We start from the raw sequence: 56453 nt of genomic DNA on the forward strand, positions 1-56453 counted from the left end.
TCGCCGGTGCCCGCGCTACGGGCGGTCCGTGAAGTCCTGTCGCGGGTGGACCCCGCCAACGTGTCCCTTGTGGACACGGCGCTGGCGGCCTGCGAGCCGTACGCGTCGGTGAGCAGCGCGGTCGCACCGGGGCGGTACCGGGAGATGAGCGTCGCGGCGCGGGACGCGGCCACCACGGCGCTGGCCGTCCTCAAAGGACACGTCGAGTCGCTGGCGCCCGAAGCCGCGCACGACGCGGAGGGCGCGCTGCGCGTCGACCTCTACCTGCGCGAGCTGGACGCGCTGATGGCGGGCCGCGCGCCCGAGCCGCAGAGTTCGTCGCGGGACACGTACATGGCGGCCACCGTGCGGCTGCTGCGGCGGCTCCACCCGGGCGAGAAGATCGTGCTGATGCTCCACAACGGACACCTCCAGCGCGTCCCGTTCTCACCGATGCCCGGCATGACGGCGCCGTCGGCGGGCACCCACCTGGCCGCGGAACTGGGCGACCGGTACTTCGCGCTGGCGCTCACGGCCGTGTCCGGCACGACGACCGGCCTGGCCCCCGACGAAGCCGGGCGGCTCGGGTTCCGGATGTTCCCGCAAGACCTCGGGGAGCCCGCGGAGGACAGCGTCGAGGCGCTGCTCGCGGAGCAGGCGCCGTGCGTGGTCGCGCGCCCCGGCGGTTCGGGCATCCGGCACGCGCACGCTTCCGTACCGGTGGATGTGGCGGCCGCGTTCGACGCCGTCGTCTGCCTGAAAGGGCAGGAAACGATTTTCCGGTCCGGCGCCGAATAGGTGTGCCCGTTCGGCTGCTTGCCGTAATGGCGGAAACGGGCGTTTCCTGGTGATATGGCCGGGCGGAGGCGCGCGCTCATCGTCGCGAACGGCGAATACGACAACGCGGGTCTGCAGCGCCTGGGCTCACCCGCGGCGGACGCCGACGCCCTCGCCGGGGTGCTGGCCGACCGGACCATCAGCGACTTCGACGTCCGCGTGGTCCGCAACGAGACCGCGCACGTGGTCCAGGCGGAGATCGAGGACCTGTGCGCCGAGGGCCGCCCGGACGACGTCCTGCTGCTGCACTTTTCCTGCCACGGCTTGAAAGACGACTCGGGCGGCCTGTACTTCGCGGCCCGCAACACGCGGCCGGACCGCCTGCGCTCGACGGCGGTGCCCGCGCAGTTCGTCCAGCAGTGCATCCGCCAGAGCCGGTCGCGCAGCATCGTGCTGCTGCTGGACTGCTGCTACGGCGGCGCGTTCGGCCAAGGCGTGGCGGTCCGGTCGTCGGGCGACGCGAACGTCCTGGACAGCTTCCGCGGCGGCCGCGGCCGGGCGGTGATCACGGCGTCGAACTCGATCGAGTACGCGTTCGAGGGCGCCCGCCTGGCGGAAGGCCAGCCGGCCCAGCCGTCGGTGTTCACGTCGGCGCTGGTGGAGGGTCTGCGGACGGGCGAGGCCGACCGCGACGAGGACGGCTGGATCGCGCTGGGGGAGCTGTACGAGTACCTGTTCGACCGCGTCCGCGAGCGCAACCCGAAGCAGACACCGAGCCGCGACATCGAGATGCAGGGCGAGCTGTACCTGGCCAAGAGCAGGCGCCGCCGCATCAAGCCGTCCCCGATCCCACCCGACCTGGCGGCGGCGATCGCGGCGGAGAACCCGTTCACCCGCCTGGGCGCGGTGGCGGAACTACGCCGCCGCCTCTCGAGCGAGAACCTGCCGGTGGCGATGGGCGCGTTCGAGGCGTTGAAGGTGATGGCGTCGACGGACATCGAGCACATCGCGATGTCGGCTTCGGACGCACTGGGCGACGTGGTGGTGCGGGTGAACGCACCGGCGGTGCGCTTGTCGGCCCCGGCGGGTGGGGTGGCTTCGGCTTCCCTCCGGGCGCTGGGGCCGCCGGTGGCGCGGGAGGTGCGGTTCGAGGCTTCGCACCCGTGGATCGCGGTGGTGGAGTCGGACGGCGGAGCGGAACTGACGGCAACGGCGGGGGAGAAGGGGACCCGGCGGGGGAAGGTGGTGGTGAGCGGCCCCACCGGGGACGTGGTGGTGGGGGTGGAGATCGAGGCGATCCCCGAACCCGCGCCCACGCCCGAACCCGCGCCGCCCGAGCCGACTCCTGCGCCCGCACGCGAGCCGGGCGCCGCACCCGCACCGAGCCCCGCCGCTGCGGCAGCACCCGAGTCGGCCGCCGCCGAGCCCAAACCGGCACCGGCTTCCGCCGCGCCGCAGCCTTCGCCCGCCTCGGCGCCCACACTCGAGCCGCCCGCCGCTGAGTCCGCGCTCGCGCCGGAGTCTTCGCCTGGCTCGGCGCCTGGACGCCAGCCGGTCGCCGCCGAGCCCGCGCTCGCGCCGGAGCCTGCACCTGTCTCGGCGCCCGCATGCGAGCCAGCCGCCGCTGAGTCCGCGCTCGCGCCGGAGTCCTCGCCTGGCTCGCCCGCGCGCGAGCCGGTCGCCGCCGAGCCCGCGCCACCACCGACGGCCGCGGGCGAGGTCAAGCCCGCGCCCGAACCGGCGCCTACCCCGGACCCGGCCAAGCGCCCCAATATGGCGTTGGTTGCGTCAGACGCACCGAACGCCACATTGGGTGCGTCCAGCGCACCCAACGCCACATTGGGGCGCTCTTCCGGACCCGAGGCAAAGCCCGTCGAGCCGGTCGGCGGGTTCGGGGGGATCGCCGCGATCACCGGTGCCGTCTTCGCCGTCATCGGGTTCGGGCTCGACTACCGCTACGGCGAACCGCTCACCTACTACCGCCCCGGCATGGAGACCTACGTCGGGATCGTGGCCGCGTGCGCCGTGCTCGCCGGGATCCTGACCCTCGCCCCGCGGACCCGGACGCGCACCGGCCCCGGCCTCCTGCTCGGCACCGGGCTCGCCGGCCTGTTCGGTCTCCTCCGCTTCCTCGGCGAAGCGATCACCCTCAACCAAGACGGCGACGCCGAACTCGGCACCGGCTTCACCTTCCTGCTCCTCGCCCACATCGCCTGGACGATCGCCGCGATCTGCGCTCCGGTGGTCCTGCGCCTGGACGGCGGGCTCGGGGGGAGCAAGGCGCGCGGCGGGCCGGCGTGGGCCGCGGTCGGGCTCGGGGTTCTCCTCGCCGCCGCCTGGCTGACGCAGCTGGGCGAGCTCGCGCAGCACAGTGACAGCGAGGCCGGGCGCGCCGCCGCGTACTTCGTGCTCGGGGCGCTGCTCGCCCTGCTCGTCCCCGTCGTCGCGCTGGCGCTGCCCGCCGGGGTCCGGTGGGCGGTGCTGGCCGGCGGGACCGCGGGGCTGGCCGGCGTTCTCGCGCCGACCTTCGTGGCCGTCGTGGAGCACTCGACCGTCGTCGGGCAGGTGATCGCGGCGAGCGTCGTTCTGCTGCTCGCGGTCGACGTCGTGGTCCTGGCCCGGCGGAATCAGCCGATCGAGGGATAGCCCTGAGTTGTCGCCCGGGCACCGCCGGGGTACCACGACGATCATGAAGATGCTTCTCGCGGCCGTGGCCACCGTGCTCGCCGGCCCGGCGGCGGCCGGTGGGGTGCAGCCCGATCCGCCCAGCTGGGGGCTCGACCGGATCGACCAGCGCACCGGCCTCGACCACGCCTACCACTACGCGACCGACGGCTCGGGCGTCACGATCTACGTGATCGACAGCGGCGTCGACGCGAACCACCCCGACTTCCAGGGCCGCGTCGCGCCCGGGCGGGACTTCCTGAACGGCGGCGCCGACACCGCCGACACCAACGGCCACGGCACCCGCCTCGCCGGGATCGCCGCGGGCAAGGACTACGGCGTCGCGAAGGGCGCGCAGATCGTGCCGGTGCGCGTGCTCGACAAGGACGGCGGCGGGGCGACCGATCAGATCATCGCCGGCATCGACTGGGTCGCGCAGAACGCCCAGCAGCCCGCCGTCGCCGTCCTCGGCATCGGCGGGGTGCCGAACGACCGGCTCGACGACGCGGTGAAGCGGCTGGCCGCGGTGCTCCCGGTCGCGGTCCCGGCGGGCAGCGAGACGGCCGACGCGAGCGGCTTCTCCCCGGGCCGGGTCGCCGAGGCGCTCACCGTGGGGGCCACCGACACCCAGGACCGCCCCGACAAGGCGTCCAACTTCGGCCAGGACGTCGACCTGTACGCCCCGGGCGTAGACGTTCCCGGCCCGATCGCGGGCGGCACCGGCGCGGGCCCGGAATCGGGCACGTCGATGGCGGCCGCGTTTGCCGCCGGCGTGGCCGCGCTCTACCGCGCCCAGCACCCGGAAATGGCCCCCGCGCAGGTGGACCAAGCGCTTGTTCAGGCCGCGACGACGGACGCGCTCAAGGGCGTCCCGGACGGCACGGCTAACCGGCTGCTTTACGCGCCGCCGGGAACCTGAGAAGCTGCCCAACCGGCGGCCCGGCGAATCTTCCACGCGCATGATGTCCATCACCTGGTATGGAACTCCCGCAGAGCGGGAAGAACCGGGTAACGTGCGTTGACTTACCGATCCATACGGGAAGGACCGGGCATGTTCCGCAAGGTGCTGGTGGCCAACCGCGGGGAGATCGCGATCCGAGCGTTCCGCGCCGGCTACGAACTGGGCGCGGGGACGGTCGCCGTGTTTCCGCACGAAGACCGCAACTCGCTGCACCGGCTGAAGGCCGACGAGGCGTACGAGATCGGCGAACCCGGTCACCCCGTGCGCGCCTACCTCTCGGTCGACGAGATCGTCTCCGCGGCGAAGAAGGCCGGGGCCGACGCCGTCTACCCCGGTTACGGCTTCCTCTCGGAGAACCCCGACCTCGCGCGCGCGTGCGAAGAAGCGGGCGTCACCTTCGTCGGGCCGAGCGCCGAGATCCTCGAACTCACCGGGAACAAGGCCCGCGCGGTCAAGGCCGCGCGCGAGGCCGGCGTGCCGGTGCTCGGGTCGTCCGAGCCCTCCAGCGACGTCGACGCGCTGGTCGCCGCGGCCGAGGAGCTGGGCTTCCCGGTGTTCGTGAAGGCCGTCGCCGGCGGTGGCGGGCGCGGCATGCGCCGCGTCGAGGACCCCGCTGTGCTGCGCGAGTCCATCGAAGCCGCCGCGCGCGAGGCCGAGTCCGCCTTCGGCGACCCGACCGTCTTCCTGGAGAAGGCCGTCGTCGAGCCGCGGCACATCGAGGTGCAGATCCTCGCCGACGGCGCGGGCAACATCATCCACCTCTACGAGCGCGACTGTTCGGTGCAGCGGCGCCACCAGAAGGTCGTCGAGCTGGCCCCGGCGCCGAACCTCGACCCCGAGCTGCGCGACCGCATCTGCGCGGACGCGGTCAAGTTCGCGAAGCAGATCGGCTACCGCAACGCCGGCACCGTCGAGTTCCTGCTCGACAAGCAGGGCAACCACGTCTTCATCGAGATGAACCCGCGCATCCAGGTCGAGCACACGGTCACCGAAGAGGTCACCGACGTCGACCTCGTGCAGTCGCAGCTGCGGATCGCGTCCGGCGAGACCCTCGACGACCTCGGTCTCTCCCAGGACAAGATCTACCTGCGCGGCGCCGCGCTCCAGTGCCGCATCACCACCGAAGACCCGGCCAACGGCTTCCGCCCGGACACCGGGATGATCTCCGCCTACCGCTCGCCGGGCGGCTCCGGCATCCGGCTCGACGGCGGCACCGCCTTCTCCGGCACGGAGATCAGCGCCCACTTCGACTCGCTGCTGGTGAAGCTCACCTGCCGCGGCCGGGACTTCAAGACCGCCGTCGGCCGCGCGCGCCGCGCCGTCGCCGAGTTCCGGATCCGCGGTGTCGCGACGAACATCCCGTTCCTGCAAGCGGTTCTGGACGACGAGGACTTCCGCGCCGGGCGCGTCACGACGTCGTTCATCGAGGAGCGCCCGCAGCTGCTCACCGCGCGGCAGTCCGCCGACCGCGGCACGCGGCTGCTGACCTACCTCGCCGACCAGACGGTCAACAAGCCGCACGGCGAGCGCCCGAAGACGCCGGACGCCACCGTCAAGCTGCCGAAGCTGCCCAAGGACGCCGAGCCGGCACCGGGGTCGAAGCAGAAGCTCGTCGAGCTGGGCCCGGCCGGGTTCGCGGAGTGGCTGCGGAAGTCGCCGCACATCGGCGTCACCGACACGACGTTCCGCGACGCGCACCAGTCGCTGCTCGCCACCCGCGTCCGGTCGAAGGACCTCCTCGCGGTGGCGCCGGTCGTCGCGAACACGCTGCCGCAGCTGCTGTCCCTGGAGTGCTGGGGCGGCGCGACCTACGACGTCGCGCTGCGGTTCCTCGCCGAGGACCCGTGGGAGCGCCTGGCCGCGCTGCGCGAGGCCGTGCCGAACATCTGCCTCCAGATGCTGCTGCGCGGGCGCAACACCGTGGGGTACACGCCGTACCCGACCGAAGTGACCAACGCCTTCGTCGAAGAAGCGACCAAGACCGGCATCGACATCTTCCGGATCTTCGACGCGCTCAACGACGTCGAGCAGATGCGCCCGGCCATCGAAGCCGTGCGCGAGACCGGGTCCGCGGTCGCCGAGGTGGCGCTCTGCTACACCTCCGACCTGTCGGACCCGGGCGAGAAGCTCTACACGCTCGACTACTACCTGAAGCTGGCCGAGCAGATCGTCGGCGCCGGGGCGCACGTCCTGGCGATCAAGGACATGGCCGGGCTGCTCCGCGCGCCCGCGGCGACCAAGCTGGTCACCGCGCTGCGCAAGGAGTTCGACCTGCCGGTGCACATCCACACCCACGACACCGCGGGCGGCCAGCTGGCCACCTACCTCGCGGCGATCAACGCGGGCGCGGACGCCGTCGACGGCGCGGTGTCGTCGATGGCGGGCACGACGTCGCAGCCGTCGCTGTCGTCGATCGTGGCGGCCACCGACCACTCCGCCCGCACGACCGGGCTGGACCTGCGGGCGATCGGCGAGCTGGAGCCGTACTGGGAGAGCGTGCGCAAGATCTACGCGCCGTTCGAGGCCGGGCTGGCGTCGCCGACCGGGCGCGTCTACGACCACGAGATCCCCGGCGGGCAGCTGTCGAACCTGCGCACGCAGGCCATCGCGCTGGGCCTGGGCGACCGGTTCGAGGACATCGAGGCGATGTACGCCGCCGCCGACAAGATCCTCGGCCACCTGGTGAAGGTGACGCCGTCGTCCAAGGTCGTCGGCGACCTGGCGCTGCACCTGGTCGGCGCGGGCGTCTCGCCGGCCGACTTCGAGGCGGAGCCGAACAAGTTCGACATCCCGGACTCGGTGATCGGCTTCCTGCGCGGCGAGCTGGGCGACCCGCCCGGCGGCTGGCCGGAACCGTTCCGCACCAAGGCCCTCGAGGGCCGCGCGGCGGCGAAGCCGGTCGCGGAACTGTCCGAAGAGGACCGCACGGCGCTTGCGGAGCACCCGCGGCGGACGCTCAACCGGCTGCTGTTCCCCGGCCCGACGAAGGAGTTCGAGGCGCACCGCGAGGCCTACGGTGACACGTCGGTCCTGCCCAGCAAGGACTTCTTCTACGGCCTGCGCCCGGGCGAGGAGTACCCGGTCGACCTCGAGCCGGGCGTCCGGCTGCTCATCGAGCTGGAGGCGATCGGCGAGGCCGACGAGCGCGGCGTGCGCACGGTGATGTCGACGCTGAACGGCCAGCTGCGGCCGATCCAGATCCGCGACCGCTCGATCGCCTCGGACATCCCGGCGACCGAGAAGGCGGAGAAGGGCAACCCGAAGCAGGTCGCGGCGCCGTTCGCCGGCGTGGTCACGCTGCAGGTGGCCGAAGGCGACACGGTCGAGGCCGGCGCCACGGTCGCGACGATCGAGGCCATGAAGATGGAGGCGTCGATCACCGCGTCCGCGGGCGGCAAGGTCGGCCGGCTGGCGATCAACTCCGTCCAGCAGGTCGAGGGCGGCGATCTCCTGCTCGTCCTGGAATGACGCTGATCAACGCGGTCCCGCAGCGCCAGGGCGCGGTGGGACCGCGTTCGGCGGAGCTGCCGGACGGCTGCCTGGCACTGGCGGAGCTGGCCGGGCACGTGCTCGGCCGGCCGGTCCACCACGTCCGGCAGACGCGATCGGTGTCCGAAGTGGACCGCGGGATCGCGTCCCGCGCGGAGCTGACGGGCCCGAACCGCGCCGCCCAGCTGGCCGCACTGGAAGCCCCGGGCGGCCCGGTCCTGACCATCGGCGGCGACTGCGGCGTCGAGCTGGTCCCGATCGGCGTCGCGCGGTTCCGCCACGGGCCGGACCTGGGCGTCGCGTGGTTCGACGCCCACCCGGACCTGAACACGGCTTCGACGTCCCCGTCGGGCGCGTTCCACGGGATGGTGCTGCGGTCGCTGTTCGGCGAGGGCGACGCCGACTTCGCGGCCGCCCCGGCTCTCGCGCCGGGCAATGTCGCCTTGCTGGGGACGCGGGTGTTCGACCCGGAGGAGCGCGCGGCGGTCTCCCGCGGCCTGGCCGTCACTTCGGTGGACGCGTTGGCCGTGGAGAAGCTGTACGTCCACCTGGATCTGGACGTGCTGGACCCGGCGGAATTCCCCGGCCTGAACTACCCGGAGCCGGACGGCTGGACGATCGCCCGCCTGGTCGCCGAACTCGATGCCCTCTCCGGCTACGAGGTCGTCGGCGCGGGCATCACGGAGTGCGTGGGGACCGCGCGTGAGGTCGAAGTCCTCGAGCCCGTCCTAGCCGCGATCGGCCGCCTCCTGGGCCACTGAACCGTCGTGGGCGGCGCGGACGGCGTTCAGGGCGGTCTCCAGGTCGGCGCCGAGGTCGCGGGCCTGGGCCAGGTAGGCCGTCGCCGCGGCGAGGAGGAGCTCCGCCGGAGCCGGACGGCCGGGCGGGAGCGTCACCACCGTGCCGCGGGCGCGGGCCGTCGTCACCCAGCCCTCGGCCTCCAGCTCGCGGTACGCCCGGGCCACCGTTCCCGACGCCAGCCCGAGGTCCCGGGCCAGCTGGCGGATCGGCGGCAGCCGCGTGCCCTCCGCCAGCGCCCCCGTCGTCACCGCGCGGACCACCTGGTCGTGCACCTGCCGCCAGGGTGCCAGTCCGTTCTCGGTGTCGACGACGATCTTCACGCCGCCGCCGGGAGCCGTTTCAGCGGGGCCGTCACGGCCAGGAACGCGGCCACGCCGGCCACGACCACCAGGAACGACACCAGGTTGCCGCCCGGCCAGCCGATCGCCGTCACCGCGCCGATGCCCAGCCCGATCGCCACCCGCGCGCTGCGGCAGCGCAGCGCCAGGTCGGCCCGCGGCGCGCCGGCCGCCGGGCGGCGGACCGCCAGCGCCGTGATCGCCGCGCAGAGCACCACCGTGCCGGCCGCGAGCGCGAGGAGCTTCCACTGGGCCGTCACGGCGAGGTGCGCGACCGACCCGGCGGCCGCCAGCGCGCCGAGCACGAGCACCCAGGCCGGCGCGATCGCCGTCAGCGTGCGCGGGGCCAGGTCGGCTTCGCGCCGCGGGCCGCGGGAGGGCCGCTGGGCCAGCAGCTCGGCGATCAGGCCGCCGAGCAGCAGGGTGGCCACGAGCGAGCCCGTCGTCGTGTCGCCGAACAGCGGCGGGAGCGCCAGGAAGAGCCACGGGTACCAGAGCCGGCGACGCTTCAGGTAGCGGACGGCCAGCGCGACCTCGCCCGCGTCCGGATCGGGGACGCCCCAGCGTTCGAGCAAGCGCTTACCGTGCTTCTCACCCGGCCAGAGCACGATCAGGATCGCCAGCCCGATCAGCCCGGTGAAGAGCGCGACCGCCAGTACGTTGTCCCACGGCATGCCGGACCTCCTCGCTTGTATCAACCACATGATACAAGCACGCCGGGTAGTCGCAGCGCGAGGCGCCCGCCGGGGCTTCGGCCGTTCGTACGCAGGTGAAGGTGCAGTCGGCGGGGTACTTGTCAGCGTTTTGCAGGCACGTCCCGTGAACTTGTCACAAAATTGACAAGAAATCGGTTTCCTCTCATTGGAGTGACACATTCGGCGTTAGTTTTTCGATGTGTCCGTTGTCACCCCGCTTCAGGTGCGGGGTGCCCGGTCGCGCGTGCGCGCGCCGGAGTCCGGGGGCGGAGCGAAGGAGCTGCGATGACGGTGGAGCGCGGATTCGAACACGCTGCGCCACCGGCCGCCCTGCCCCGCAAGCTCGCGGACATCCTGCGCCCCGAGCTGGCCAGCCTCGCCGCGGAGATCGTCGACGAGATCCGCGCGACCATCCCCGCCTACGCCCGCCCGCTCGACGGCCCCTACGGCAAGTCGATCCGCGCCGGCGTCGAGTACGCGATCACGCTGTTCGTCGCCCAGATCGCCGACCCGACGGTGTCGAAGGAGCAGTCCCACGAGGTGCACCACCGGCTGGGGCAGAACGAAATGCGCGAAGGCCGCAGCCTCGACACGCTGCAGTCGGCGTACCGGGTCGGCGCGCGGGTGTCGTGGCGCCGGATCATGCGCGTGGGACGGCGAAGCGGCCTTTCGTCGGCGGTGATGTCCCAGCTGGCCGACGCGATGCTGGCGTTCATGGACGAACTCGCCTCCGTCGCGCTCGACGGCTATCTGGAGGCGAAGGCGCGCACGGCGGGAGCGCTGGAAACGTGGCGCCGCAAGCTCCTCCACCTGATCCTCGAAACCCCGCCCGCGTCCCCGAAGGCGATCGCCGAGCTGGCCCAGCTGATCGGCTGGCCGGTGCCGGCCGACGCGACCCCGGTGGCGGTCTGCCCCGCGGGCGGCGTCGCCCCGGCCCGCCGCCACGCCGGGCTGGACAGCGACGTCCTCGCCGAACTCGACACCGCGGACCCGACGCTGGTGGTTCCGGGCGAGCTGAGCGCCCCGCGCCTGGCGGCCCTGCAGGTGGCGCTGCCGGACTGCCGCCTGTCGATCGGCCCGTGCGTCCCGCTCACGTCGGTGGCGGATTCCCTGCGCTGGGCCCGGAACGCGCTCCAGCTGACCGAACGCGGGGTGCTGACCCCGCGGCCGGTGCTGCGCGCCGAGGAGCACCTGGCGACGCTGCTGGTCAACTCCGACACCGGCCTGGTCGGCACGCTGCGGCACCGGTTGTTCGCGCCGCTGGCGGACATGACGGGCAAGCAGCAGGAGCGCCTCCTGGAGACGCTGCGGGCGTGGTTGGACAGCCAGGGCAACGTGGTGGAGATCGCGGAACGCCTCGGCGTCCACCCCCAGACGGTCCGCTACCGCATGCGCCAGCTCCAGGCGACGTTCGGCGACAGCCTCCGCGACCCGGCGGCCCGCTTCGAGATGGAACTGGCCCTGCGCGCGGGCGCGGCCCCGCTGCCGCTGCGGTACCCGGTGAGCGACCTGCTGCCGTCGCCGCGCACCGGGCACGCACGTCCACAGTGGACGCCCAACTAGCGAGCGGGCTGAAGGGGACGTTGCTCGCGTGAGATGCGAGGAAAGTCCCCTTCAGCTCGGCACACGCGCCGAACGTCCCCTTCAGCTCACCGTGATGCCCGGCTGGAACGTCGTGTCGGTCACCCGCGGCGTGCAGACCGACTGCATGGGGACCCAGGTGTCGGTCGTCTTCTTGTGGAACTGCAGGGATTCGGTGATCGGCGTGCCCAGCGCGAACACGATCGAGCCCGGGGTGCCCGCGGTGAAGGTGACGTCGGCGGCCGGCTCCGACAACGTGAGCGAGCCGGCGGCGGTGATGGATTGGTCGGGGAAGCTGCCGGAGATCGGCGCCGCGGCGGGGGACGCGTTCGTCGCCGTGATCGTGGCCGCGAAGGAGCCTTGCACGCGGTCGTAGCCGGCCGCGACGAAGAGCGAGCGGACCGCCGGGCTCATGACGTGGCTCAGGTGGATGCCGGTGACGGTGAACGAGCTGCCGGCGGCGACCGGGTCGGGGGCCGTGAGCGACCCGGCTAACGTCGACGTCAGCGGGGCCACGCCCGGGTACGTGCAGCTGTGGTTCAGCGTGCCGGTCCGCGCGGTCGTCGCGGCGTGGGCCGGGCCCGCGGTCAGGCCGGTGGCGAGCAGTGCCGCCGCCAGGGCGGTGCCGGTCCTCATGTGATCGGGATGCTCGGGCTGAACGCCGTGTTCTGCGCCGGGCTGGTGACCTTCAGCGTGCAGGTCGACGCCCACGGGGTCCACGTCCCGGGGGACTTCTTGTGCAGCTCCAGGGATTCGGAGATGCCCGTGCCCATCGCGAAGCCGGCGTAACCCGGCCCGCCGGCGGTGAACGTCTGGGGTGTACCGATGACCGAGCCGCTGGTGAACGGGTTGGCCGGGAAAGCGCCCGCGAGGATCCCGGTCGGCGGGGTCGCGCCGGTCACGCTGAACGTCGTGCTGAGCGAGCCGCGCACCTGGTCGTAGCCGAGCGCGTTCATCAGCGATTTCACGGCGGCCGTGTACACCACCGTGGCGTACGGCGTGACCGTGAACGGCTGACCGGGGTGGGGATCGGTGACGTCCAGCTGCGCCGTCAGCGTCATGGGCTGGGGCGTGACCCCCGGCAACGTGCAGTTGTACGTCAGCATGCCCGTGTTCGTCGTGCTCGACGCGCTCGCCGTGCCCGCCGCCGTTCCGGTGACGAGCAGCGCGGCCGCGATGGCCGGTCCGATCCTCATGCGATCCCCTCAGTTCGGTTTCTTGGCCGCCGCCTTCTTCGCCGCGGGCGAACCCTGCGGAGGCCCGTTGGAGCCGTCCGGGCACTGGGTGTGGTCCGGATCGGTGCACACGATCAGGTTGTAGGTGTCGACGAAGGCCTGGTTGCCGCCGCCCGAGCTCATCCCGGTCAGCAGCGGGTTCAGGTCCTGGCCGGCGGCGCCGCAGCCGGTGAACGCCGGGAGGTCGAAGCCCTTGTCCGGGTCGGTCCGGATGTGGCCGACGCCGAACGCCTCGTACGGTCCGGTCAGCGTCAGGGTCACCTTGTCCTTCGTCACGCACTCCCGCCCCAGGTCCAGCGGGACGCCGTTGACCTTCGCGTTGCTCAGCCGCGCCATCACCTGGAGCGTCGTGTCCAGGTGCGTGCCGTCCTCGTGGTCGCTGAGCTTCCCGGCGAACTCGATGATCTTGCTGTCGCGCCAGTCCACCGGCAGGAACTCGACGGTCGCGGTCACCGGCACGAACCCGAAGCCGAGGAACGTGGCGGTCGCCGGGTTGAACGTCGTCGAGCCGGTGACCCGCGAGCTGCCGTCGACCAGGTTGAGGATGAACAACCCGTTGAACAGGAACGCGGGATCGGCGGTGACGGTCGCGCCGAGCTTCCGGACCGTCGACTTCGTCTGGATCGTCACCAGGCTCAGCGGGACGGCGAACTCGTCTTCGGTCGGCGGATCGCCGGGGCCGGGCGCGTCGGCGGCCGCGGCCTGCTGTTGCGCCTTCGCGCCCGGCGTGACCTTGGGCAGCACCATCACCTTGCCCAGCGTCGTCTGCTGCTCGGCGTCCAGGGTGCACGCGACCGGCTTCGCGGCCGGATCGGCGGGCGGCGGGACGGCGGCGAGCGCGAGCGACGGCGCGGTGACGTCGAAGGTGACCGCGCCGACGGTGTTCAGCGCGATCTCGGGCACGGTGCCGGTCGCCGTCACGGTGAGGTCGCCGGTCTCCGGCAGCGCCGTGGCCGGCACGGTGAGGGTGACCGGGACCTTGTCCGCGCGGTCGTCCTGGTGCACGGCGAGGTCGAGCCGCACTTCGCCGGCCAGGGAGCCGGCGGTGGCGCCGGCCGGGAGGTACGACAGCGCGACGTCGCGGGGGAGCGTGAGCTTCGCGGAAAACCCGCCGAGGGTCAGGGAAGTCCCGGTCCGCGCCTGGGCGGGCAGCGTGGCCGACGTCTCGGCGGTGAGCGCGCGGGCGCCGAGCGGGTCGGCGAACGGGCAGGTCACCGACACCGACGTCGCCGCCTTCGTGTCCGGCGGGACCGCGGGCGCGGGCGCGGCCGAGCCGACCCCCGTCAGCGCGCCGTTCACCGCGGACAGCAGGCCGACGCCTGCCAGCGCGGAGATGGTGAGGGTGCGGGGCCGGACTCGACGTGGCATCGGTTTCCCTGGGTGCGTGCGGAAGCGGCGGGGTGGTCCCGGTGCGGGCGGGCGCCCGCACCGGGAAACCCGGTCAGGAAACGGTGATGCTCGGGCTGAACGCGGTGTTCTGCGCCGGGCTGGTCACCTTGAGGGTGCAGTTCATCGTCCACGCCGACCAGGTGTTGGTCGACTTCTTGTGGAACTCCAGGTTCGCCGACAGCCCGCTCGTCAGCGACAGGGTGGCGGAGCCCGCGGTGGCCTGCGCGGTCCAGTTCGGGATGCTGGACGTCGCGACCTGCGAGATGTTCACCGTGATCGCCCCGCCGGTCGGGTAGATGACCTCCGGGATGTTCAGCCCGGTGGCCGACGGCTGCGACAGCGTGCCCGCCGACGCCGTCACCGGCACGGTCGCGGTGCCCCGGATGCCGTCGTAGCCGACCGCGGTCAGCAGCGAGTGGACGGTCGAGCTGATCGTCGCCGTGCCGCCGACGTTGCTCGGCGTGACGGTGGTGCCGTGCACGACGACGTCCGGCGCGTCCAGGTGCGCGGTGATCGCGACCGGCTGCGGCGAGATGCCGGGGAAGGTGCAGTTGTAGGTGATGCCCGCCGTGCCCCCGGCGGCGTAGGTGACGGTGGCGGCGGCCGCGGTGCCCGCGGTCAGCACCGCGATGGCACCGATGGCGGTCGCGGTCGTGGCGATACCGGCGGACAGTCTGCTGAGTCGGGACATGCCTGTCATCTCCTTTGATTCAGTTCAGTCTCGGCTTTGGCTGATCGATTGCCCGCTGCCGTTGATCCCCCATCGCTTCACCCGCCCCGATTGCCCCGGGCGGCGGGACGCGATTCACCGGCGTGCGAGGTGGAGGTCCATCTGCCGAAATCGAGGCTACTCGCCAGTTCACTACGGAACAAGAGTTTCGGCCCCGCACGGGTGACCGGCCGGATGGGCCCGCCGAATTCTTGTGCGAAGCCGCGCAGGGGTGCCGCCGGATTTGGCGGATCGTGACAAAGAACGGCCGCGGCGGCGATCCGGTTGCGGCTACGGTCTACCATTTGTGATCTTGCGGGGGCAAGCACGGATAACGAAACCGGAGAAATGAGGCTATCGTGCCGGGTTCTTCACGTTGTGGACGGGTGTCATTCACGCGTGCCGCATTCGCGCTGACGGCGGCGCTGGCCGTCTCGTCGCTCGCCCAGCCCGCGTCCGCGGCCACGGTGGGCGGCGTGATCGCCTGGGGCAAACCGGATTACGACGTCACGATCCCGCCGCCGGCCGCGCTGACCGGGGTCACCGCCGTGTCGGCGGGCAGCACGACGGCGCTGGCGCTCAAGGGTGGCGCGGTCCTCGCGTGGGGCGCGAACAACTGGGGCGCCAACGAAATCCCCGCCGCGGCGACGTCCGGCGTCAGCCAGATCGCGTCGGGCTGGGGCCACGAGCTGGCCCTCAAGAACGGCAAGGTTCTGGCCTGGGGCAACAACTGGTACGGCCAGACCACCCTGCCGGCGTCGGTGTCGAGCGGGGTGATCGCGATCTCGGCGTCCAACATGCACAGCCTGGCGCTCAAGCAAGGCGGGCTGGTGGTGAGCTGGGGAACGCGGACCGACGTGCCGGCGGCGGCGCAGTCCGGCGTCACCGCGATTTCCGCCGGCGGCGACCACAACCTGGCGTTGAAGAACGGTGGCGTGCTGGCCTGGGGCAGCAACACCTACGGCCAGGCGACCGTGCCGGCCGGGCTTTCTTCGGGTGTCACGGCGGTTTCGGCCGGGTTCAACCACAGCCTGGCGCTGAAGGGCGGGCGCGTCTACGCCTGGGGCCGCGACAACTTCCACCAGACCGAGGTGCCGCCGGAGGCGCTGTCCGACGTCGCGGGCGTCGACGCCGGGTTCAACCACAACGTGGCCTACAAGACCAACGGCGACATCGTCGTGTGGGGCTCGAACTTCGTCGGCGAGTCGTCGCCGATTTCGTGCGGGCCGGTGTTCGCCGTTTCGGCCGGGGACAACGACAGCTTCGCGCTGAAGGAAGACCCGGCCGCGCCTTGCTGAGCGACCGGGTGGCGGGCTTCGCGGCCCGCCACCCGGGCCGGGCTCAGGTGGCGTCGCTGGCCAGGTCGAGCGTGATCGTGTTGCCCGGCCCCGAAATCAGGGCGCCGAGGGCGATGTCGGCGATGAAGCAGTTGGAGAACTCGGGGATGGTGTAGGTCCCCTTCACCGTGATCGCGGGCGCGGTGATGTCGATGTCCTGCGCGGACAGCGTCAGGTCGAGCGGGGTCTTCGTCTTGCAGCTGCCCGGCACGGTCGGCAGCGGGATGACCGGCACGATCGGGCCGGCCCAGATGTCGTAGATCTCCATGTTGGCCTTGGCCTTGGTGACCAGGTTGCCGTCGGCGATGGTGCCGGTGGCCGGGCCGAGCGGGATCACCTTGACCTTGGCCTTGATCCGGAAGATGCCCGCCAGCAGCGAAATGTCGGCCTGCGCCGGCGGCAGCGCCAGGTCCGCGCTGAGCCCGACCGACCCGGTCTGGTCGTCGATGAGCAGGTTGCCCTTGAGCGAGCCGGGGCCGAGCTTCATGGCGCTGCCGGTCTTCTTCACCGTGGTGCTGCCGGTCACCTTGTAGGACACCGGGATCGGGATGACGTCGGCCGACGCCGGGGTCACGGCGACCCCGGTGAGCACGAGAGCCGCCGCCGACGTGAGGACGGCCAGTCTCCTCAGCTGCGTTGCCACGGACATAGTTGTTCTCCCTTTGCGTTTTCCCGTCCGTCCCGGGTGCTCCCGGAAACGGTGAAGTGCTCGGTGTTTCAGCGCGGTTCGAGTGCGGTGATGACCCAGGTGCCATTGCTGCGTTCGGCGGTCACGGAAAGCTGCGCCGCGGCGTTGTCTGTCGCATTGTTGTCGGCCCGTACGGCTGATTGATCGAGAAAGACGAGTAACCGCGCGTGATTGTCCCTGAGTTCTTGGACGGCGATCGCCGAAACGCGCGAAGTGAGGACGAGTTTCTGCTCGGGCGCTTTCTGCCTGACCTGGGCGAAGAGCTTGTCGTACGAATCCTTGGCCGCCCCGCGCAGTACCGCGGCGGCCGCCTTTTCGGTGACATCGGTCCGGTCGTAGGAATAGGAGAAGATCCGGTTCACGGCGAGGGTGATCGCGGAGGTGACCTCGGCGGTCGCCCCGACATCGGTGAGCGCGAGGTTCCCGGCGGCGGAGGTCTCGGCGGCGGAGTGGGCTTCGACGGTGAACCAGGCACCGGCCCCGGTGAGGACGATGGCGGCGGCGAGGAGGAGGGCGGGGAGCCGGAGCCAGACCGGGCGGGGTTCGGCGGGGGTGGGCTCGGCCTCGGGTTCACCCTCGGTCGCGGCTTCGGACTCGGCCGCGGGGGCGCCCGGCTCGGTGGGCTCGGCCTCGCCGAGTTCCGGCTCGGCCGCTGAGGCACCAGGCTCGCTGCCGGTCGCGGAGGTGGGTGCGACCAGCCGCTCGGCTTCGAGCCCGCCGGTCTCCGGCTCGGCCTCGGCGGTCGGCTCGCTTGTGGTGGGTGCGACCTGCTCGTCGGTGGCCGGGCCACTGAGCCCGCGTGCGCTGCCCGAGGCCTCGGCGGCTGGCTCGCTCGTGGTGGCGGCGGGTGCGACCTGCTCCTCGGCCACCGAGCCACCGACTTCACCTGCGCCGCCGGTGGCGGCGGGCGGCGCGGCCGCGGTGCGGGCGCTCGTCTCGAACCCAGGCGCCGGAGTCGCGGTCTCGTGTACCTCGCCAGGTCCGGCTGGCTCGCTCGTGGTGGCGGCGGGTGCGACCTGCTCCTCGGCCACCGAGCCACCGACTTCACCTGCACCGGTGCGCTCCACCTCGTCCACCGTCTTCGCGCGGTTCATCGGGTCCCCACCGCCAGCTGGTCGAGCGCGCTCAGCTTCCACCCGTCCGGGGTCCTCGCCAACGCCGCCGCGAAGCGGTTGCGCTTCACCGCCGGCGCCACTCCCTGCTTCGCCATCGTGATCTCCACCGAGGCCAGCAGCTTCGCCGTCCCCGCGTGCTCGTCCAGCTCGCTCAGCGCCGCGTCCAGAACCCGTCCCGTCGACACCGTCGAGTTCGCCGCCAGCGCCTGCTTCGTGCGCGCGTCCGTGCGGGCCAGCTGGTCGTGCAGCGGGCCCGTCGACGCCGACAGCCACCGGCCCAGTCCGCCTTCGACGTCGTGGTAGTCGAGGCTGTTGAGCTCCGCCACCAGCGTCCGGCCGCTCGCGAGTGCCTCGTCCCGCGCGGCTCCGTACGTCACCGCCGGTTCGTGGGCCGCCGCGTACCAGGACCAGCCCGACCAGCCCGCGAAGACCGCCGCGGCCAGGGTGAGCGCGGCCGCTCCCAGTTTCAGCGCAGCCACAGCATCTCCTCCAGGCTCGTCTTCGTCGCCTGCGTGCCGATCGTCAGCGGGCCCACCGGCACCGCGTCCGGGACCGGCGGGTGCGGTGCGTTCTGCGTGCCGCGCACCGAGCTCTCGTTCCCGTACGGCAGCGTGCACGCCGCGTCGGTGTTCAGCGGCAGCGGCGACAGGTCCGTGCTCGGCCGGTGCGGTGTGTCCTCGTACCCCTGCAGGCACGAAGGCGGGTTGTTGAAGTTCAGCACCAGGCCCATCCGCAGCTCGTGGCGGTCGTCGTCGATAGCCGAGCCGACCGCCGCCACCGCGCGGGGGACGTTCGCCAGCAGCGTCTCCTCCGCCGCCGTGCGGGTGCCGAACACCCGCGCCGTCGTCAGCAGGTTGGCCAGCACGATCGGCAGGCCGGGGTCGTTCTCCTTCAGCAGCGAGGAAAGCTCGGTCGCCGCCGGGGGTGCGGTCGCGATCAGGCGCCGCAGGTCGCCGTCGGACTTGGCCAGCTGCTGGGCGAACACGCGGGCGTTGCCGCTGAACGAGCGCCACTCCGCCGACGAGTCGACCTGGGTGCGCAGCACGGTCGCGCCGTCGCCGATCAGCCTCGACGTCTGCGGCAGGTGCGCGCTCGCCTGCTGGGTGAACTCCGTCGCCGAGTCCATCAGCGTCTGCAGGTCCGGGCCCGCGCCGCGCAGGGCGTCGTCGAGCTCGTCCACCACCGTGCGCAGGTCCTGCGTCGGCACCGACGCCGTGAACGAGTCCAGGTCGGTCAGCAGGCTGTTCACCGGCAGCGGCAGCGTGGTCGACTCGCGCTGGATGACCGAGTCCCCGGTCAGGTACGGTCCGCCCGCCGTGCGCGGCTGCAGGTCGACGTACTGCTCGCCGACCGCCGACCGGTTCGCCACCACCGCGCGGGAGTCCGCCGGGATGGGCGGGGCACCGTCGTCGATCAGCAGGTCGGCTTCGGTCCCGGTGAGGGTGAGCCGCAGCTCGCCGACGCGGCCGACGGCGACGCCGCGGTAGGTCACCTCGCCGTTGGTGAACAGCCCGCCGCCTTCGGCCAGCTCGAGCTTGACCGTGTAGCTGCCGGAGCCGAACAGCCGGCCGAGCCCGGCGTAGTTCGCGCCGACGAACGCCGTCGTGGCCAGTGCGATCACGATGAACAGGACGACCTGGATCCGCACCCTGCGCGTGAGCATCACTGACCTCCCGAGGGGATCGGGAGCGGCGGCAAGCCCGGCGGCACGCCCTCGCCGGGCGGGGGCAGCGGCACGCCGGCTGCCGGGAGCGTCGAGACGAAGGCGTTGATGTAGTCGCCCTTCACCGCCGGCAGCACGGAGTCCGGGAACGGGAACGTCGGCAGCAGCTGCAGCGACTGCGGCAGGTCTTCGCCGGCCTTGGCCAGCTGCCCCAGGATCGGCGCGAGCGCCCGCAGGTCCGCGACCAGGTCGTCCCGGCTGCGGTCGACGACGTCGGTGGCCACGGTCGAGAGCCGGTCGAGCGCCTGCAGCATCGACACGAGCTGGGTGCGCTGGTCGGTGAGCGCCTGCAGGCCCGGTGTCAGGTCGGTCAGCGCACCGGAGACCTGGCTGTGGCGGTTCGCGAGCGTCGCCGACAGCCGGTTCATGCCGTCGAGGGCTTCGGTGATGTCCGAGCGGTGCGCGTCCAGGTCGGTCATCAGGGTGTTCACCCCGGACAGGAACGAGCGGATCTGCTCCTCGTTGCCGTCCATCACCTTCGACAGCTCGCGGTTGATGGTCTGCAGCTGCCCGATGCCGCCGCCGTTGAGCAGCAGCGAAAGGGCGCCGAAGATCTCTTCGAACTCGGGGTTGCGGTTGGTGCGGTCCACGGTGATCGTGGCCTTGTCCGCCAGCCGCGCGACCCCGGGACCGGACGGCGAACCGTCCGGGGCGGCCAGCTCGACGAACTTCTCGCCGAGCAGGCTGGACTGGCGCAGCCGCGCGATCGCGTTGGCGGGCAGCACGACGTCGCCGTTGACCTCCAGCACGGTTTCGGCCGTCCAGCCGTCGCCGCCGAGCCGGATCTCGCGCACCCGCCCGACCGGGACGTCGCCGACCTTCACCGCGGCCTGCGGCACCAGGTCGAGCACGTCGGCGAACTGCACGGTCACCGAGTACGGGTGGTCGCCGACGTCGGCGCCGCCGGGCAGCGGCAGGTCGTAGACGCCCTTGAACTCGCCCGAAGAGCAGCCCGCGAGCAGCAGGCAGCCGACGGCCGCGGTGGCGAGGATCCGTTTCACCGCCCGCCCCCGTTCGTGTAGACGTCGCCGGTGACCGGCAGCGGCAGCGGCTCGAGGTAGTAGTCGAGGTTTTCGCGGCCCCGCAGCCGCCCGGTGGCCGGGTCGACCGCGTTGAGCACGTTCGTCACCGCCAGCGGGACGGCGTCGATCGTGCCGGCCAGCGAAGCGCGCTGCTCGACGAGCGTCCGGGTGGTCGTCACCAGGTTGTCCACAGTGGACTTGAGAGCGCCGCGGTTGTCCCGGATGAACGCCTGGACGTCGGCGAGCGCGCGGCCGAGGCCGTCGAGGGCCCGCGCCAGCTCGCCGCGGTTGGCGGCCAGCGTGCCCGAGATCTGCGAGAGCTGCTGGTTCACGCTGCCGACCTGCTGGTCGTTGGTGGCCAGCATGGTGGTGAACCGCTGGAGCTCGTCGACCGTGCCGAACAGGTCGCCCGAGTTCCCGGCCAGTGTCCGCGCCAGCTGCGCGAAGTTGCGCACGCTGTCGTTGAACGCGCGGCCGTTGCCCTGCAGGTTCTGCGCGCCGGTCGTGAGCAGGTCCGACAGCGCGCCCTGGGAGTTGGCGCCGTCCGGGCCCAGCGCCTTGGACAGCGTGTCGAGGCTGGCGTAGAGCTGGTCCAGTTCCACCGGGGTCGCGGTGCGCCGCACCGGGATCGACGCGCCGTCCGGCAGCCGCGGCCCGCCGCGGGCCGGCTTGGCGAACTGGACGTACCGGTCGGCGACGACGCTGGGCGCGATCACCAGGACCGTGGTGTCCTCGGCGATGCCGACCGAGCCGTCGACCGTCATGTCCACCTGCACCTGGTCGCCGCGCGGGGTGACCGCGTCGACCTGCCCGATCCGGACGCCGAGCACCCGGGCGTCGGAGCCGGCGTAGACGCCGACCGCGCGGGTGAAGAAGGCGGTGACGTGGTGCTGCCCGCTGCCGGAGAACACCCACCACAGCGCCGCCGTGGCGACCAGGGCGAGCAGCACGGCCGCGGCGATGAACCGGCTGGTCAGGACCCCGGCGCGGGTGGTGGTCAGCGCGCTCACTTCGTCCCTCCCGGGTTCTTCGGCACGGTGCACGGGTTGTGGTTCTCGGGGATCAGCCCGCAGAGGTAGGCGTCGATCCAGCGGCCGTTGCCGGTCGTGTTGGTGACCACCCGGAAGTACGGCCCGGCCAGCTGCAGGCCCTTGGTCAGGTTGTCGTTCTGCCGCTCGAGCAGGTCGGTCACCTGGTTCAGCGCCTGCAGCGCCGGCTTGAGCTCGGCGGCGTTGTCCCGCACCAGCCCGCTGAGCTGCTCGGCCAGCCGCGCCGAGCCGGTGAGCAGGTCGTGGATCGCGTCGCGGCGCCGGTTGAGCTCGGTGAGCAAGAGGTTCCCGTCGTCGATGAGCTTCTCGAAGTCGTCGTTCGAGTTCGCCAGCGTCGTGGTCAGCTGCCGCGCGTTCGCGAGGAGTTCGGCGATCTGGCTGTCCCGGCTCGACACCGTCTGCGACAGCTGCGACAGCCCGTCGAGCGCGCTGCGGACGTGCTCGGGGGAGTTGCGGAAGGTGTCCGACAGCGTGGTGAAGCTGTTCGCGAGCTGCTTGGTGTCGATGGCCCCGACGGTGTCCGCGAGGCCGTTGAACGCGTCGGTGACGTCGTAGGGCGTGACCGTCCGGGTCCGCGGGATCGGCAGGTCCGGGTCCTGGACGCCGTCGCCGGTCGGGTTCAGCGCGAGGAACTTGCGGCCCAGCAACGTCTTGATCTTGATCTCGGCCGAGGTGCGGTCGCCGATCCAGGCGTTCTTGACCCGGAAGGTGACGAGGACGTGGTCGTCGGCGAGCGCGACGTCCCGGACCTCGCCGACCTTGATGCCGGCGACCCGGACCTCGTCGTCGGCCTGCAGGCCGGCCGCCTCGGAGAACTCGGCCTCGTAGGTCGTGCCGCCGCCGACGATCGGCAGGTTGTCGTAGTTGAACGTGACGGTCAGCAGCGCGGCCAGCGCGACGCTGCCGACGGCACCCAGGACGAGGGGGTTGCGTTCCTTGAAGGACTTCACGAGTCACACCTCGGCGTGGGGACGATGACGCCGCGCGGGGGCGTGGTTTCCAGGACCCCGCGGCAGAGGAAGAAGTTCATCCACGAGCCGTAGGAGGACACCCGGCCGATCTCGGTGAACTTCACCGGGAGGTTGGTCAGGAAGCTGTCCACATCGGACTGGTTCTGGACCAGGCCGCCGGCGAGGCCCCGCAGCCCGGCGATGCTGTCCTTCAGCGGCGGCCGGGCCTGCTCGAACAGCCCGGCGGTGGACTGCGTGAGGTCGCCGATGCCGCTGATCGCGTCCCCGATCGCGGCGCGGTCGCCGGCCAGGCCGGACACCAGCTGCCGCAGGGTGGACACGAGGTCCGCCAGCGCGTCGCCCTTGCCGTTGACCGTCTTCAGCACCGAGTTGAGGTTCCCGATCACCTCGCCGATCACCTTGTCGCGCCCGGCGAGGGTGGTGGTCAGCGAACCGGTGTGGGCGAGCAGGCTTTCGACGGTACCGCCTTCGCCCTGCAGCACCTGGACGATCTCGCCGGACAGCTCGTTGACGTCGTTCGGCGACAGCGCCTGGAACAGCGGCTTGAAGCCGTTGAACAGGTCGGTGAGGTCCAGCGCGGGAGTCGTGCGCTCCAGCGGGATCTCCCCGCCCTCTGGCAGCTGCTCCCGGGTCCCGGTGCTCCCGCGCTCCAGCGCGATGTAGCGCTGGCCGACCATGTTGCGGTACTTGATGACCGCCTTCACGTCGGCGGGCAGCCGCCGCCCCTGGTCGAGGGAGAACGCGACGAGCGCCCGGTTGTGGTCGGCGATGTCGAGGGACTCGACCTGGCCGACGCGGACGCCGGAGATGCGCACGTCGTCGCCGACGTTCAGCGAAGTCGCGTCGAGGAACTTCGCGGTGTAGCCCTCGGTGGCGCCGACGCCGGTGTTCGTGATGGACACGGCCAGCAGCGTCGTCGCGAGCGCCGTGACGGCGATGAAGATCAGGCTCTTGATCAGCGGGGAGGCGATGTTCCTCACTTGAGCTTCACCTCCGTGCCGCGGTAGAGCGGTCCGACCAGCACGCTGCTCCACGCCGGGACGTCGGCGGCGGGCACCCCGATCGAGGGCGCGACCAGGGTGGCCAGCAGCTGCTGCTCCTGCGGCGAGTTGGCGACGCCGAGGTCGCCCTGCCCGCCGGTCAGCAGCGGGTGCCCGGTGGTGCCGGGCGCCGCGGCGGCGGTGCCGATCGTCGGGACCACGCCGGAGGGGTAGCAGCGGGGCTCGCCGCCGGCGGTGTAGCGCGGGTCGTCCTTGCCGGGCAGGTACTTCCCGCTGTCGGCGGTGACGGCGACGTCGGCGTGCAGGCCCGGCTCACCGGTGCCGGCGCCGAGCACCTGGTCCATGGATTTCCTCAGTGCGTTCAGCGAAGCGAGGGTGCAGGCGAAGCTGGGGGAGTACTTCGCGGCGACCTCCAGCGGCGCGCGGCTGTCGGCGGCCAGCGAGATGAGGTTGTCGCGGTTGTTCGCCAGGAAGGCCGTGACCTCCTGCGAAGACGACGTCACCTGCTGGTAGACCCCGGCCAGCTCGCTCTGCTTCTCCTTGACGGTGTCGAGCGTGACGGCGGAGGCGGTGAGCGCGTCCAGGAGGTCGGGCGCGATGTCGCCGTAGAGGTTCGAGACGGTCGCGAGGTCGCGGATGTCCGACGTCAGCTGCGGGAGGTCGGGGTTGAAGTTCTTCAGGTACGCGTCCGCGGTGCCGATCGTCTGCCCGAGCTGCTCGCCGCGGCCCTCCAGCGCCGTCGACACCGCGGTCAGCGTGGTCGCGAGCTTCTGCGGCTGGACGGCCTGGAGCACCGGCAGCAGGTTGTCGAAGACGCGTTCCAGCTCGATCGCGTTCGCCGAGCGGTCCTGCTCGATCGTGTCACCGGCGGCCAGGTGCGGGGCGCGGGCGCCGTCCGGGATGGACAGCTGGACGTACCGCTCGCCGAACAGCGTCTTCGGCACCAGCAGCGCGGAAACGTTGCGCGGCAGCATGTCCACCTTGCCGGGCTCGAGGGCAAGCGCTATCTCGGCGCCCTGCGGCGTCGCGCGGACGTCGCGGATCTCCCCGACGAGCACCCCGCGGGCCTTGACCTGCCCGCCCGCGGACAGCTGGTTGCCGATGCGGCTCGTCTTGAGCGTCACCGGGACGGTGCTGACGAAGTCCTTGTCGTACACCTTGATGGAGAGCGTGACGAGCACGCCCAGCACCACCAGGAACAGCACGCCCGCGGTGCGGATCCCGGCCTTGCGGCGGGTGTCCCGTCTCATCCGGCCACCTGCACGGTCGTCGTCGCGCCCCAGATGGCCAGGGACAGGAAGAAGTCGAGCACGCTGATCGCGACGATCGCGGTGCGGACCGCGCGGCCCACGGCGACGCCGACGCCGGCCGGGCCGCCGCTCGCGCGGAAGCCGTAGTAGCAGTGCGCCAGCACCACGACGACGCTGAACACCAGCACCTTCCCGAACGACCACAGGACGTCGCCGGGCGGGAGGAACAGCAGGAAGTAGTGGTCGTAGGTGCCCGCGGACTGGCCGAAGAACCACACGGTGATCTGCCGCGAGGCGAGGTAGCTCGACAGCAGCCCGATGGCGTAGAGCGGGATGACGGCGAGGAAGCCGGCGATCACCCGGGTCGTCACCAGGTACGGGACGCTCGGGATGCCCATGACCTCGAGCGCGTCGATCTCCTCGGAGATCCGCATCGCGCCGAGCTGCGCGGTGAACCCGCAGCCGACGGTGGCGGACAGCGCGAGGCCGGATACCAGCGGCGCGATCTCGCGGGTGTTGAAGTAGGCGGAGACGAACCCGGCGAACGCCGACGTCCCGACCTGGTTGAGCGCGGAGTAGCCCTGCAGGCCGACGACCGTGCCGGTGGCGACGGTCATCCCGATCATCACGCCGATCGTGCCGCCGATGACGGCCAGCGCCCCGCTGCCGAAGCTGACTTCGGCGAGCAGGCGCACGATCTCGCGCAGGTAGCGGTGGATCGCCCGCGGGATCCAGGCGATCGCGCGGAGGAAGAAGAGGATCTGGTCGCCGAGGGTGTCGAGGAAGCCGAACCGGCGGTCGACGGCTTCGCGCACACGCGCTGACCTCGGGAGGTCCGTGGTCGTCACGATCAGCTCCCCTTGGGCGGCACGAGTTGCAGGTAAACGGTGGTGAGCACCAGGTTCAGCACGAACAGCAGCAGGAACGTGATGACCACCGACTGGTTCACGGCGTCGCCGACGCCCTTCGGCCCGCCCTTGGGGTTCAGCCCCCGGTAGGCGGCGACCACACCGGCGACGAAACCGAAGATCAGGGCCTTGATCTCGCTGATCCACAGGTCGGGCAGCTGGGCGAGCGCGGAGAAGCTCGCCAGGTACGCGCCCGGGGTCCCGTGCTGCATGATCACGTTGAAGAAGTAGCCGCCGAGCACGCCGACGACGCTGACCATGCCGTTGAGGAAGATCGCGACCCCCATCGCGGCGAGCACCCGCGGCACGATCAGCCGCTGCACGGGCGAGACGCCGAGGACCTCCATGGCGTCGATCTCTTCGCGGATGGTCCGGGAGCCGAGATCGGCGCACATCGCGCTGCCGCCCGCGCCGGCGATGAGCAGCGCGGTGACGATCGGGCTGGCCTGCTGGATGATCGCGAGCACGCTCGCCGCGCCGGTGAACGACTGCGCGCCGATCTGCGTGGTCAGCGACCCGATGTGCAGCGCGATCACCGCGCCGAACGGGATGGAGACCAGCGCCGTCGGCAGGATCGAGACGCTCGCGATGAACCAGAACTGCTGGACCAGCTCACGCACCTGGAACGGGCGGCGGAACGTCAGCCGGACGACGTCCAGCCCCAGCCCGTAGAGCCGTCCGGTCTGCCGCAGCGCGGCGGCCCCGGGGAACGACGCCGTCGTCGTCCGTTCGGCCATTCGTGTGCCTCCCCAGCGGTTTCGGCGGCACGCCGAATACACCCGAGGTGAGCAAAGGGAAATGGTCCGAACGGGGTAACAATTGTCGGCCATTCACGGTCTCGGGGGACACCGTGCCGTTTCCTACTGGTCGGTACGCTAACGACGGCCCTGCTGGGAGACAAGAACTTGAGCAGGATCACGCGGTCACGGGCTGGTAACCGCGCATTTCTTGTCCGCGGCTGACAAACGGACCCGATCTTGTTGTCAGCGGAGGAAAAGAAATTCGCCGTCCGGGCCGATGGGCGGGGGAGGATCTGCACGGTCGTGACCATTCCCGCTCACCGGAACGGCGGGGTGGACGGGTGTGCGGGGGAGGGTAGGCCGGGCGGTCCCGCACGTCCAGAGTTGCGCCACCGGGTGCCGCGCGCTCGGCTCGGGCCTGGGGCGGTTGCGGAGGTCGCGAATGACTCATTCGGGACGTTGGTGGTCCCCAATGAGTCATTCGCGACCCCCTGGCCCCCGTCAGGACTTGAGGCCGGCCACCAGCTCGTAGGACCGGACGCGGTCCGCGTGGCCGTGCACCATCGTCGTGATCATCAGCTCGTCCGCGCCGGTGTCGGCCAGCAGCTGCTCGAAGCCCTTCTGGACCGTCTCCGGCGAGCCGATGATGCTCGAGCCGAACCGGTCGGCCAGGAACGCCCGGTCGATCTCGGTGTACGGGTACTCCGCGGCTTCCTCCGGTGTCGGCAGCGCGATCGGCCGCCCGCGGCGCAGACTCAGGAACGTCAGGCCCGACGGTCCGGCCAGGAACTGCGCGCGCTCGTCCGTCTCCGCCGCGACCACCGACACCCCGAGCATCACGTACGGCTCGGACAGCACCGGAGAAGGCTGGAAGTTCTCCCGGTACAGCTGAACAGCCGGGATCGTGTTCTCGGCCGCGAAGTGGTGGGCGAAGGAGAACGGCAGCCCCAGCCGGCCGGCGAGCTGGGCGCTGAAGCCGCTGGACCCCAGCAGCCACACCGGCGGCTGGTTGCCCTCCGCGACCACCGCGTTGACGCCGCGGGCCTCCGAATGGGTGAAGTAGCCGATCAGCTCCTGCAGGTGCTCCGGGAAGTTGTCCGCCGACAGCCCGCCGGGGCCGCGCAGGGCGAGCGCCGTGCGCTGGTCGGTGCCCGGGGCGCGGCCGATGCCGAGGTCGATGCGGCCCGGGTGGAACGCCTCCAGCGTGCCGAACTGCTCGGCGACCACCAGGGGCGCGTGGTTGGGCAGCATCACGCCGCCCGAGCCGACGCGGATGCGCTCGGTGGCGTCGGCGACGTGGCCGATCAGCACCGACGTCGCCGAGCTGGCGATGCCGGGCATGTTGTGGTGCTCGGCCAGCCAGTAGCGGTGGTAGCCCAGCCGTTCCGCGGCGCGGGCGAGGTCCAGGGTGTTGCGCAGCGTCTCGCCGACGGTGTTCCCCTCCGACACGGGGGACAGGTCGAGCACGGACAGCGGCACGTCAGGCAGTGAGCTCACAACCGGGGTCAACGCCCCGGTGCCCGCATTGCTTCCCGGCCGGCGGTGACGATCTTCACGCCGTTCGCGCGGATCGGCCACGAAGCGGACCGCAATGGCGATACGGTGTCCGAACCGGAAAAAGAGAAACTGGAGGACGGGTGCCGCGTCCGGAGCGACCCTTGGATCCCGGGGACGATCTGCTGACCGAATTCGCCGCCGATCTCCGGCGTTTGCGCGAGAGCGCCGGGAACCCCACTTATCGCGAGCTCGGCCGGCGCGCGCACTACTCGGCCGGCACGCTGTCCGAAGCCGCCGGCGGGCGGAAACTCCCCAGCCTGGCGGTGACTCTGGCCTACGTCCGGGCCTGCGGCGGGGTACCCGGCGAATGGGAAGAGCGGTGGCACGCCGTCGCCGAAGAGTCCCGTCGCGACGGTGCCGATTCACCGCCCGAGCCCGAATCCGGGGAAATTCCGCCTTACGTCGGCCTGTCCGCATTCACCTCAGCTGATGCCCGGCGATTCTTCGGCCGGGACAAGCTGATCGAAAAGCTCGTCGCGCGGCTCGCGAGACAACGTTTTCTCGCCGTCCTCGGCGCGTCCGGGTCGGGCAAGTCTTCGCTGCTGCGGGCCGGCCTGCTGCCCGCGGTCAAGGGCCCGGTGGTGCTGCTCACCCCGGGGGCCCGGCCGCTGCAGGAGTGCGCGGTCAAGTTCGCCGCCGCGCTCGGCGTTCCGGCCGGCGCGCTGCTCGACGACTTCACCGCGCACCCGCGCAACCTCGGGCTCGCCGCCCGCCAGCTGACCGACGACGGCGCCGAGGACGTCGTGCTGGTCGTCGACCAGTTCGAAGAGGTCTTCACGCTCTGCCAGGACGACGGGGAGCGCACCCGCTTCCTCGACGCGCTGGTCGCCGCCACCGCCGACCCGGACAGCCGGACGCGGGTGGTGCTCGGCATCCGCACCGACTTCTACACCCACTGCGCGCGGCACGCGGTGCTCGCCGAGGCGATGCAGGACGCCCAGGTCCTGGTCGGCCCGATGACCACCGAGGAGCTCCGGCAGGCGATCTCCCGGCCCGCCGTCGACACCGGCCACCGCGTCGAGAACGCACTGGTCTCCCGGCTGGTCGCGGACGCCACCGGCCAGCCCGGTGTGCTGCCGCTGCTTTCCCACGCGCTGCTGGAGACGTGGCGGCGGCGCCGCGGCACCACGCTCACCCTCGCCGGCTACGAGTCCACCGGCGGCATCGAGCGGGCCATCGCGCAGACGTCCGAAGGCACCTTCGGGAAGTTCTCGGGCCGCCAGCAGCGGCTGGCCCGGCAGATCTTCCTCCGGATGACCGCGCTCGGCGAAGGCACCGAAGACACCAAGCGCCGGATCAGCCGCGCCGAGCTCGACACCGACGACGAAGACACCGCCGTGGTGCTCGGCGAGCTGGCCTCGGCCCGGCTGGTCGCCCTCGACGACACCGGCATCGAGATCGCCCACGAAGCCCTCATCCGCGGCTGGCCGCGGCTGCGCGAGTGGCTCACCCAGGACCGCGAAGGCCTGCGCGTCCACCGGCAGCTCACCGAGGCGACCGACGCCTGGGAGTCGGTCGACGAAGACCCCGGCTGGCTCTACCGCGGCACCCGGCTGGCCGTCGCGCGGGAGTGGGCCGCGCGCCAGGACTCCGCGCTGTCCCAGCGGGAACGGCGGTTCCTCGACGCGAGCCTCGCCGTCGAGCACGCCGAGCAGGAGCGCGACCGCCGCCGCACCCGCCGGCTCCGGCAGCTGGTCGCGCTGCTCGCGGTGCTGCTGGTCTTCGCGGTGGGCGCCACCGTCTACGCCGTGCGCGCCGAGTCGACGGCCACCGACCAGCGCAACAACGCGCTCGCGCAGAAGGTGGCGGGCCAGGCGCTGGCGATGCGCGCCACCAACCCCGCGCTGGCCGCGCAGCTCGCGCTCGCCGCGTACCGCCTCGACCCCGGCGCCGACGAGCGCAGCAGCGTCCTCGGCATGTTCGCGACGCCGTACTCGACCCGGATCACCGGGCACACCGGCCGGGTCAACACCGTCGCCCTGCGCCCGGACGGCAAGGTCATGGCCACCGCCAGCTGGGACGGCACCGCGCGGCTGTGGGACACCGGCGACCCGCACCACCCGGTGCCGCTGGGCACTCTCGCCGGGCACACCGGCAACGTCAACAACGTCGCGTTCGCCGCCGACGGCCGGACCGTGGCCACCGCGGGCTTCGACGGCACCGTCCGCGTCTGGGACGTCTCCGACCCGGCCCGCCCGGGCCCCGGCGAAGTCGTCGAGAAGCACGAAGGCAAGGCCTACGCCGTCGCCTTCAGCCCGGCCGGGTCGCTGCTGGCGACCGCCGACGTCACCGGCACGCTCCGGCTCTACGACACCACCGGCCCGGGCCGCCCGCGCCCGCTGGGCGAGCTGACCGGGCACACCTCCTACGTCAACAACCTCGCCTTCAGCGCCGACGGCAAGCTGCTCGCCTCCGCGTCGGCCGACAAGACCGCGCGGGTCTGGGACGTCGCTTCGCGCACGCAGCTCGGGGTCGCCGCCGGCCACACCGACGTCGTGCACTCGGTGGCGTTCAGCCCCGACGGGCGGACCCTCGCCACGGCGAGCCAGGACCAGACCGCGCGCCTGTGGGACGTCACCGACCCGGCCCGCCCGGCGCAGCTGGCGGCGCTCACCTCGCACAAGGCGACCGTGCGCTCGGTCGCGTTCACCACCGACGGGCGCACGCTCGCCACGACCGGCTTCGACCGCACGGCCCGGCTGTGGGACGTCACCGACCCGAAGCAGCCCCGCGAGCGGCTGTCCCTGCCCGGGCACATCGGCGCGGTCGGCTCCGCGGTGTTCACCCGCGACGGCCGCACCCTGGCCACGGCGAGCGACGACCAGACCGCCCGGCTCTGGGACCTGCCCGGTCCCGGCATCCCGGCGCACACGGCCCAGGCCTGTCACGTCGCCTTCGGGCCGGGCGGCGAGCTGCTCGCCACCGGCGGCTACGACGAGGCCGTCCGGCTGCGCGACCGCACCGACCCGGCCGCGCCCCGCCTGCTCGCCACGGTCGGCGGCTTCGGCAACGCGGTCTGCGGCGTCGCGATCAGCCCCGACGGCCGCACGCTGGCCACCGGCAGCTGGGACCACACGATGGCGGTGCGGGACATCACCGACCCGGCCCGCCCGGGGCCGCCGACGGTGTTCAACCGGTACCACGACGACATCGACGCGGTCGCCTTCAGCCCGGACGGCCGGCTCCTCGCCACCGCGGGCGACGGCCACACCGCGCGGCTGTGGGACCTCGCCGACCGCCTCCACCCGGTCGAGATCGCCAAGCTGTCGGGCCACGAAGACGACGTCCACACGCTCGCGTTCAGCCCCGACGGCCGGACCCTCGCCACCGCCGGCTGGGACCACACCGCGCGGCTCTGGGACGTCTCGGCGCCGCGGGCCCCGCGGGCGCTGGCGAAGCTGGAAGGGCACACCGACACGATCTTCTCGATCGCCTTCGCCCCCGACGGGAAGCGCGTCGCCACCGCGAGCGCCGACCGCACGGTCCGGCTCTGGGACGTCACGAGCCCCTCGCCCGTCTCGACCGTGCTGGCCGGGCACACGGACATCGTCATGTCGGTGTCCTTCAGCGGCGACGGCCGGACGCTCGCGTCCGGCAGCTACGACCGGTCGATCCGGCTGTGGGACGTCGCCACGGCTTCGCCGTACGCCGTCCTGCCCGAAGAACGGGATCGCGTCTACGCCGTGCAGTACGCCCCGGACGGGCACACGCTGGCGGGCGCGGGTGCGGACGGCACGGTACGGTTCTGGGAAACCGATCCTGACCGTGCGGCCGAACGAATTTGCGCGGTGACGGCGCCCCGGATCAGCGGATCCGAGTGGACGGCGAGCCTGCCGGGCCTCGACTACGCGCCGCCTTGCCCCTGACCGGCGCCCCCGAGTTGTTCGGCGTTGTTGTTCGGTGACGGCGCGCGGACACCGAACAACGCGGATCGGCTAGACATGCTCTCGGACGGCGACGTCCCAGAGACGTTCACTTCACCGGGGGTCTGAAGGGCTCCTTCAAGGGCACGGGAACCCCGCCTCCCGCCCCTCGAAGGGGCCCTTCAGCGTTCCTGGGTCCAGGCGAGCGCGACGGTCATCTCGCGGAACCGCCAGCCGTCCGGCGTCCGCGCGGCGGCGCAGGTCACCCGCAGGCCGCTGCTGCGGTGCGGCGGTTCGCCGTCGCGGAAGAAGTGGACGAGCTGGTTGGCCGTGGCCTTCGCGTGGTCGCCGCCGAGCTCGACCAGCACGTCGCCGTGCACGTGCTGGGTGCGGACCCCGGCGACTTCGCTCTTCTCGAGGAAGGCGATCACCTCGCCGAGGCCGTGCATCTCCCCGCGCGGGGAGCGCGCCACGACGTCGGGGTGGTAAACGTCGCCGGCGTCGCCGTGGCGGCACTCGTCGAGGAGGTTCGCCAGCCGGGCGAAGAGGTCGGCGATCTCGAGGCGGTCGGCAGTGGACATGACTTCTCCTTGAATGTTGGTGGAACCAACACTACCGGCGCGGTGTTGGTCTCACCAACACGATTAGAGTGGCCGCGCATGGACGAGATTCCCGAGCGCCTGACGGCGAAGCCGAGCTGGCTGATCACGCAGCTGGCCGTGCACGTCCGCCGGCTGGTGTCCGACGGGTTCGCCGCCGCGGGAGCGCGCGGCTACCACTACCGCCTGCTGGCCGCGCTGCGCGAGTTCGGGCCGTCGAGCCAGGCCGAGCTCGGCCGCCGCTGCCGCGTCGACCGCAGCGACGTCGTGGCGGCGGTCGGGCAGCTGGCGGAGCTGGGGTACGTCGAGCGCACGCCCGACCCGGACCACGGCCGCCGCAACCGGGTCACGCTCACCGAGTCCGGCCTGGGGCAGCTGCGGCGCATGGACGAGGTCTTGGACCGGGTGCAGGACGACCTGCTGGCCCCGCTGCCCGCCGAGGACCGGCGGACGTTGACGCGGTTGCTCAAGCAGGTCCTGGCCCACCACGAGCCGGGCTGAAACGTCATGAACGACTCGTTCCTGTCGTCTGGCGAGGTGAACGACCCGTTCATGACGTGCGGACGGCCCGTCTCGACTAGGCCGACGGCAGCCAGTCCGGGTTCGAGGCCAGCACCGTGAGCTGCTGCGTCGCCCGGGTCAGCGCCACGTAGAGGACCCGCCGCCCGGTCGTCGACTCGGTGACCAGGTCGATCGGCTCGACCAGCACCACGGCGTCGTACTCGAGGCCCTTCGAGTCGAGGCTGCCCACGACCTTCAGCCGCTCGTCCGCCTGCCCCGACAGCCAGCCCCCGACCTCCGGCACCCGGTCCATCGCCGTGATGACGCCGACGGTGCCCTCGACCGCGCCCAGCAGCTCCTTGACCGCCGCCTGCGTCGCGGCCGCCAGGCCGGTGGCCTCGACCGGGCGGACCTCCGGGACCACGCCCGTCTGCCGCACCGCGACCGGCAGTTCGCCGGCCTCCGCGTGCCCGGCCACCACCTTGGCCGCCAGGTCGAAGATCTCGGCCGAGTTCCGGTAGTTCGTGCGCAGCGTGAACCGCCGCCGGGTCGTCTTGACGCCGAACGCCTGGTCTCGCGCGGTCGCCGCCTCCGCCGGGTCCGGCCACGAGCTCTGCACCGGGTCGCCGACGACGGTCCAGCTCGCGTACTTGCCGCGCCGCCCGACCATCCGCCACTGCATCGGCGAAAGGTCCTGCGACTCGTCCACGACCACGTGCGAGTACTCGTCGTAGTGCTCGGGCCGCGTCGGCGCCCCGCCGGAGCGCTGCGGCTCCACCTCGATCACCTGGCGGCGCTTGCGCTTCGGCGGCGGCCCGATCAGCACGCGCAGCTCGTCCAGCAGCGCCACGTCCGCGATCGACCAGCCCCGCGACCGGTCCGCGAAGTCCTCGGCCAGCATCGAGATCTCGGCGCGGTTCAGGACGCCCTTCGCCGCCGCCGCCAGCCGCTTCTCCTCGCCCAGCCACTTGAGGATCTGCGCCGGGTAGAGCACCGGCCACCACACGACCAGGAACCGGTGGAAGTCGATCCGCTCGCCCAGGTCGGTGATCAGCTCGGCCCGGTCGAACTGCTTGCCGTCGGCCTTCGCGTACTCCTCGGCCTTCGCCGCCAGCGCGTCCAGCAGCAGCTCGGCCGCGCGGATCCGCGACCGGTTCGGCGGCGCGCCCTGCGTGTGGGCCTTGCGGCGCACCTTCTCCAGCTCGCGCGCGTTCAGCTTCAGGACCTCGCCGCGGTAGACGATCCGCATCTCCTCGGGCGCCTCGGGCGGGGTGTCCCGCAGCGCCCGCAGCAGCACCTTGCGGATCCGCAGCGACCCCTTGACCGCCGCCAGGGGCGCCGCGTCCTGCCGCGTCGCCTCCAGGCCGTCGAGGACCTCGCCGAGCGCGCGCAGCTCGACGTTCGTCTCCCCCATCGAGGGGAGGACGCGCGAGATGTAGCTGGTGAACACCCCGGACGGCCCGATCACGAGCACGCCCGCCCCGCCGAGCTGGCGGCGGTGGCGGTAGAGCAGGTAGGCCGCGCGGTGCAGCGCGACGGCGGTCTTGCCGGTGCCCGGCCCGCCGGTGATCTCGGTGACGCCGCGCCACGGCGCCCGGATGACCTCGTCCTGCTCCTTCTGGATGGTCGCGACGATGTCGCGCATCTTCTCGCCGCGCGAGCGCCCCAGCGCCGCCATCAGCGCGCCTTCGCCGACGATCTGCATGCCCTCGGGCACGGCGTCGGCGATCAGGACGTCGTCGTCGACGTCGAGGACGTTCTGGCCGGAGCAGCGGATCACGCGCCGCCGCACGACGTCCATCGGCTCCTCGGCCGTGGCCTGGTAGAACGCGGCCGCGGCCGGCGCGCGCCAGTCCGTGACGAGGTTGTCGAACTCGGCGTCGCGGATGCCGAGCCGCCCGACGTAGGTGCGTTCCCCGTCACGGTCGTCGAGCCGTCCGAAGACGAGCCCTTCGTACTCGGCGTCGAGCGTCTGGAGCGTCTGGTTGGCGTGGTAGACCATCATGTCGCGCTCGAACAGCATCGACGCCTGCTCGAAGATCGCCTCGCGCTGCGCGCCCTGGCCGATTTCGTAGCCCTTGGTGCGCATCGCCTCGGCTTGGGTGCGCAGTTCGTCCAGACGGGTGTACACGCGATCGACGTGGGCTTGTTCGATGGCGATCTCGGCCCGTCTGACCCGAGGTTCCGACACGCATGGCTCCTTGACAGCTCTGGATCGCCTCCGAGGGCGAAGAACGACTCTACGCGTTGGGTTCCGCCGGCACACCGATGTCCCGGCCATCAGTGCCCCGTGTCATGCCCGCACAATCGGGGGGTGACCAGGATCGTGGCCGGAACGGCCGGCGGACGGCGGCTCAAGGTGCCGCCGAAGGGCACCCGGCCGACGTCGGAACGCGTGCGGGAAGCCCTGTTCAACGCACTGGAGACGGCGGGGGAGCTGGCCGGCGCCCGCGTCCTCGACCTCTACGCGGGGTCCGGCGCGCTCGGCCTCGAAGCGCTCTCCCGCGGGGCCTCGGACGCGCTGTTCGTGGAGTCCGACCGGCGCGCGGTGGAGGTGCTGCGCGGCAACGTCGCGGCGCTGGGCCTGGGCGGCTCCGTCCGGGCCGGGCAGGTCGAGGCGGTGGTCGCCGCGCCCGCGCCGTCGGCGTTCGACCTGGTGCTGGCCGACCCGCCCTACGCCGTGGACGCGGCGGCGCTCGGCTCGGTGCTGGCGGCGCTGGCCGCGGGCGGCTGGCTGGGCCCGGCGGCGCTCGTGGTGGTCGAGCGCGCGGCCCGCGACGGCGAGCCGGACTGGCCGGCGGGCTTCGAGCCCTCGCGCGCGAAGAAGTACGGGGACACGGCGGTCTTCTGGGCCGAATACACGCCTGTGGCGTGAGCCACGCGGCGGAAACCCGGTTCGGCACGGTAGCGTCCGCGCCATGCGGCGTGCGGTCTGTCCCGGTTCCTACGATCCGGCCACCAACGGGCACCTCGACATCATCGAGCGGGCGGCCCAGCTGTTCGACGAGGTCGTCGTCGCGGTGGGGGTGAACCGGTCGAAGAAGGGCTTGTTCGAGGTCCCCGAGCGGCTCGACATGCTCCGCGAGATCACCGCGAAACTGGGCAACGTGCGGGTCGATTCGTGGGAAGGCCTGCTGGTCGACTACTGCCGCGACAACGGCATCGCCGCGATCGCCAAGGGCCTGCGCTCGGTCAGCGACTTCGACTACGAGCTGCAGATGGCGCAGATGAACCGCGAGCTCACCGGCGTCGAGACGCTGCTGATGGCGAACAACCCGGCGTACGGGTTCGTGTCGAGCTCGCTGGTCAAGGAGGTCGCCGCGCTCGGCGGCGACATCGAGCACCTGGTGCCGCCGATCGTCTACGAGCGCCTCTCGGAGAAGTTCCCGAAGCTCGGGGGCTGACCCTCCACTCCGGACTTCCGCAACCCGGGACGTCCGGTTCCCGTCGTTCGGCCCCCTACGTTCGTCGGGACTTGCGGTCCGCGGTGGCGGAGTTCACGTTCCCGTCTTCTGACGATCACTCGATCGAGTTACGGTCCGAAAATGACCAACTACCGATCTCGCCTGGTCGCGGTCCTCTTCGCGCTCCTGGCCACGCTGTCCATGGGGGTCACCGCCGCCGAAGCGGTGACGAGTTCACCGGCCGTCGCGGCGCAGAACTCCTGCGGTGACCTCTCCGGCTTCACGCACACGGCGCTCTCGGCCCTGCCGGCCGAAGCGACGACGACGTACAACCTGATCCAGACCGACGGGCCGTTCCCGTACCCGCAGAACGACGGCGTCGTCTTCGACAACCGGGAAGGCATCCTCCCGTCCTGCGCGTCGGGCTACTACCACGAGTACACGGTGCCGACCCCGGGCTCGAGCACCCGCGGCACGCGCCGCATCGTGACCGGTTCGGGCGGCGAGTACTTCTACACGGGCGACCACTACGCGACGTTCCAGGTGATCGACGTCAGCGGCGGCGGCACCACCCACGCCTGCGGCGACCTGTCCGGCCTGGCGAAGATCGGCTACTCGCAGCTCTCGGCGGCGGCGCGCACGGTCGTGGACAACGCCCGGAACGGCACCTCGGCCGGCACGACGTACGAGAACCGCGAAGGCGTGCTCCCGGCTTGCGCGTCCGGCTACTACAAGCTGTTCGCGGTGGGCACGAACGACCGGGTGATCTCGGGCGGGGCGGGCGAGCTGGCCTACACCCCCGATCACTACGCCACGTTCAAGCGCATCGACCTGAACTCCTGATCTTCGCCACGGCGCCGGGCGGGTCCGCGGGGGAGGACACGCCCGGCGCCGTGCGCCTTCACCGGTTCGGCGCGGGCAACGGGCAGACTGGTCACAGCGACAGGGGATTGGAGTTGCCGTGTACCGGGTTTTCGAGGCGCTCGACGAGCTCGTCACCATCGTCGAGGAGGCGCGCGGCGTCCCGATGACGTCCAGCTGCGTGGTGCCCCGCGGCGACGTGCTCGAACTCCTCGACGACGTCCGCGACGCGCTGCCCGCGGAGGTCGACGACGCCCAGGACGTCCTCGACAAGCGCGACGACCTGATCCACGCCGCCCGCAAGGAAGCGGGCGAAGCGGTCGCGGGCGCGAACGCCGAGGCCGAGCGGGCCATCGCCGAAGCGACCGACGAAGCCGAGCGCATCCTGGCCGACGCGCGCGCCCGCGCCGAGCAGATGCTCGCCGACGCCCACGACCAGGCCGACCGCACGGTCGCGGCGGGCCAGGCCGAGTACCAGAACCTCACCGACCGCTCCCGCGCGGAGTCCGAGCGCATGATCCAGGCCGGCCGCGACGCCTACGACCGCGCCATCGAGGACGGCCGCGCGGAGCAGTCCAGGCTGGTGGCCCAGACGGAGGTCGTCCAGGCGGCGCACGCCGAGTCGGCCCGCATCGTCGACGAGGCCCACGCCGAGGCCGACCGCCAGCGCCAGGACTGCGACGCCTACGTCGACGGGAAGCTGGCGGAGTTCTCGGAGCTGCTGGCGACGACGCTGCGGACGGTCGACTCGGGCCGCAACCACCTGCGTTCCCCGGCGAACCTCCCGAGCAGCGGCGGCCGCCCCACGCTGTACGACTACCAGGTGTGACGCGCCTCTCGGCCGCTCGCTCCGCCGCCACCGCGGCCACCGCCGATGCCTCGCGTGCCCCTCGAGGCGGCCTGGGTGGCTACCCAAAGGTCGCGAATGACTCATTCGCGACCTCCAGCGCCCCGAATGAGTCATTCGCGACGTTCCGGTGAGGCTCGCCGGGCCAGCCCACGCCGTCCCGCCCCGAAAGCGGTGGCACCCGGTGCGTACTCTGGACTGGATGTCCGAGAACAAGACCCCCCAGCTCGACGACCGCAGCCCGTGGGTGATCGACACCCGTGAGCTCGGCCGTCACGCCGGCCTCAGCCGCGCCGTCAAGCGCAGCGTGCCGGTGGAGACGCCACTCGGCGTCCCCGACGTCATCACCATCGAGGCGGGCTCCGAGCTCGAACTCGACCTGCTGCTCGAGTCCGTCGTCGAAGGCGTCCTGGTCAGCGGCACCGCGACGGCCGTCGCGAAGGGCACCTGCGCCCGCTGCCTCGACCCGCTGACCGAAGAGGTCGAGGTCGACGTCCAGGAGCTGTTCGCCTACCCGGGGTCGGCCACGGAGGAGACCACCGAAGAGGACGAGATCCCCCGGCTGGTCGACGACCGGATCGACCTCGAGCCCATCGTCCGCGACGCGATCGTGCTGGCCCTGCCGCTGGCGCCGCTGTGCACCGAAGACTGCGCCGGGCTCTGCACCGACTGCGGTGTCAAGTGGGCCGATCTCGAGCCCGGACACGGGCATGAGAAGATAGACCCTCGGTGGGCCGCACTGGTCGAGCGCTTCGACGAGAACGCGGGCGAAAAGCCTGCGCAAGGGCCCAGCTGAGCAAGCCTGACGAGCGTCCAGCTCGTTGCGGAGGAAAGTTCGCTCGCACCGCGAGCAGACCGTCATAAGGAGATCTACTCGTGGCCGTCCCGAAGCGGAAGATGTCGCGATCCAACACGCGCTCCCGCCGCAGCCAGTGGAAGGCGGCTCCGGTGCAGCTGGTGCCCTGCTCCAACCGCGCCTGCAAGCAGCCGAAGCTCCAGCACATCGCGTGCCCCGCGTGCGGCCAGCACAACGGCCGCCAGGTCGTCGAGCCCGCCTGATCGGGTAGCCGACATGGGGGGCAAGACGCCCGGGGGACCACCAGCCGATCCGGCGCCGTTGCTCGAAGCGCTCGGGGTCACACTCGACCCCGAGCTGCTCGGGCTGTCGCTGACCCACCGCTCGTACGCGTACGAGAACGGCGGCCTGCCGCCCAACGAGCGGCTGGAGTTCCTCGGGGACGCCGTGCTCGGCCTGGTCGTCACCGATCACCTGTACAACACGCATCCCGATCTGCCAGAGGGCCAGCTCGCGAAGCTCCGCGCCAGCGTCGTCAACATGCACGCGCTGGCCCGGGTCGCGCGCGGGCTCGGTGAAGGCGGGCTCGGGGCGCACCTGCTGCTGGGCAAGGGCGAAGAGCTCACCGGCGGCCGGGACAAGGCGAGCATCCTCGCCGACGGCCTGGAGGCGGTGATCGGTGCGACGTACCTCGCGCACGGCATCGAGATCGCCCGCAAGCTCGTGCACCACCTCTTCGACGGGCTGCTCGCCGAAGCGCCGCTGCGCGGGGCCGGCCTCGACTGGAAGACGAGCCTGCAGGAGCTGACCGCGTCGGCCGGTCTCGGCGTGCCCGAGTACAAGGTCGAGGACACCGGGCCGGACCACCGCAAGGAGTTCACGGCCACGGTGCTGGTCGCCGCCCGCCCGCTGGGCGATGGCTCGGGGTCGACGAAGAAGGAAGCGGAGCAGAAGGCCGCCGAGACGGCTTGGCGTTCGCTGTCCGCCGAACTCGAAGCCCAGAAGAAGGACGACCCGGAGTCCTGATCACCGGGAACCTCCGTTGACGATTCCGCCCGCCACTCAGTAGCGTGATGATCATCCGCCGCGCTCGCAAAGACTGAGAGGTAGGGCGGATGCGTCTGTTCTTCGTTCCCCTGATCGCGGCGGCGCTCGTCGTCGTCCCCGGGCCGGCGGCGTCGGCCGCACCGATCCGGGTCACTTCGCTGTCGGCGCTGCAGTCCGCGCTGGACAAGGCGAATCCCGGCGACACGATCACGCTCGCCGACGGTTCCTACTCCGCGAGTTCGACGCTGTCGATCAAGCGGTCCGGCACGGCATCCGCGCCGGTGACCGTCGCCGCCGAGCACACCGGCCAGGCCACCATCACCGGCGCCAAGACGTTCGCCTTCGCGAGCGACGTCTCGAACGTGGTGCTGCGGGGGTTCAAGTTCCGGGGCGGCGCTTCGCTGACCGTCCCGGCCGGCGCGTCGAACAACCGCCTGACCCGCAACGACTTCCAGCTCACGACCGACGGCAACTGGGTGACGGTCAGCGGCGATGACACCGTCCTCGACCGCAACGTCTTCCAGAACCGCACCAGCCAGGGCGTGTTCCTGCAGATCCTCGGGCCGTCCGGCGGCATGGCGAAGCACGTCCACGTGCACCACAACTACTTCTACAACCACCAGTTCACCGGCTCGAACGGCGGCGAGTCGATCCGGCTGGGGCTCAGCGACCGCCAGTCGTACTCGGCGAACGCGCTGATCGAGAACAACCTCTTCGAGAAGGCGGACGGCGACAGCGAGGCCGTTTCGGTCAAGTCGTCCGACAACGTGGTGCGGTACAACACGATCCGCGACAGCAAGGGCTACATCGTGCTGCGCCACGGCAACCGCAGCGTCGTCGAGGGCAACCTGCTGTTCGGCTCGGGCATCCGGTTCCACGGCAACGACCACAAGATCGTGAACAACTACGTCGCGAACAGCGGTGACCGCGCGATCGTGTTCGGCTCCGGCGACGAAGCCGACAGCGGCCCGACGAGCAAGCTCCACGACCGACCCGATCGGGTGACGGTCGCGTACAACACGGTGCTGGGGTCGAACAGCGTGATCGACGGCGACGGCGGCGACTTCAAGCCGAAGGACTGCGTGGTCGCGGACAACATCGTGAAGGGGACCTCCGGCACGCTGGTGACGCTGCCGAGCGGGTCGACCGTGAAGTACGAGGGCAACATCACCTCCGGCGGCACCGCGGGCATCCCGTCCCGGTCGGTCGACCCGAAGCTGGTGAAGGACGCGGCCGGGCTGTACCGGCTGGCCGCCGGGAGCCCGGCGATCGACGCCGGGGTGGGTTCGTACCCGTCCGCCGCGAAGGACTTCGACCTTCAGGCCCGCGCCGGCGCGTACGACGTCGGCGCCGACGAGTACTTCGCTTCGGGCACGACCCGGGTGCCGCTGACGAAGGCGGACGTCGGGCCCACCGCGCCGTAGCGCCGTTGCGAAAACTGTCGTACCCGGCGGGCACAATGGCGGTATGCCCGAACTCCCCGAGGTCGAAGTCGTCCGCGTGGGCCTGCAGGTGCACGTGGCGGGCCGGACCATCCGCGAGGCGGAGGTCCTCCACCCGCGCGCCATCCGACGGCACGCGCTGGGCGCGGAGGACTTCACACGGCGGCTCAGCGGCACCCGCGTCGAGGCGGCGCGACGCCGCGGCAAGTACCTGTGGCTCGAGCTGTCGGACAAGGAGGCGCTGCTGGCGCACCTCGGGATGAGCGGGCAGATGCTCGTCCAGCCCGAGGGCGCGCCGGACGAGAAGCACCTGCGGGTCCGCCTGCGCTTCGACGACGACGGGCCGGAGCTGCGCTTCGTCGACCAGCGGACGTTCGGCGGCCTGGCCCTCGACGACCTCAACGACGTGCTGCTCCCGGACACGATCGCGCACATCGCCCGCGACCCGATGGACCCGGAGTTCGACCTCGACGCGGCGGTGCGCGCGCTGAAGTCCCGGCGCACCGAGGTCAAGCGGGCCCTGCTCGACCAGACCCTGGTGTCGGGCATCGGCAACATCTACGCGGACGAGGCCCTGTGGCGCGCCCGCCTCCACTGGGCCCGCCCGACCGAGAAGCTGACGACGGCGAAGGTGCGCGAGCTGCTGTCGGCGGCCTCGGACGTGATGAACGCGGCACTGGGCGCGGGCGGCACGTCGTTCGACGCGCTGTACGTGAACGTGAACGGGCAGTCCGGCTACTTCGACCGGTCCCTGGACGCGTACGGCCAGGAAGGCCTCCCGTGCCACCGCTGCGGCACGGCGATCCGGCGGGAGCCGTTCATGAACCGGTCGTCGTTCTCCTGCCCGCGGTGCCAGCCGAGGCCCCGGGCCAAACTTGCGTAGATAAATGGTGTTTGCCTTTCAGCTAAGATGAATACGCCTGGCAGCTGAGGGAGTGCATCGTGGTCAAGGAGCCCGGAAAGTCGACGCTGGCCGACAAGATCGACCGGCTGTTCCACGTGGTCCGCAGACCCGATCGGGAGCCGTACAGCAATGAAGAGGTCGCGAAGGCCTGCCGCGAGGCAACGGGCGAAAGCTTTTCGACGACGTACCTGTGGCAGCTGCGCACGGGCCGCCGCGACAACCCGACCAAGCGCCACCTCGAAGCACTCGCCAGGTTCTTCGGAGTGCCTCCGGCATACTTCTTCGACGACGAGCAGAGCAAGAAGATCGCCGAGGAGCTGGCCCTGCTGGGCGCCCTGCGCGACGCGGGCGTCCGCGACCTGGCCCTGCGCGCGGTCACCCTCTCGGCCGACGGTCTCGACACGATCAGCGACATGATCGACGCGATCGCCCGAAGGGAGGCCGGCCGCGGCGCCCCGAAGAAGGAGAGCTGAGGTGCCGGTCCCCGCTGTCCCGCCGAGCGGCACAGGTTTGTGGACGGGGAGTTCCACTGGGAGCCGGCGCTCGGCGCCGGGCGCTGCTCGGCTCGCGGGGTCATGCCGGCGAGGTCGCCTTCCGCGCGGGTTATTGCCGCGGCCGGGTGCCACTCCCCTCGTGGGGTTGAGCCGGCCAGGTCGCTTTCCGCTCGAAGCCTTGCGTCGGTCGCGGGCTGGCTCGCTCGTGGGGTTGAGCCGGCGAGGTCGCTTTCCGCTCGAAGCTTTGCGTCGGTCGTGGGCTGGCTCGCTCGTGGGGTTGAGCCGGCGAGGTCGCTTTCCGCTCGAAGCTTTGCGTCGGTCGTGGGCTGGCTCGCTCGTGGGGTTGAGCCGGCGAGGTCGCTTTCCGCTCGAAGCTTTGCGTCGGTCGTGGGCTGGCTCGCTCGTGGGGTTGAGCCGGCGAGGTCGCTTTCCGCTCGAAGCTTTGCGTCGGTCGTGGGCTGGCTCGCTCGTGGGGTTGAGCCGGCGAGGTCGCTTTCCGCTCGAAGCTTTGCGTCGGTCGTGGGCTGGCTCGCTCGTGGGGTTGAGCCGGCGAGGTCACGTTCCGCGCGGGGTCTTGCCGCGGCCGGGTGCCACTCCCCTCGTGGGGTTGAGCCGGCCAGGCCGCTTTCCGCTCGAAGTCCCACGCCGGCCGGGCGCCCCTCGGCGGGCGAGGTCGTGCCGGCGGCATTACCTCCCGCTCGGAGTCCCGGCCCCTTCGGCCGCCACTCCGCTCGCGGACCGGAACCGGCCCCCGCTCGCGGGACCGGGCCCGTGGGATACCGTCGCGCCGGGGGGACTGGGCCGTCCGGGTGTCCGATTCGGTGGGGCGGAACCCGGCTCGGGACCTGCGCGTCCGAAGGTGCTCTGGCCGCGTATCCCCGCGGGGTCCGCCGCGTTGAACCGGCCGGAGCCGTTCGTGCGGGGCGTGGTGGAGGAGGCCTGAAAGTGCGGCAACCATCCTTGCGGCGGCCGGGCCGTGCGTTGTGGCGGCGGGCTCGGCACGTCGCCGACGCCGTCAGCCTGCCGGAGCCGTTCGATGCCGAGGCGTTCGTCGCCGGGCTGGCCGCCGAGCGCGGGCGGCCCATCGAGCTCATGCCGGTCAGCGCTCCCGAAGGCGCGCCCTGCGGGTTGCTGATGAGCACCGAGCGCGCCGACTACATCCTCTACCCGACCAACACGACCGCGCTGCACCGGCGGCACATCCTGCTGCACGAGGTCGGGCACCTGCTGTGCGGCCACGTCGGTTCCGATGCCGGGGCCGACGGCGTGGCCATCGACGCCGCCGCCGGGCGTCAGCTGATGCCGCACCTTTCGCCCGAGCTGGTGCGGCGCGTGCTCGGGCGGACCACCTACAGCGAGGTCGAGGAGCAGGAAGCCGAGCTGGTCGCGAGCCTGCTCGCGCAGCGCGTCGTGCGGCCGGAGGAACGGCGCGAGCCGGCCGCCGACGTGCCCGAAGGCGTGCAGCGCTTCGATTCGCTGTTCGGCCGGTCCCGCCGCCGTTCGCCGTGATCGAGACCTTGGCCTACCTGCTGTGCGTGGTGGGCTTCGCCGGGTTCGGGTACAAGCTCGTCGAGGCGCGCCGCAGCCAGCCGGTGCGGACGATGTGGTTCCTCGCCGGGTTCGGCATCTGCATCGCCACCGGCATCATGGTGCTGACGCCGGCGATGACGGCCCTCGTCGGCCCGGGCCCGGTGGCCGAGTGGGTCCTCAGCCTGGCCGGCGACGAGCTGAAGCTGGGCGCGATCGGGTTCGCCGTCGCCTTCACGCAGTCGGTGTGGCGCGGCGAGGGCGCCCGCCTGCTGCCGCACGCGCTGTTCACCGGCGCGACGATGGTGCTGCTCGCGGTGTGCTTCACGCTGTCGGACCCGCGACGCGTCGGCGACGACACCGTGTTCTCGCCCGCCTCGCTGCCGTTCGCGCTCGCCGACAAGGCGTTGTTCCTGCTGTACAGCCTGATCAGCCTCGGGCTGCTGTTCGCGGTGTTCGTCCGCAGCGCGCGGCACGCGGAGCCGGGACCGCTGCGCGCCGGGCTGTGGCTGCTGGTCGTCGGCGTGGGCGCGGCGTTCGCGTGGACGTTCTGGGACGTCGACGACGTCCGCCGCCTCGCCGAGACGGCCCGCATCGGCGCCCGCGAAGACCTGCCGTCCTCGGTCCTCGCCGCCGCGACGATCGGTTTCGTGACGGCGGGCGCGACGCTCAGCGCCTGGTCACCGGCGGTCTCGTCGGTGATCGGCCGGGTCAGGGCCTACCGGGCGTACCGCCGCATCGAGCCACTGTGGACGGCCCTGCGCGCGGCGGTCCCGGGCATCGTCCTGGACCCGGGCCGCGAACTGGCGGGCGGCCCGGAGTTCGCGCTGTACCGCCGCGTCATCGAAATCCGCGACGGCCACCTCGCCCTGCGCGCCCACTTCGACCCGGACCTCCCGGCCCGAGCCGAGAAAGCGGCCCGCGACGAGGGAGTGAGCGAAGCGGACCTGCCGGCCACGGTCGAGGCGGTGACCCTCGCGGCGGCGATCGAAGCGGGCCGCGCGGGCCGCCGCTTCGACCCGGCGAAGGCCACGCCCGCGACCCTGCCCGACGCCGAGGCGGACGTCGCGGCCGAAGCGGCCTGGCTGGTCCAGGTGAGCCGAGCCTGGCAGCGCGACACGGTGGTGGCACGCGTCCGCGAGGCCACGCTCGCCTGCACCCGGTCTCGGCAAGCACCCCAATGTGGCGTTGGGTGCGTCCAGCGCACCCAATGTGGCGTTCGGTGCGTCCAGCGCACCGAACGCCACATTGGGGCGCATGAGGCCGGAGGTCAGCGCGGGTAGCGGGCCCCGTTCACCGTCACCCTCAGCGTGTACACCGAACTCGACGCCGTGATGAACAGCTCGTTCCCCCGCGCCCCGCCGAACGTCAGGTTCGAGCAGATCTCCGGGATCCGCAGCTTGCCGATCCTCGTGCCGTCCGGGTCGAAGCAGTGCAGCCCGTCGTGCGCGGCCGCCCAGACCCGGCCGTCCGCGTCGACGCGCACGCCGTCGAACCCGCCGGCGTCGCTCGTCGCGAAGACCTCCCCGCCGGCCAGCGTCCCGTCCGAGCCGACCCGGAACACCCTGATGTGGCTGGGGTCCTGGCGGGTGTCCGCGATGTACACCAGCGACTCGTCCGCCGAAAACGCCAGCCCGTTCGGGCGCGAGAAGTCGTCCGCGACGATCCGGACCTCGCCCGACGGGGCCACGCGGTACACGTGGCAGCCGCCGATCTCGCTCTCCGCGCGGTACCCCTCGTAGTCGCTGTCGATGCCGTAACTCGGGTCGGTGAACCAGATTGACCCGTCCGAGTGCTCGACGACGTCGTTCGGGCTGTTCAGCCGCTTCCCCCGGAACTCCGACGCCAGCACCGTGATCGAGCCGTCGTGCTCCGTGCGCGTCACGCGGCGAAGGCCCTGTTCGCAGCTGATCAGCCGTCCGTGGCGGTCGACGGTGTGCCCGTTCGAGTAGTGCGACGGCTGCCGGAAGACGCCGACCCGGCCCGTCGTCTCGTCCCAGCGCAGGGTGCGGTCGTTCGGGATGTCGCTGAACAGCAGGTAGCGGCCGGCCGGGAAGTACGCCGGGCCCTCGGTCCAGCGGCAGCCGGTGTGCAGGCGCTGCGTCCACTCGTCGCCGTTGACGCGCTTGAACCGCTCGTCCAGCACCTCGAACTCGGTCTTGATCAGATCCATTCCGGCCACCCCCAATGAGATTCTGTGAACAGCATGGATCGCCGAACCTGATATGGTCAAGTCATGGACGACGTGGATCGCATGCTGCTCGCTGAACTGCAGCGAGACGCGACGCAGGCGTACGCCGCGCTCGGCAAGGCCGTCGGGCTCTCCGCCGGGGCGGCCCACGAGCGCGTGCGCAAGCTGCGCGAGCAGGACGTGATCCGGCGGACCACCGTCGACGTCGACCCGGCCGCCGTCGGGCGCGGGGTCGCGGCGTTCGTCCTCGTCGACGCGAACGCGTGGATGGGCGACCGGCCGGTGCGCGAAGCCCTCGAAGCGCTGCCCGAGGTGGTGGAGGCGCACGTGATCGCCGGCCCCGCGTCGCTGCTGGTCAAGGTGCGCACGGCGACGACCGAGGAGCTCCAGGCGTCGCTGCGCCGGCTCTTCGCGATCGACGGTGTCACCGGCACGCAGACCATCGTCGTCCTCGAATCCTTCTTCGAGCGCCCGGTCGACACGGGAGCCTGAGAACAGCCCGACACGCCCGTACGGCCCTCCGCCGTGCGCACTACTACGCAATGCGTGGTACCTTCCCAAGCGTAAGACTGGAGGGTGCAGTGGAGATCAGTCAGCTGCTCAAAGGGGTGCTCGATCTCGCCGTCCTCGCGGTGCTCCGCGACGAAGACGGCTACGGGTACGACGTCCTGCGAAGACTCAGGACCGCGGGCCTGGAAGAGGTGGGGGACGCGTCGGTGTACGGAACGCTGCGCCGGCTCTACAAGGCCGGCCTGCTCACTTCGTACGTGGTGCCCAGTGAAGAGGGCCCGCACCGCAAGTACTACAGCCTGAACGAGCCGGGCCGGGCGCGGCTCGCGGAGTCGGGCAAGACCTGGCAGAGCTTCGCCGTGACGATGAACGCGCTTTTGGGAGAGGCAGCATGAGCGAGAAGCCGACCGCCGTGCGGGTGTATCTGGCGCGGGTCCGCACCGCGCTCGCCGACCTGCCCGCGAGCGAGATCGAAGAGATCCTCGAGGACGTCCGCCCGCACCTGGCGGAACTGGAGGCCGAACTCGGGGAAGGCGCCCGCGTCGAGGCCCTGATCGAACGGCTCGGGACGCCCGAGAGCTACGCCGCCGAGCTGCGCGCGTCCGGCGGGTACCCGCCGGCGGGGGAGGGCGCGACGCAGGTGATCACGACGGCGGCCGCGCCCAGCCTGGCGAAGCCGCGGATCGCGTTGTGGGGCCTGGTCGTCTGCGCGATCGGGCTCGCGCTGCTGGCGTTCGGCGCCGCGATCAGCGTCGACCCCGACGTGCTCCTCGGGCTGCTGCTGTTCCTGCCGGTGTTCCTGATCAGCCTCGCGCTGCTGCTGCGCGGCGGGGTCGAGCCGGTGCTGGCGCTGCCGGAGGTCGGCTGGGTGCGGACCACATTGGCGAAGGGGCGCGAGCAGGACGACACCGGGAAGGTGCTGCGCTGGCTGGGCTCGATGAAGCCGGCGTGGTGGGTGCTGTGCGCCGTGGTGCTGCTCGCCTTCGGCGTCCTGCTGATGATGCGCCAGCGCAGCGCCGTGCTGCTGCTGCCGTTCCTGCTCGTGGCCGGGGCCGGGATCGTGTGGGCCGGCCCGCGGGTGCGCGGCGACCGGCGGCTGCTGTGGCTGGCCGTGCCGGTTTCGGCGTTCGTCATCGGCGGCGCGCTCGGCGGGTTCGGCGCCGCGGTCGACCTCATCTCGAACCGGTACTCCCCGCCGCAGTCGGCGTCGTACTACCCCTCGTCGTCCGACCGGTACGGCAACGAGCAGCTCACCTACGGCGGCCAGGAGGTCGAGAACGTCTACGCGTTCGACGCCGAGGGCAGGCCGCTGACCGAGGTCTACCTCTACGACGAGCAGGGCCGGCCGCTGGCGCTGACCCGCTACGGCTGCGAACGTTCGAGCGGCACCAAGGAGAAGATCGGCGAGGACAACCGGTTCCCGCGGCCGAAGATCGAGCAGGGCGTCACCGACAGCCAGGGCAACTACAACGGCTACAACGGGTCCCGCTCCGCCTGCCGCGAGGACGCGGGGGTGCCCTTCAGCGCGGCCATCCCGAAGGTGACGGTCCCGCCGTCCGCTTCGGCGACGCCGCCGCCCACCACTTCTTCGTCCGCGCCGGCCACGCCGACGCCGACGAAGTAAGGGGGAACGGACGCCGGGAGCGCGGGTCGGGGCCCGCTCCCGGCGTTCACCCGATCCGAACGCGCCGGAAACGTCCCGAGAACGCGGGCGTGCTGAGCTGAGCGGGTGCTCTCGGACGCCTTCGCCCCGCGGACCCGGGTGGTCCACGGGTACGAGCGCGCCTACCGGATGGCCGGACGCGGCCCGGCGGTGCTGTTCCTGCACGGGATCGGCGACGACTCGTCGACGTGGCTCGAGCTGCTGGCGGAACTGGCGGACGACTTCACGGTCATCGCGCCCGACCTCCTCGGCCACGGGTTCTCGGCGAAACCGCGCGCGGACTACTCGGTCGCCGCCTACGCGTGCGGCATGCGCGACCTGCTGACGACGCTCGACGTCGACCGGGTGACGGTGGTCGGGCACTCCCTCGGCGGCGGCGTCGCGATGCAGTTCGCCTACCAGTTCCCGGAACGCTGCGAACGCCTGGTGCTGGTCGGCTCGGGCGGCGTCGGGGCGGGCGTCCACCCGCTGCTGCGGCTGGCGGCGGCACCGGGCGCGGGACTGGTGCTGCCCCTGCTGGGCGCGCGGCCGGCGCTGCCGGTGCTGCGCGGGTTCGCCGAGCTGCTGCGGATCTCCGAGGACCTCGACTACGTGGTGACGCGCTACCTCCGCCTGGTCGAGCCGGGCACGCGGTCGGCGTTCCTGCGGACGCTGCGCTCGGTCGTCGACTGGCGCGGGCAGGTGGTCAACATGCTGGACCGCTGCTACCTGACCGAGGGCATCCCGACGCTGCTGGTGTGGGGGACCCACGACCGGGTGGTGCCGAGCGGCCACGCGCTGCGCGCGCACCGGGCGATGCCGGGCAGCCGGCTGGTGCTGTTCGAGGGGGCCGGCCACTTCCCGCACCGCTCGGACCCGGGGCGGTTCGCGGAGACCTTGCGGGAGTTCCTGGCGGAGACGCCCCCGGCCCGCTACGACCGGGCGCGGTGGGGCGATCTGCTCCGGGCGGGCCGGCCGGACGGGACACCGGATCCCGCGGTGGCGCCGGACACGGCGGTGTCTTCGGGCACCTGAGCAGCCCCCGTTTTCCACGCTACCGGTGGGCACCGCCCAGCCCTGACAGCACGAAGGCCGCCCCCCCGGGGGGACGGCCTTCGAACTCTCGGCTCAGTGGCCGAACGCGCTGCGTGCGGCGAGGTCCGCCAGCAGTGCGCGGCCCTTCTCGGCGTTGCGGGGCTGGGACAGCACGTCGTAGCGGCGCGCCACCAGCTGGCTCTGCGAGACGAACCCGCGCTTGTTCCGGTTCACCGCGTAGCCCAGCGCGCCGAACAGCAGGTTGAACGCGAGGCCCGCCACCAGCCCGAGGACGATCGGGACCAGGCCCGCGCCCGGGTTGAGCAGGCTGAGGACCAGGCCGAGGAACAGACCGAACATCGCCCCGGACGTCGCCGCGCTGCCGAGCACCTTGCCCCAGGACAGCTTGCCCGCGATGCGCTCGACCAGCATCGGCTCGACGCCCACGATCGTGACGTCGGTGACCGGGAAGTCCGCGCCCGCGAGGTGGTCGACCGCGCGCTGCGCCTGCTCGTAGGACTCGTACGAACCGATCGGCCAGCCGGTGGGCAGGGTCGGCAGCTGGGGCCGCGCCTGCTGCTGTCCGAGCGTGCCTTGCTGCGTGAATGCTGTGGTCATCGATCTCACCTCTCCTGCCCGGTACAACGTGGGAGTATCCCGGTTTCCTCCCGGCGGCACGAATTCACAGACTCTTCTCAGCCGGGCATCACGGACAAACCGGCGGCCCAACCAATGGTTCAAGAAAATACCTTTGTTCCAGTTGACCCGCCGCCGCTCACCGGGTAGGAAGAACCGGCAAAGGATTCATATCAAACCTTTGGGGCGACCGATGGCACGCAGGCGAGGCATGCTCACGCTCGACGAACTCCGCGCGCGCGTGGACGCGGGCACGATCGACACCGTGCTCGTCGCGCTCACGGACATGCAGGGGCGGCTGCAGGGCAAGCGCTGCTCGGCCGAGTACTTCCTCGACGAGGTCGTCGGGCACGCCACCGAAGCCTGCAACTACCTCCTCGCCGTCGACGTCGACATGAACACCGTCGACGGCTACGCGCTCTCCTCCTGGGACAGCGGCTACGGCGACTTCGTGCTCCGCCCCGACCTCGAAACCCTGCGCGAGATCCCCTGGCAGGAGGGCACCGCGCTGGTGCTCGCCGACGTCGAGCGCGTGCAGGGCGGGCCGGTCTCGGTGTCGCCGCGGCAGATCCTGCGCCGTCAGCTCGACCGGCTGGCCGAGCGGGGGCTCGCCGCCTTCGTCGGCACCGAACTCGAGTTCATCGTCTTCGACGACACCTACGAAGCCGCCTGGGACAAGCGCTACCACCGGCTCAAGCCCGCCAACCAGTACAACGTGGACTACTCGATGCTCGGCACCGCGCGCCTCGAGCCGCTGCTGCGCCGCATCCGCAACGACATGGCGGGCGCCGGGCTCTACCCCGAGTCCGCCAAGGGCGAGTGCAACCCCGGCCAGCAGGAGATCGCCTTCCGCTACACCGACGCCCTGAGCACGTGCGACAACCACAGCGTCTACAAGAACGGCGCCAAGGAGATCGCCGCGCAGGAGGGCAAGAGCCTCACCTTCATGGCGAAGTACAACGAGCGCGAGGGCAACTCCTGCCACATCCACATCAGCCTGCGCTCGACCGAGGGCCGCGCCGTCCTGGCGGGCGACGGCGAGCACGGCTTCTCGAAGCTGATGGAGCAGTTCCTCGCCGGCCAGCTCGCCGCGCTGCACGAGCTGACGTACTTCCTGGCGCCGAACATCAACTCCTACAAGCGGTTCGTGCCCGGCAGCTTCGCGCCGACCGCGATCGCCTGGGGCACCGACAACCGGACCTGCGCGCTGCGCGTCGTCGGGCACGGCGAGTCGCTGCGCGTCGAGAACCGGGTGCCGGGCGGGGACGTCAACCCGTACCTGGCCGTCGCCGCGCTGATCGCCGCGGGCCTGCACGGCATCGAGAACGAGCTGGAGCTGGAAGAGCCGTTCACCGGCAACGCCTACCACTCCGACCGGGCCACGGTGCCGACCACGCTGCCCGAGGCCGCCGCGGCCCTCGCGCAGAGCGAACTCGCGCGCGAGGCGTTCGGCGACGACGTCGTCGACCACTACCTGAACGCGGCGAAGATCGAGGTGGCCGCCTACAACGCCGCCGTCACCGACTGGGAGCTCGTCCGTGGCTTCGAACGACTCTAGGCCGGTCATCGGCCTCACCAGCTACCTCGAACCGGCGAAGTTCCTGGTCTGGGAGACCGAAGCCGCGCTGCTGCACCGGGTCTACGTCGACTGCGTGGTCGCCGCCGGGGGCATCCCGGTGCTGCTGCCCCCGGTGTCCGACGCACACGATCGGCTGGTGTCCACTGTGGATGGCCTGGTGCTGACCGGTGGCGCCGACGTCGAGCCGGGGCGCTACGGCCAGGAGCAGCACCCCACGACCTACGTCCGGCCGAACCGGGACGCCTTCGAGTTCGGCCTGTTCGAAGCGGCGCGGAAGGCGGGCAAGCCGGTGCTCGGCGTGTGCCGGGGCCTGCAGGTGATCAGCGTCGCCCTCGGCGGCACCCTGGTCCAGCACCTGCCGGAGGCGAAGGGGACCACCGAGCACCAGCCCGCGCCCGCGACGTTCGGCCGGGGCACCGTCACCCTGGCCGAGGGGAGCCGGGCGGCGGCGATCCTCGGCTCGGAAACCAAGACGCTGTGCTACCACCACCAGGCGATCGACCGGCTCGGCGCGGGGCTCGAACCCGTCGGCTGGGCCGCCGACGGCACGGTCGAGGCCGCCGAGGTACCCGGCGAGTTCACCCTCGGCGTCCAGTGGCACCCGGAGCAGGACAGCGACGACGTGCGGCTCTTCGCGGCCCTCGTCGACGCGAGCAAGGAGAGGGCATGACCAGCAGCTTCGACGTTCTCAACCCGGCCACCGAGGAGGTGGTGCGGACCGTCCCGCTGACCGGCGCGGAGGAGACCGACGCGGCGATCGCGCGCGCCCACGCGGCCTTCCCGGCCTGGCGCGACGTCACCCCCGGCGACCGCGCGCGGCTGTTGCGCCGCTTCGCCGACGCCGTCGAGGCCGACATCGAGAACCTCGCACGGCTGGAGGTCGCCAACTCCGGGCACACCATCGGCAACGCGCGCTGGGAGGCCGGCAACGTCCGGGACGTCCTCAACTACTACTCCGCCGCGCCGGAACGCCTGATCGGCAAGCAGATCCCGGTGCCGGGCGGCGTCAACGTCACGTTCCAGGAGCCACTGGGCGTGGTCGGCGTGATCGTGCCGTGGAACTTCCCGATGCCGATCGCCGGCTGGGGTTTCGCGCCCGCGCTCGCCGCCGGCAACACCGTCGTCCTCAAGCCCGCCGAGCTGACGCCGCTGACCGCGATCCGGCTGGCCGAGCTGGCGCGCGAGGCGGGCATCCCGGCGGACGTCTTCCAGGTGCTGCCCGGCAAGGGATCCGTGGTGGGGCAGCGGTTCGTCGAGCACCCGGCGGTGCGCAAGGTCGTGTTCACCGGCTCCACCGAGGTCGGCAAGCAGATCATGGCCGGCTGCGCGGCGCAGGTGAAGCGCGTGACGCTGGAGCTCGGCGGCAAGAACGCGAACATCGTCTTCGCCGACTCCGACCTGGAGAAGGCCGCGGCGACCGCGCCCTACGGCGTCTTCGACAACGCCGGCCAGGACTGCTGCGCCCGGTCGCTGATCCTGGTGCAGGCGAGCGTCCACGACCGGTTCATGGAACTGCTGGAACCCGCGGTGCACGGCGTCGTCGTGGGCGACCCCGGCGACGAGAAGACCGAGATGGGCCCGCTGATCTCGGCCGCGCACCGGGAGAAGGTCGCTTCCTACGTGCCGGACGACGCGCCGGTCGCCTTCCGTGGCAGCGCGCCCGCCGGCCCCGGCCACTGGTTCCCGCCGACCGTCCTCACCCCGCCCGACCTGCGGCACCCGGCCGTGGCGGAGGAGGTGTTCGGCCCGGTCGTCGCCGTCGTGCCGTTCGCGGAGGAGGCCGACGCGGTCCGCATGGCCAACGCGACCGAGTACGGCCTGTCCGGGTCGATCTGGACCCGCGACGCCGGCCGCGCGTTCCGGGTGGCGCGCGGCGTCGAAGCGGGCAACCTCTCGGTCAACTCGCACTCTTCGGTGCGCTACTGGACGCCGTTCGGCGGGTTCAAGCAGTCCGGCCTCGGCCGCGAGCTGGGCCCCGACGCCGCGGCGGCGTTCACCGAAACCAAGAACGTCTTTCTGAGCACGGAGGAGTAATGGTCCAGCGATTCGAAGGCCGCGTGGCGGTCATCACCGGCGGGGCGAGCGGGATCGGGCTCGCCTCGGCCCGCCGCCTGGCGAGCGAAGGGGCGAAGGTCGTCATCGCGGACCTGACCCCGGTCTTGGGCAAGGCGGTCGCCGACGAGATCGGCGGCGCGTTCATCCAGACCGACGTCACCGACGCCGAACAGGTCGAGAACCTGTTCCACAGCACGGTCGAGCAGTTCGGCTCGGTCGACGTCGCGTTCAACAACGCCGGCATCTCCCCGCCCGAGGACGACTCCATCCTGACCACCGGCATCGAGGCGTGGGAGAAGGTCCAGCGGGTCAACCTGACGTCGGTGTACCACTGCTGCAAGGCCGTCCTGCCGCACATGCAGCGCCAGGGCAAGGGATCCATCATCAACACGGCCTCGTTCGTCGCGGTGATGGGCGCGGCGACGTCGCAGATCTCCTACACCGCGTCCAAGGGCGGCGTGCTCGCGATGAGCCGCGAGCTCGGCGTCCAGTTCGCGCGGGAGAACATCCGCGTCAACGCGCTCTGCCCGGGCCCGGTGAACACCCCGCTGCTCAAGGAGCTGTTCGCGAAGGACCCGGAACGCGCGGCGCGGCGGCTGGTCCACGTGCCGGTCGGCCGGTTCGCCGAGCCCGAGGAGATCGCGGCGGCGGTGGCGTTCCTGGCCAGCGACGACGCCAGCTTCATCACGGCCTCGCAGTTCCTGGTCGACGGCGGCATCTCCGGCGCGTACGTCACCCCGCTCTAACGCTTGGTCGGTTTCTTGACGCCGTAGACCTCCCGGAGGTAGTTCCAGGCGGCGTTGAGCTTCCTGCGCTCTTCGGAGACCAGGCGTTCGCGGCGGCGGAGCACGCGGACGGCGACCTCGGCGGCGAGGAAGGCGCCGGCGGCGAAGGTCAGCACGCCGACGATCAGGGTCAAGGCGACGACGGTGGTGGTCATGGTGACCAGCGTCGGGCGGCCGTGGGCGTTTTGTCCCTGCGCAAAGCTAGCGGGTTTCGTTAGCTTTGTGAGGTGACGCACTGGCGCGCCGACGAGTGGGCGGAAGCGGTCCGGGCCGGCATCCGCTCCCGCGGGCTCTCCCTGGACGAGGCCGCGCGCCGGATCGGCGTGCCGACGTCGACGCTGCGGAGCTGGATCGAGCACCGGCACGCGCCGAAGGTGACCGTCTTCGACCACTGGGCGCAGCTCGCCGAGGTGACCGGGATCGGGGAGGCCGAGCTGCTGCGCGTCGCCGGGGTGCTGCCCGGCTCGCTCGCGTCGCCGGTGCACGTCGCGCAGGCGGCCAAGGCGCTGCGGGAGGGCATCGACCAGGCCGGGCAGTTCCTCCGCCAGGCCACCGCGCTCGTGTACTCCTCGCCCGGGACGCAGGTGGCGAACGCCATCGCCGCGTCGCCGGTCGACTGGGAGATGCGGATCCGCTCGGCCACCCGCGGCGACGAGGTCCGCGTCACCTACCACCACTACGTCGGGGTCGTGCCGCCGCGGGACTTCCCCCACGACGACGCCGAGGTGCGCCGGATCCTCGAGCACGACGTCCTGGGCGAGCTGTGGCGGCCGCTCGGGCTGTACTGGCGGGTCGCCGAGGTGCACGACTGGCACGAGCCGCCGCGGCTGGTCATCCAGGTGCCCGAGCAGGAGGCGACGCGTCCGCCCGCGCCGTCACCGGTCGTGACCGCGCCGCCCGTCGTGGTGCTGTCGCCGATCTGGGGCTACGGCGAGCTGCTGGCGTCGCTGGTCGCCGACGGCCTCGGGTTCGGCAACGTCGACTTCCGCTACTTCGGCCTCCCGGACGCGATGGCCGACCGCGTCCGGATCACCGCCCGCGAGCTGGCCGAGCCCGCGCCGCGGCTGGTGCACTCGGTGCCGCCGATCATGCTGCTGCACGGCCTGGCCGTGCCGGACCTGACCGGACGGCTCCCGGTCGTGGTCCGCTACGGGCCGCGGATGCGGGCACGGGCGGCGCGGATCTACCGGTCGGCGCTGCTCGAAGCGGGGTTCGACGACCCCCTCGACGGCGCCCGCGCCATCGAGGAGGCGATTTCGATCCCGCCCGGCTGCCGGTACTACGAGGTGACCCTGGCCGACGAGGACGTCTTCGACGGCGACCGCCCGTCCCTGGACCGGCTCAACGACTCGGTGGCCTGGCACGCCGAGCAGATCGTCGAGCAGGTGCTGCTGGGCGCGGGTCACCCGCCGGTCCCGCTGGGTGGCCCGCTCAAGCGCCTGGTCCTGCCCTCGGGCCGGGTCCGCCGCCCGCCCGCGCTGGCCGGCCAGGTGGTCCACCGGGTCGCCGGAACCTAGCGCCCCAATGTGGCGTTCGGTGCGTCAGACGCACCGAACGCCACATTGGGTGCGCTGGATGCACCCAACGCCACATTGGGGCGCTCGGGGTGGGGTCGAGGATCACTGTGGCGTTGGCCGGGTGAGGTGGACGGATCTCGAACGCGGCAGGTACCGTAACCGCCACAACTGCAGATCGGGCCGTTGAGCCGAGGCGGGAGAGCCCTCACGAAGTCGGTGGGGCACCGAAGGAGCAAACT

54 protein-coding genes (1 of these 54 only partly in view) are annotated in these 56453 nt (G+C 71.8%); 31 read left to right on the forward strand and 23 right to left on the reverse strand.

Features of this window, described 5'->3' with window-relative positions:
- The 5 genes from AB5J73_RS21480 to AB5J73_RS21500 form a co-directional block, all read left to right on the forward strand.
- Positions 1 to 777: the 3' portion of an erythromycin esterase family protein gene (locus tag AB5J73_RS21480; protein WP_370971601.1), read on the forward strand. 357 nt of this gene lie to the left of the window's left edge; the window shows 777 of its 1134 coding nt (coding positions 358-1134); its start codon lies beyond the left edge, outside the window; its stop codon occupies positions 775 to 777.
- A 54-nt stretch (positions 778 to 831) separates the two neighbouring features.
- Positions 832 to 3402: a caspase family protein gene (locus tag AB5J73_RS21485; RefSeq protein WP_370971603.1), complete on the forward strand. Its 2571-nt coding sequence runs from the start codon at positions 832 to 834 to the stop codon at positions 3400 to 3402.
- A 49-nt stretch (positions 3403 to 3451) separates the two neighbouring features.
- Positions 3452 to 4339: a S8 family peptidase gene (locus tag AB5J73_RS21490; RefSeq protein ID WP_370973262.1), complete on the forward strand. Its 888-nt coding sequence runs from the start codon at positions 3452 to 3454 to the stop codon at positions 4337 to 4339.
- A 132-nt stretch (positions 4340 to 4471) separates the two neighbouring features.
- A complete protein-coding gene (locus tag AB5J73_RS21495; protein WP_370971605.1) occupies positions 4472 to 7849 on the forward strand; it encodes a pyruvate carboxylase in 3378 nt (1125 codons plus the stop codon).
- Positions 7846 to 8631, forward strand: coding sequence for an arginase family protein (locus AB5J73_RS21500; RefSeq protein ID WP_370971607.1), 786 nt, complete (start codon positions 7846 to 7848; stop codon positions 8629 to 8631). The genes AB5J73_RS21495 and AB5J73_RS21500 overlap by 4 nt, the downstream gene beginning before the upstream one ends.
- On the opposite strand, the gene AB5J73_RS21505 is transcribed toward AB5J73_RS21500, so the two are convergent.
- Complete coding sequence (locus tag AB5J73_RS21505; RefSeq protein ID WP_370971609.1) at positions 8599 to 8991, reverse strand: GntR family transcriptional regulator; 393 nt, start codon at positions 8989 to 8991, stop codon at positions 8599 to 8601. The genes AB5J73_RS21500 and AB5J73_RS21505 overlap by 33 nt on opposite strands.
- Positions 8988 to 9683, reverse strand: a complete 696-nt coding sequence (locus tag AB5J73_RS21510; RefSeq protein ID WP_370971611.1) for a hypothetical protein — start codon at positions 9681 to 9683, stop codon at positions 8988 to 8990. Before AB5J73_RS21510 ends, AB5J73_RS21505 begins: the two co-directional genes overlap by 4 nt.
- A gap of 306 nt (positions 9684 to 9989) precedes the next feature.
- Between AB5J73_RS21510 and AB5J73_RS21515 the strand changes: the two genes are divergently transcribed.
- Positions 9990 to 11267, forward strand: coding sequence for a PucR family transcriptional regulator (locus AB5J73_RS21515; protein WP_370971612.1), 1278 nt, complete (start codon positions 9990 to 9992; stop codon positions 11265 to 11267).
- Positions 11268 to 11348: 81 nt separating this feature from the next.
- On the opposite strand, the gene AB5J73_RS21520 is transcribed toward AB5J73_RS21515, so the two are convergent.
- The 4 genes from AB5J73_RS21520 to AB5J73_RS21535 form a co-directional block, all read right to left on the reverse strand.
- Positions 11349 to 11921, reverse strand: a complete 573-nt coding sequence (locus tag AB5J73_RS21520) for a DUF6801 domain-containing protein (protein ID WP_370971614.1) — start codon at positions 11919 to 11921, stop codon at positions 11349 to 11351.
- A complete protein-coding gene (locus tag AB5J73_RS21525) occupies positions 11918 to 12481 on the reverse strand; it encodes a hypothetical protein (protein WP_370971616.1) in 564 nt (187 codons plus the stop codon). Before AB5J73_RS21525 ends, AB5J73_RS21520 begins: the two co-directional genes overlap by 4 nt.
- Before the next feature lie 9 nt (positions 12482 to 12490).
- On the reverse strand, positions 12491 to 13888 hold the full coding sequence (locus tag AB5J73_RS21530; protein ID WP_370971618.1) for a hypothetical protein: 1398 nt from the start codon (positions 13886 to 13888) through the stop codon (positions 12491 to 12493).
- Positions 13889 to 13961: 73 nt separating this feature from the next.
- A complete protein-coding gene (locus AB5J73_RS21535) occupies positions 13962 to 14600 on the reverse strand; it encodes a DUF6801 domain-containing protein (RefSeq protein ID WP_370971620.1) in 639 nt (212 codons plus the stop codon).
- A 404-nt stretch (positions 14601 to 15004) separates the two neighbouring features.
- On the opposite strand from AB5J73_RS21535, the gene AB5J73_RS21540 reads away from it, so the two are divergent.
- Positions 15005 to 15916, forward strand: coding sequence for an RCC1 domain-containing protein (locus tag AB5J73_RS21540; RefSeq protein ID WP_370971622.1), 912 nt, complete (start codon positions 15005 to 15007; stop codon positions 15914 to 15916).
- Positions 15917 to 15959: 43 nt separating this feature from the next.
- Here the strand turns inward: AB5J73_RS21540 and AB5J73_RS21545 are convergent, their stop codons facing one another.
- The 12 genes from AB5J73_RS21545 to AB5J73_RS21600 form a co-directional block, all read right to left on the reverse strand.
- A complete protein-coding gene (locus AB5J73_RS21545; protein WP_370971624.1) occupies positions 15960 to 16604 on the reverse strand; it encodes a hypothetical protein in 645 nt (214 codons plus the stop codon).
- Between the two features lie 68 nt (positions 16605 to 16672).
- A complete protein-coding gene (locus tag AB5J73_RS21550) occupies positions 16673 to 17737 on the reverse strand; it encodes a hypothetical protein (protein WP_370971625.1) in 1065 nt (354 codons plus the stop codon).
- Positions 17734 to 18237: a hypothetical protein gene (locus AB5J73_RS21555; protein WP_370971627.1), complete on the reverse strand. Its 504-nt coding sequence runs from the start codon at positions 18235 to 18237 to the stop codon at positions 17734 to 17736. Before AB5J73_RS21555 ends, AB5J73_RS21550 begins: the two co-directional genes overlap by 4 nt.
- Positions 18225 to 19421, reverse strand: coding sequence for an MCE family protein (locus AB5J73_RS21560; RefSeq protein WP_370971629.1), 1197 nt, complete (start codon positions 19419 to 19421; stop codon positions 18225 to 18227). The genes AB5J73_RS21555 and AB5J73_RS21560 overlap by 13 nt, the downstream gene beginning before the upstream one ends.
- Positions 19421 to 20482: an MCE family protein gene (locus AB5J73_RS21565; RefSeq protein WP_370971631.1), complete on the reverse strand. Its 1062-nt coding sequence runs from the start codon at positions 20480 to 20482 to the stop codon at positions 19421 to 19423. Before AB5J73_RS21565 ends, AB5J73_RS21560 begins: the two co-directional genes overlap by 1 nt.
- Positions 20479 to 21513 (reverse strand): MCE family protein, encoded by a 1035-nt coding sequence (locus AB5J73_RS21570; RefSeq protein WP_370971633.1) that lies wholly within the window; start codon positions 21511 to 21513, stop codon positions 20479 to 20481. Before AB5J73_RS21570 ends, AB5J73_RS21565 begins: the two co-directional genes overlap by 4 nt.
- Positions 21510 to 22502 (reverse strand): MCE family protein, encoded by a 993-nt coding sequence (locus tag AB5J73_RS21575; RefSeq protein ID WP_370971635.1) that lies wholly within the window; start codon positions 22500 to 22502, stop codon positions 21510 to 21512. The genes AB5J73_RS21570 and AB5J73_RS21575 overlap by 4 nt, the downstream gene beginning before the upstream one ends.
- On the reverse strand, positions 22499 to 23503 hold the full coding sequence (locus AB5J73_RS21580; protein WP_370971636.1) for an MCE family protein: 1005 nt from the start codon (positions 23501 to 23503) through the stop codon (positions 22499 to 22501). The genes AB5J73_RS21575 and AB5J73_RS21580 overlap by 4 nt, the downstream gene beginning before the upstream one ends.
- The gene (locus AB5J73_RS21585; RefSeq protein ID WP_370971638.1) at positions 23500 to 24774 is read right to left on the reverse strand and encodes an MCE family protein; all 1275 of its coding nucleotides are present in this window, start codon (positions 24772 to 24774) and stop codon (positions 23500 to 23502) included. The genes AB5J73_RS21580 and AB5J73_RS21585 overlap by 4 nt, the downstream gene beginning before the upstream one ends.
- Complete coding sequence (locus AB5J73_RS21590; RefSeq protein ID WP_370971640.1) at positions 24771 to 25622, reverse strand: MlaE family ABC transporter permease; 852 nt, start codon at positions 25620 to 25622, stop codon at positions 24771 to 24773. Before AB5J73_RS21590 ends, AB5J73_RS21585 begins: the two co-directional genes overlap by 4 nt.
- A gap of 2 nt (positions 25623 to 25624) precedes the next feature.
- Positions 25625 to 26419 (reverse strand): ABC transporter permease, encoded by a 795-nt coding sequence (locus AB5J73_RS21595; protein WP_086860376.1) that lies wholly within the window; start codon positions 26417 to 26419, stop codon positions 25625 to 25627.
- A gap of 504 nt (positions 26420 to 26923) precedes the next feature.
- A complete protein-coding gene (locus AB5J73_RS21600) occupies positions 26924 to 27919 on the reverse strand; it encodes an LLM class flavin-dependent oxidoreductase (RefSeq protein WP_370971642.1) in 996 nt (331 codons plus the stop codon).
- A 45-nt stretch (positions 27920 to 27964) separates the two neighbouring features.
- On the opposite strand from AB5J73_RS21600, the gene AB5J73_RS21605 reads away from it, so the two are divergent.
- Positions 27965 to 28105: a hypothetical protein gene (locus tag AB5J73_RS21605; protein ID WP_370971644.1), complete on the forward strand. Its 141-nt coding sequence runs from the start codon at positions 27965 to 27967 to the stop codon at positions 28103 to 28105.
- On the forward strand, positions 28081 to 31845 hold the full coding sequence (locus AB5J73_RS21610; protein WP_370971646.1) for a hypothetical protein: 3765 nt from the start codon (positions 28081 to 28083) through the stop codon (positions 31843 to 31845). The genes AB5J73_RS21605 and AB5J73_RS21610 overlap by 25 nt, the downstream gene beginning before the upstream one ends.
- Before the next feature lie 179 nt (positions 31846 to 32024).
- On the opposite strand, the gene AB5J73_RS21615 is transcribed toward AB5J73_RS21610, so the two are convergent.
- Entirely contained in the window at positions 32025 to 32423 is a 399-nt protein-coding gene (locus tag AB5J73_RS21615) for a nuclear transport factor 2 family protein (RefSeq protein ID WP_370971648.1), read from the reverse strand.
- Positions 32424 to 32501: 78 nt separating this feature from the next.
- Between AB5J73_RS21615 and AB5J73_RS21620 the strand changes: the two genes are divergently transcribed.
- The gene (locus AB5J73_RS21620) at positions 32502 to 32942 is read left to right on the forward strand and encodes a MarR family winged helix-turn-helix transcriptional regulator (protein WP_370971650.1); all 441 of its coding nucleotides are present in this window, start codon (positions 32502 to 32504) and stop codon (positions 32940 to 32942) included.
- 76 nt (positions 32943 to 33018) lie between these two features.
- On the opposite strand, the gene AB5J73_RS21625 is transcribed toward AB5J73_RS21620, so the two are convergent.
- Positions 33019 to 35133, reverse strand: a complete 2115-nt coding sequence (locus AB5J73_RS21625) for an AAA family ATPase (RefSeq protein WP_370971652.1) — start codon at positions 35131 to 35133, stop codon at positions 33019 to 33021.
- Between the two features lie 123 nt (positions 35134 to 35256).
- Between AB5J73_RS21625 and rsmD the strand changes: the two genes are divergently transcribed.
- From rsmD to AB5J73_RS21685, 12 genes are all read left to right on the forward strand, one after another.
- The gene (gene rsmD / locus AB5J73_RS21630) at positions 35257 to 35817 is read left to right on the forward strand and encodes a 16S rRNA (guanine(966)-N(2))-methyltransferase RsmD (RefSeq protein WP_370971654.1); all 561 of its coding nucleotides are present in this window, start codon (positions 35257 to 35259) and stop codon (positions 35815 to 35817) included.
- A 43-nt stretch (positions 35818 to 35860) separates the two neighbouring features.
- Positions 35861 to 36346, forward strand: coding sequence for a pantetheine-phosphate adenylyltransferase (coaD, locus tag AB5J73_RS21635; RefSeq protein WP_370971656.1), 486 nt, complete (start codon positions 35861 to 35863; stop codon positions 36344 to 36346).
- A 141-nt stretch (positions 36347 to 36487) separates the two neighbouring features.
- Positions 36488 to 37189: a ribonuclease domain-containing protein gene (locus AB5J73_RS21640; protein WP_370971658.1), complete on the forward strand. Its 702-nt coding sequence runs from the start codon at positions 36488 to 36490 to the stop codon at positions 37187 to 37189.
- Between the two features lie 118 nt (positions 37190 to 37307).
- Complete coding sequence (locus tag AB5J73_RS21645; RefSeq protein WP_370971660.1) at positions 37308 to 38036, forward strand: DivIVA domain-containing protein; 729 nt, start codon at positions 37308 to 37310, stop codon at positions 38034 to 38036.
- Between the two features lie 220 nt (positions 38037 to 38256).
- Positions 38257 to 38850, forward strand: coding sequence for a DUF177 domain-containing protein (locus tag AB5J73_RS21650; protein WP_370971662.1), 594 nt, complete (start codon positions 38257 to 38259; stop codon positions 38848 to 38850).
- Positions 38851 to 38930: 80 nt separating this feature from the next.
- Positions 38931 to 39113, forward strand: coding sequence for a 50S ribosomal protein L32 (gene rpmF / locus AB5J73_RS21655; RefSeq protein ID WP_091289156.1), 183 nt, complete (start codon positions 38931 to 38933; stop codon positions 39111 to 39113).
- A 13-nt stretch (positions 39114 to 39126) separates the two neighbouring features.
- On the forward strand, positions 39127 to 39876 hold the full coding sequence (gene rnc, locus AB5J73_RS21660) for a ribonuclease III (protein ID WP_370971664.1): 750 nt from the start codon (positions 39127 to 39129) through the stop codon (positions 39874 to 39876).
- Positions 39877 to 39965: 89 nt separating this feature from the next.
- Positions 39966 to 41321 (forward strand): chondroitinase-B domain-containing protein, encoded by a 1356-nt coding sequence (locus tag AB5J73_RS21665; RefSeq protein WP_370971666.1) that lies wholly within the window; start codon positions 39966 to 39968, stop codon positions 41319 to 41321.
- A 43-nt stretch (positions 41322 to 41364) separates the two neighbouring features.
- Positions 41365 to 42222: a bifunctional DNA-formamidopyrimidine glycosylase/DNA-(apurinic or apyrimidinic site) lyase gene (gene mutM / locus AB5J73_RS21670; protein ID WP_370971668.1), complete on the forward strand. Its 858-nt coding sequence runs from the start codon at positions 41365 to 41367 to the stop codon at positions 42220 to 42222.
- Between the two features lie 59 nt (positions 42223 to 42281).
- Entirely contained in the window at positions 42282 to 42716 is a 435-nt protein-coding gene (locus AB5J73_RS21675; protein WP_370971670.1) for a helix-turn-helix domain-containing protein, read from the forward strand.
- A 981-nt stretch (positions 42717 to 43697) separates the two neighbouring features.
- Complete coding sequence (locus AB5J73_RS21680) at positions 43698 to 44246, forward strand: hypothetical protein (protein ID WP_370973264.1); 549 nt, start codon at positions 43698 to 43700, stop codon at positions 44244 to 44246.
- Entirely contained in the window at positions 44243 to 45547 is a 1305-nt protein-coding gene (locus AB5J73_RS21685) for an MAB_1171c family putative transporter (protein WP_370971672.1), read from the forward strand. The genes AB5J73_RS21680 and AB5J73_RS21685 overlap by 4 nt, the downstream gene beginning before the upstream one ends.
- Here AB5J73_RS21685 and AB5J73_RS21690 read toward each other — a convergent pair.
- Complete coding sequence (locus AB5J73_RS21690) at positions 45535 to 46437, reverse strand: SMP-30/gluconolactonase/LRE family protein (protein ID WP_370971673.1); 903 nt, start codon at positions 46435 to 46437, stop codon at positions 45535 to 45537. The genes AB5J73_RS21685 and AB5J73_RS21690 overlap by 13 nt on opposite strands.
- 63 nt (positions 46438 to 46500) lie before the next feature.
- Here AB5J73_RS21690 and AB5J73_RS21695 point away from each other — a divergent pair, with 63 nt between their 5' ends.
- The 4 genes from AB5J73_RS21695 (at position 46501) to AB5J73_RS21710 (ending at position 49642) form a co-directional block, all read left to right on the forward strand.
- The gene (locus tag AB5J73_RS21695) at positions 46501 to 46947 is read left to right on the forward strand and encodes an Lrp/AsnC family transcriptional regulator (RefSeq protein ID WP_370971675.1); all 447 of its coding nucleotides are present in this window, start codon (positions 46501 to 46503) and stop codon (positions 46945 to 46947) included.
- 89 nt (positions 46948 to 47036) lie between these two features.
- Entirely contained in the window at positions 47037 to 47360 is a 324-nt protein-coding gene (locus AB5J73_RS21700; protein WP_086860348.1) for a PadR family transcriptional regulator, read from the forward strand.
- The gene (locus AB5J73_RS21705) at positions 47357 to 48589 is read left to right on the forward strand and encodes a DUF1700 domain-containing protein (protein WP_370971677.1); all 1233 of its coding nucleotides are present in this window, start codon (positions 47357 to 47359) and stop codon (positions 48587 to 48589) included. The genes AB5J73_RS21700 and AB5J73_RS21705 overlap by 4 nt, the downstream gene beginning before the upstream one ends.
- A 168-nt stretch (positions 48590 to 48757) precedes the next feature.
- Positions 48758 to 49642, forward strand: a complete 885-nt coding sequence (locus tag AB5J73_RS21710; RefSeq protein WP_370973266.1) for an alpha/beta fold hydrolase — start codon at positions 48758 to 48760, stop codon at positions 49640 to 49642.
- Positions 49643 to 49735: 93 nt separating this feature from the next.
- Here the strand turns inward: AB5J73_RS21710 and AB5J73_RS21715 are convergent, their stop codons facing one another.
- Positions 49736 to 50260: a general stress protein gene (locus tag AB5J73_RS21715; RefSeq protein ID WP_370971679.1), complete on the reverse strand. Its 525-nt coding sequence runs from the start codon at positions 50258 to 50260 to the stop codon at positions 49736 to 49738.
- Between the two features lie 211 nt (positions 50261 to 50471).
- On the opposite strand from AB5J73_RS21715, the gene AB5J73_RS21720 reads away from it, so the two are divergent.
- From AB5J73_RS21720 to AB5J73_RS21735, 4 genes are read left to right on the forward strand one after another with little or no spacing between them, the layout of a single operon-like run.
- A complete protein-coding gene (locus AB5J73_RS21720; protein ID WP_370971681.1) occupies positions 50472 to 51836 on the forward strand; it encodes a glutamine synthetase family protein in 1365 nt (454 codons plus the stop codon).
- A complete protein-coding gene (locus tag AB5J73_RS21725) occupies positions 51817 to 52527 on the forward strand; it encodes a gamma-glutamyl-gamma-aminobutyrate hydrolase family protein (RefSeq protein ID WP_370971683.1) in 711 nt (236 codons plus the stop codon). The genes AB5J73_RS21720 and AB5J73_RS21725 overlap by 20 nt, the downstream gene beginning before the upstream one ends.
- A complete protein-coding gene (locus AB5J73_RS21730) occupies positions 52524 to 53891 on the forward strand; it encodes an aldehyde dehydrogenase (RefSeq protein ID WP_370971685.1) in 1368 nt (455 codons plus the stop codon). The genes AB5J73_RS21725 and AB5J73_RS21730 overlap by 4 nt, the downstream gene beginning before the upstream one ends.
- Positions 53891 to 54658, forward strand: a complete 768-nt coding sequence (locus tag AB5J73_RS21735) for a 3-oxoacyl-ACP reductase (RefSeq protein ID WP_086863328.1) — start codon at positions 53891 to 53893, stop codon at positions 54656 to 54658. Before AB5J73_RS21730 ends, AB5J73_RS21735 begins: the two co-directional genes overlap by 1 nt.
- Here the strand turns inward: AB5J73_RS21735 and AB5J73_RS21740 are convergent.
- A complete protein-coding gene (locus tag AB5J73_RS21740) occupies positions 54655 to 54852 on the reverse strand; it encodes a hypothetical protein (protein WP_370971686.1) in 198 nt (65 codons plus the stop codon). The two genes, AB5J73_RS21735 and AB5J73_RS21740, sit on opposite strands and share 4 nt — an antisense overlap.
- A gap of 72 nt (positions 54853 to 54924) precedes the next feature.
- Here AB5J73_RS21740 and AB5J73_RS21745 point away from each other — a divergent pair, with 72 nt between their 5' ends.
- Positions 54925 to 56214: a helix-turn-helix domain-containing protein gene (locus AB5J73_RS21745; protein WP_370971687.1), complete on the forward strand. Its 1290-nt coding sequence runs from the start codon at positions 54925 to 54927 to the stop codon at positions 56212 to 56214.
- Positions 56215 to 56453 lie beyond the last annotated feature (239 nt).

Origin of the sequence: Amycolatopsis sp. cg9, from assembly GCF_041346945.1 — a bacterium.
Taxonomy (GTDB): Bacteria; Actinomycetota; Actinomycetes; order Mycobacteriales; family Pseudonocardiaceae; genus Amycolatopsis.

Bases quoted from the DNA above. Each gene is read 5' to 3' on its own strand.
- AB5J73_RS21615 (WP_370971648.1), bottom strand. From the start codon at position 32,423: ATGTCCACTGCCGACCGCCTCGAGATCGCCGACCTCTTCGCCCGGCTG.
- AB5J73_RS21545 (WP_370971624.1), bottom strand. From the start codon at position 16,604: ATGTCCGTGGCAACGCAGCTGAGGAGACTGGCCGTCCTCACGTCGGCG.
- AB5J73_RS21705 (WP_370971677.1), top strand. From the start codon at position 47,357: ATGAGCGAGAAGCCGACCGCCGTGCGGGTGTATCTGGCGCGGGTCCGC.
- AB5J73_RS21650 (WP_370971662.1), top strand. From the start codon at position 38,257: ATGTCCGAGAACAAGACCCCCCAGCTCGACGACCGCAGCCCGTGGGTG.
- AB5J73_RS21735 (WP_086863328.1), top strand. From the start codon at position 53,891: ATGGTCCAGCGATTCGAAGGCCGCGTGGCGGTCATCACCGGCGGGGCG.
- mutM (WP_370971668.1), top strand. From the start codon at position 41,365: ATGCCCGAACTCCCCGAGGTCGAAGTCGTCCGCGTGGGCCTGCAGGTG.
- AB5J73_RS21640 (WP_370971658.1), top strand. From the start codon at position 36,488: ATGACCAACTACCGATCTCGCCTGGTCGCGGTCCTCTTCGCGCTCCTG.
- AB5J73_RS21520 (WP_370971614.1), bottom strand. From the start codon at position 11,921: ATGAGGACCGGCACCGCCCTGGCGGCGGCACTGCTCGCCACCGGCCTG.
- AB5J73_RS21530 (WP_370971618.1), bottom strand. From the start codon at position 13,888: ATGCCACGTCGAGTCCGGCCCCGCACCCTCACCATCTCCGCGCTGGCA.
- AB5J73_RS21715 (WP_370971679.1), bottom strand. From the start codon at position 50,260: ATGACCACAGCATTCACGCAGCAAGGCACGCTCGGACAGCAGCAGGCG.
- AB5J73_RS21560 (WP_370971629.1), bottom strand. From the start codon at position 19,421: ATGCTCACGCGCAGGGTGCGGATCCAGGTCGTCCTGTTCATCGTGATC.
- rnc (WP_370971664.1), top strand. From the start codon at position 39,127: ATGGGGGGCAAGACGCCCGGGGGACCACCAGCCGATCCGGCGCCGTTG.
- AB5J73_RS21620 (WP_370971650.1), top strand. From the start codon at position 32,502: ATGGACGAGATTCCCGAGCGCCTGACGGCGAAGCCGAGCTGGCTGATC.
- AB5J73_RS21730 (WP_370971685.1), top strand. From the start codon at position 52,524: ATGACCAGCAGCTTCGACGTTCTCAACCCGGCCACCGAGGAGGTGGTG.
- AB5J73_RS21510 (WP_370971611.1), bottom strand. From the start codon at position 9,683: ATGCCGTGGGACAACGTACTGGCGGTCGCGCTCTTCACCGGGCTGATC.
- AB5J73_RS21595 (WP_086860376.1), bottom strand. From the start codon at position 26,419: ATGGCCGAACGGACGACGACGGCGTCGTTCCCCGGGGCCGCCGCGCTG.
- AB5J73_RS21665 (WP_370971666.1), top strand. From the start codon at position 39,966: ATGCGTCTGTTCTTCGTTCCCCTGATCGCGGCGGCGCTCGTCGTCGTC.
- AB5J73_RS21485 (WP_370971603.1), top strand. From the start codon at position 832: ATGGCCGGGCGGAGGCGCGCGCTCATCGTCGCGAACGGCGAATACGAC.
- AB5J73_RS21695 (WP_370971675.1), top strand. From the start codon at position 46,501: ATGGACGACGTGGATCGCATGCTGCTCGCTGAACTGCAGCGAGACGCG.
- AB5J73_RS21710 (WP_370973266.1), top strand. From the start codon at position 48,758: ATGGCCGGACGCGGCCCGGCGGTGCTGTTCCTGCACGGGATCGGCGAC.
- AB5J73_RS21550 (WP_370971625.1), bottom strand. From the start codon at position 17,737: ATGAACCGCGCGAAGACGGTGGACGAGGTGGAGCGCACCGGTGCAGGT.
- AB5J73_RS21690 (WP_370971673.1), bottom strand. From the start codon at position 46,437: ATGGATCTGATCAAGACCGAGTTCGAGGTGCTGGACGAGCGGTTCAAG.
- AB5J73_RS21515 (WP_370971612.1), top strand. From the start codon at position 9,990: ATGACGGTGGAGCGCGGATTCGAACACGCTGCGCCACCGGCCGCCCTG.
- AB5J73_RS21490 (WP_370973262.1), top strand. From the start codon at position 3,452: ATGCTTCTCGCGGCCGTGGCCACCGTGCTCGCCGGCCCGGCGGCGGCC.
- AB5J73_RS21525 (WP_370971616.1), bottom strand. From the start codon at position 12,481: ATGAGGATCGGACCGGCCATCGCGGCCGCGCTGCTCGTCACCGGAACG.
- AB5J73_RS21500 (WP_370971607.1), top strand. From the start codon at position 7,846: ATGACGCTGATCAACGCGGTCCCGCAGCGCCAGGGCGCGGTGGGACCG.
- coaD (WP_370971656.1), top strand. From the start codon at position 35,861: ATGCGGCGTGCGGTCTGTCCCGGTTCCTACGATCCGGCCACCAACGGG.
- AB5J73_RS21585 (WP_370971638.1), bottom strand. From the start codon at position 24,774: ATGAGACGGGACACCCGCCGCAAGGCCGGGATCCGCACCGCGGGCGTG.
- AB5J73_RS21495 (WP_370971605.1), top strand. From the start codon at position 4,472: ATGTTCCGCAAGGTGCTGGTGGCCAACCGCGGGGAGATCGCGATCCGA.
- AB5J73_RS21740 (WP_370971686.1), bottom strand. From the start codon at position 54,852: ATGACCACCACCGTCGTCGCCTTGACCCTGATCGTCGGCGTGCTGACC.
- AB5J73_RS21535 (WP_370971620.1), bottom strand. From the start codon at position 14,600: ATGTCCCGACTCAGCAGACTGTCCGCCGGTATCGCCACGACCGCGACC.
- AB5J73_RS21720 (WP_370971681.1), top strand. From the start codon at position 50,472: ATGGCACGCAGGCGAGGCATGCTCACGCTCGACGAACTCCGCGCGCGC.